This window comes from Deltaproteobacteria bacterium CG11_big_fil_rev_8_21_14_0_20_42_23 (assembly GCA_002796345.1).
Classification (GTDB): domain Bacteria; phylum UBA10199; class UBA10199; order 2-02-FULL-44-16; family 2-02-FULL-44-16; genus 1-14-0-20-42-23.
In genome coordinates, this window is record PCXC01000029.1 from 576 (window position 1) to 41,812 (window position 41,237).

Below are 41,237 nucleotides of genomic sequence, written 5' to 3' on the forward strand. Positions count from 1 at the left end.
TCTCTCAGAAATAAAAAAGGATCCTTTCGGATCCTTTTTTATTTCTGGCGGAGAGAGAGGGATTCGAACCCTCGGTGCCCTTTCGAGCACAACACCTTAGCAGGGTGCCCCATTCGGCCACTCTGGCATCTCTCCAAGCTTCACTACAGCCGAAGCTCATTAACTGCTCTTTTCTTATTTGTCTACCCTTCTTTTGTTCGAAAAATCCGTGGGAAATAGGCTCCAACTCTTTGCCTGTAGACTTTATATTCGGGAAAAACACTTTCCAGCTTTTGCTCTTCCACAAAAGCTCGGTACCTCTGTGCCGCTAGCCACAATACAACTAAAGTCCAATTGCACCACGACGGCACATCGCATGCGCAGCCCAGCATAACAATGCTCTCACCCACATAGACTGGGTGCCGCACAAAACGGTAGAGGCCTTTCGTGATCAACACCCTGGCCTCGGTGAGGATGCTAAACGATTTTCCCAAGGTGCAAAATCCTGTCAGCGTAATAATGTGGCCTACAATCAGAAAAAAGAAGGCAAGTTGAGAAAAATTTCCCGGCATTTTACTTTTTAGAGGATGAAAAAATGAAAAAATCCATGGAATGTGACGAAGAGCTTCTATTTGCAACAAACGATGCGTCTCATAAAGTGCTATTGGCGTTACAGCGCAAACAAGTGGCAGTATAATTTCCACCGTTTTGTTTGCCCGCACTTTTGGAGCATGCCGAAAAAGATAGGCATAAGCGAAAAAAACAAACACACCCATCACTAAAATCCAGTTTATCCACGAAAAAATGGTGAAAGCCTTCGGAAATCTGGAAAATTGATCGATCTGAAGCGCAATACGATAACTAATATAGAGCAGAAAAAAGGTGCTCCCCAACCACTTGGAGGCCCATTCCAGGGCTGGTTCGTGAATGCCCTGCTGTTTTAAGGATCGGAAACGGAGGAAAAGGAAAGGGCTGGTGCAAAAAATAAAAAAAATTGCCAATGGCGCAAAGAAGTGGAGTGTAATCATGTTCCCCCTTTAAAAACGAAAAGACGATATATCTTGCCCTGATTCGCAGCACAAGCTTTCTTGCCGAGCAAGCACACGTGCCTGAAATGCCAATTTCAAGCTTTTTAAAAGGAGTGCCGAAAATCTGTACCAGGCTGTCACTTTTCAAGCCTTTGAAATTGAAGAGACTTTTCGTCCATTTCTTCACAACCCTCTAAAATCAGAAGGCTTTCTTCTCATCAAAAAATATCCCTTATTTATCAAGAACTTACAAAAATTCAGTTTCTAGACTAAAACCAAAAAACTTCCTATACTTGCAACAGCTTCTTGAGAAAGGCCTAGGGGGAGGGAATGAATATGTCATCACAAAAGGGTTTTACACTAATTGAACTTGTTTTGGTCATCGCCATTCTGGGTATTTTGTCCATAAGTGCCTTGCCGCGCTTTATGTCACTTGCCACAGATGCAGAGAACGCTTCAAAGGATGGGGTTTTGGGGGCCGTGCGATCTGCCGTGGTGATGAGCCGCGCCGAGAGCATGATCAATGACGGCGGCGATGGCGTCTTCCCGGCTACACTTGATGCTGAAGCAGCTGGAGAATGTGCCAACTGCTTTTCAAGCATTCTTTCATCCGGGATCAGTGACCCAAGCTGGCAGAAAATCGACAACCAAACCTACAGTTTTGATGATGGAACTGGTGCGGTGAATTACGAATACGACAGCGCAACAGGAACGTTTGTGGAAGCCGCTGCCGCGCCATAAGTTTTTTGAAATTTACTCTTTTTTCACGGCTGATTTTTCGAATGCACCTGGAAGGAGATCTGAGAGACAAGCTACACTCACATCTCCTTTTAAGTTTGTCATGATCACTTCCATTTTTGGCGAGAACTCAAATAAAATTTGCCTACAAATACCACACGGCGCAATTGGCCCATCGGTGTTAGCCACAATAGCGATGCGCGAAAATGATTTACTTCCTTCCGAAACAGCCTTCATCACCGCAACACGTTCGGCACAATCGGTGAGCCCATAACTCGCGTTTTCTACATTGCAGCCTAAAAAAACTTTTCCGCTTTTCGTTTCAAGCGCAGCTCCCACCTGAAACTTTGAATATGGTGCATAAGCTTTTTTGCGAATAATCTTCGCTTTTGCTATTAATTTTTTCTGATGCGCGGTAATTTTCATTTCTTTCCTCTAGTTTTTTTCTTTTTCTTCGATTTTTTCTTCCTGTTTGTGCACTCGCTCTTTGGCAAGCTCTTCTAGCTCGGCATGCTCTTCGGCACCAAAACGAATATAATTGAGCGCCATCTCTCTTAATTTTTTCTCTGCTTTTCCAAATACTGAATGAGAAGGATAGCTTCCATTTTTCACTCGCTTCCCAGCCGTCACCCCGGTGAGCACTTCTATTCCTTCTTCAATAGTTCGCACGGAATAGATCTGAAATTTTCCTTTTTTCACAGCCTCCAGTACTTCATCTTTGAGCATCAGGTGTCGCTCATTTTGCCATGGGATAATCACACCTTGCTTGCCGGTGAGGCCACCCTTTTTGCAGACATCGAAATAGCCTTCAATTTTCTCGTTCACTCCACCAATGGCTTGAATTTCACCCATTTGATTCACGGAACCTGTCACGGCAATACCTTGCGAAATGGGTAAGCCCGAAAAACTTGAAAGCAAAGCGTAGACTTCGGTGGACGAAGCGCTATCGCCATCAATGCCTCCGTAGCTTTGTTCGAAGGCAACGGAAGCTGAAAACGACAAAGGGAACCCTTGGCCAAAACAGTGTCGAATGTAACCGGTTAAAATGTGAACACCTTTATCATGCGTTGGGCCAGAAAGGTGTGACTCGCGCTCGATGTTTACAATGCCAGCTCTTCCCAGCGATGTGCTTACCGTTACGCGCGAAGGTTTCCCAAACGAAGCATTGGCCAACGAATACACGGCAAGCCCATTTATTTGGCCTACTTTTTTAGATGAAGTGTCAATCATGATCACTTCTTCATCAATAGCTCGCTGAATATATTCTTCCACTCTGCTGTGGCGATAGTGCTTCAGCCGTAAAGCTTCATCTACGTGAGCTTTCGAAATTGACTTCGACTTTTTTTGCTCGGCAATGTGGTTTGCCTCGCGCAACACATCGGTGATGTAGGTGAAACGTGTCGAGAGTCTGTCGCGCTGACCAGATTCTTTTACTCCATATTCAAGCAAAGCTGCCATTCCACTTTTGTCGGGCAAGAGGAGCTTGCCTCGATCACACACGGCTTTCAACACAGCAGCAAATTCTTTGAGGCTCGTTTTATTTTTTGGCATCGATGTTTCAAAGTCAGCCAAAATTTTGAAAATTTTTTCAAACTCATCTTCGTGTTCCCACAAAAGATGATATAACCAACTTGGACCAATCAACAAAACCTTCACCGAAATTTCTATCGGTTCTGGCTTGAGTGCTACCGGCACAAACGGAGAAAGAATTTCCGGTTGTTGGATAATAAGCGTTTCGGTTTTGAGGACACGTTTGAAGTGATCCCACACATAAGGTTTTCGCAGCACATCTAAAGCATGCACAATCAGGTATCCGCCATCGGCCTTCAGCAGAGAGCCTGCGCGAATGCGGCGAAAATCGGTTGTAAAACCACCGCCGGGAGTGTTGTTGTATTCGATTGCTCCAAACAGATTGGTAAAGGTTGGATTATTTTCTTCCACAATCAAGCACGTTTTTTGAGTGCTTTTTTCCACTGTATCCACATTCAACACATTCACTTCATAAACCCAAAAAGGATCTTCTGCTTGGAATGCCATGGAAGGAGCAAACATCATCATTCCTTCTTGCGGCTTTTCTTCTTTAGCAGAAAAGTGATCGAGGTTTTTGAGAATGTGACTTTTCACGCGGAACAAATACTTGCGCACTTTTTCATCTTGATATCGACTTTTCAAATCATCGATGAGTCCATCCAACACAAATGCACCAGTACGTTGAGTGAGATGATCTAAGTGTTCGTTCATCTCTTTTCCCAAACTGCGAGCTTTTGCTAAAACTGTTTTTAATTCGGAAGAAAATTTTCTGTATTGAGAAATAAGTTTTTCTCTTTGCTTTGAAGAAAGCTTTCCTTCTTTCACATATATTTCAAGCCGGTCTGGCGGAACAGCTTCTTTTCCAATCAACGGGAAAACAGCGGGGGCAATGAAGTTGCCGTCTTGCACTTGTATGAGCGCAAATTTTTCTTGTTTCAAACGTTCTGCAAATTCTTCGAACATTTTTTTTTCTTCGCGTTGATATCGTTCTAGCAGCAGCTCTTTTTCTTTTATCACATGAGTTGCTTCCAATGCTTTTGGAATATCGGCACGCAAAACACGGATAAGATTTTTCATGTCATCGCGAAAATGGCGGCCTTCGCCTTGTGGAAAGCTAAGCAAGATGGGCTGATTTGCTTCTGCAAAATTGTATACGTAGCATCGATCTTGCGGAGAGCGGCAATCTGGTTTGAGATGTTCCAACGTTCTGCGAATTGTGGTGGAACGCCCGCTTCCCACCATGCCCGCTACATAAATATTGTAACCAGAACGAGAAATGCTAAGCCCCGTTTCAAGTGCAGCAATGGCACGATCTTGCCCCACCGCATAATCTGCTCCCTGAAATGTTTTTGGATTTTTGTAAAAGGAAAGGTCCGCAGAACTGCAAAACCAACGAAGATCTGAAGCTTTAAGTTTTTTTGCTTTCATCCGCGCAAAGTGCCACATGACCTAAAAAGAATCAAGCAGTGAAGAAATAATGAATTAATGATGAACTTCGGTTTTAATTTTTTCGAGCCATTTCACCACAAGAATGTGGGCATGGTTGCTAAGGCGTTCTGGAACTTGATGCGTTTTCATCACTTCCATAAAAGCAGTGAGTGCTTCTTGCGTTTCACCAACGGTAAGCACTTTTCCTGCAGCTTGAATATTATCACGAGCTTCTTTTGCCGTAGCCACAAGCATGCGGAACATATTGTGCACGCCATCATCCACATCACCCACTTGGCTGATGACGCCACGCAGAAACTCTTCAATGTCGGTATCTTCCCGTCGCATGTTTTTTAGTATATCAAGAACTCATAGGCGAGGGAAACAAAATAATTTTTACCAAGAATACTGGTCTGCTTAAATCAATTATGCTAGGATTCTGAGACGTGAAAAAAAAGTACCTCCCATATTTTTACACTGCAAGCGGCATTGCCTTTTTTTTCTTGCTTGTGCTGGCCTTGCTTCCGTTTCTTGTTTCGCTAACGCCTTACAAACAACTTATTGTAGACGAACTTGAACATCGCTTTCACGCGCATGTCACTGTGGATTCTTTTCGTTTTTCTCTTTTACCAGCTCCTCATTTTAATATTGAAAACCTTAGTATCCATCCAAGAGATGAAAAGTTTTCACAACATCCCCTCATGGTTATTAAAAACATTACGGGAAATCCTTCGTTTTCAGATTTAGTTTTTCACCAAAAAGTGAGCACCAATTTCGAGCTTCATTCACTTACACTTTTTCTCTCTCAAGATGATCAAGGAGCCACAAACCTTGATTCATTTTTTTTCACGAATGAAAATGAATCAAAAACAAATTTAAGTTTTGAAATCAAATCGCTTCACGTCGAAAAAGGAAGTATTCATTTTTTAAACAATGGCAACACAAGTTACTCCATAAAAAACTTTTCTCTGGAATCATTGAATGCAACAGAGTTTTTTTCTCGTGGCAGCGGCGTTAAAATTAAAGCTGGGCTTAACAATGCAAGCCAGCAAAACCTGGGCCTCGTTGGACTTTTGAGTTTTGACCAAAAAACAAACAGCATTTTGCTTTCTCGTGGACAAATGCAATTTTTGAATACACGTCTCGCCTTCAACGGCATGTTAGAGTGGGGGAAAACTCCAAATCATTTTCAGTTTCACATTGCTTCTTCGCAGTTTAATCAGCAAACCCTTGAAAACATTTCTCCTTCGTTGGCTCAACTTTTTCCCCAAGCACTGCAGTGGAACGGAAACGCAAGCATCGATGTAACGCTTGAAGGAACGCGCGATGACTACACGGTTGCATTTGCAAGCAATGCCACAGAATCGCAAGTGTATTTTCTTCCCTACTTCTCTAAAGATGCTGGCGTCCCGCTCAGCATCGATTTACAGCTTCACCTTCTTCCAGGAAAAATGAACATCACCGAAAGTTCAATTCACTTGCAGCAAAACGCGTTTAGTTTTTCTGAAAAAAATGGAACTGAAGAAAATTCTGCACGCACTTTTCATTTGCATGGTGAAGACATCGACTTCGAACCACTCAAACCGTATTTTCCCTTTCTTGCAATTGTTGATGATGCAAAACAGCTCACCTTTGATTTCACTTTTAATCCAAACGCAGAACCACTCTACAACGGAACGGTGAGTGCTCACACTTTTTCTCTTTTAGAGACGCAAATGGAAAAGGTGCACTTTTCTTTTTTTGAAGAAGCAGGTGGAATTCAGTTCACCGGTATTGAGGCTGGTTTTGCGGGTGGAAACTTTTCTGGAACTGGAACTCAGTCACACACTTTTCCACATGCATATCAGTTTCAGTTTATTGGAAAAAATGTTGAGGCTTCTCGTTTAAAAACGGCTCCACTTTTTTTTGTAGGATCAAGTGACGTGGTTGCAAATCTTTCCACTTCAGGCGCAACAAAAGATGAACTGCTCAAACATTTTCACTGCGATGCCACACTTCTGTTGGCGGAAGGAAAAAGTGAAGGCCTCGCTCTTCCTCAAGCGCTTCTGCGAGAACAAACACTTGAAAATTTAGGGATCACCGAAAAAAATTCATTACTCGCTCAGGATACAGAAAATACTTCGGTGAAAAACCTGAAAGCTGAAATCAGCACATCTTCAACATCAACTTCTTTTGATGCACTCCAATTTGAAAATGATTTTGGAAACGTTTTGCTCCAGGCTAAACTTTCCGAAGAAAAGATTTTTTCTGGCAATGGCGTTTTCACCCTTTCTCCAAAATGGAAAAACAAATACACCCAAGCCTCGCAAGCAAAAGAAACCCTTCAGTCGCTGGCTCAGCTTAAAATTCCATTTCAGATTTCTGGAGATGAAAGCGCGCTCACTTTGTCTGCCGATCAAAACTTGCTGGCGTCGCTGCTTAAAGGGGAAAAAGGTATTTACGACCTCAACATTGTGAAGGAAAAACTGAAAGCGCCTCCGCCAACTCTAAGCCTTCCCACAGAAGAAAAGAAAAGTCTGCCGGAACAAACTGCGGATAAAGCAAAGGCAGCTCCAAAATCGCAGCTTTCTCTCGGTGAAAAGAAGAAATCTCTCCCCCCACAAAAAGCGAAGGCCACCACAAAAAAACAAAATGATTCTTCCCAAAAATTAAATGACGACGACCTCTTTGATATTTTTCAAGTGATCATCGGAAAATAATTTTCCCTTCCAAAAGCTTTCTTCAGGCTATTTTTAGCTTTACGTCAAAAAACAAACATCACTCCCTGCTTGAGATGGTGAAAAAATTCATCATGCCTATTTGATTTTTCATTTTTTCGTGGTATCATTGACCGGTTATGTCAAAAAACCGTTTTCAGCTTTTGTTTTTTTTCAAACTTCGCTTTGCCTCCTTTCATGAACAAAGGCTTTTTTCCTTCTTTCTTTTGCCTTTTTTGCTTCTTTCACTTTTTCTTCTTTATACACCTCAACTTTCGTTTCAGGCAAAAGCCAGCATAGCTCCAGAAAATTCCCCGGAGAAAAATATCCTCATTCAGAATGCTGAGCATGGGCTTGCTCCCACCAAAAAACCGTATCGTGAAATTATTGTCAACACAGCCGCCACAAAACTGACGCTCTACGAAGACGGATTGCCGGTGAAAACCTTCCCCATTGCGATTGGGCAGAAAAAATACCAAACACCCGAATTTGATGCCGAAATTTCTCGTATCGAGTGGAACCCCAGCTGGTATCCGCCGAAAGACGCCGAGTGGGCCAAAGATGAAGTCGTCACTCCTCCTGGGCCAAAAAATCCGCTGGGCCCAGCAAAAATTCCGCTCAAATATGGCATCCTCTTTCATGGCACTCCCAATAGCCGCAGCATTGGCAGCGCTGCTTCACACGGATGCATGCGCATGCATAATAGAGATGTGAAAGAATTGGCGTGGTATCTTCAGGAAAATTACTCGAAAAAAAATAACCCCAGCTACAGAAAATTGTATGAGAAAAAAAATGACAAGACCTACGTGGTGAACTTGGAAGAAAAAATTCCGGTGAAGGTTCGCTACGAACCCATTGTGGTGGAGGGAAGCAAGCTTCACTTTTACCCCGACTACTATCACTTCACGCGAGGAAAACGAAAAGCGTTTATTCTTTCTGCGCTTTACAATGCTGGCATTGAGCTAAAAAGTTTGAGCGATAAAAACATCGAAACGTTATCGGAAAATAATAAAATCAACAAAATCGAAATCAACACTCTTCTTCGTGAAAACGAACGTGAAGATTCCCCAAAAACTTGTGGGTAAAAAGCAAACCCTTTTGCCTCATTTTTAGGCATCTCACCAAAAAGTGCCAGGCACTTTTTGGTAAAACTTTAAAATTTAATTTTTACTTCGCCTGATTTAATTTTTGTTTGGCATGCTAATCGACATGGTTTTTCGCAGCCCATCAACTTTTCTTTTTCGTTTGGCTCTTCAAGATTTTCATATCCTTCAAGCACTTCTACTTCACACGTTGCGCACAAACCAGATTCACAGCCAAACGGCACGCCCAACTCTCGTGCGGTTTCGCGGATTTCGGCTCCATCGGGAAGCTCTAAACTTTTCTCTTCGGTTTTTAATTTCGCCATCTTCTTCATCCTTCTTTAAAGGTTAAGTGATTCAATTATTTTTTCTGAAAGCGTTGCAAATGGATTCACTCCATCCCGCAACGCATATGGTTTTCCGGCTTCAGCGCCTTCCATAATTTCTGACATGAGTGCAAGCTCGCCAAAAAAAGGAATATTAAATTCTTCTGCCAAACGCCTTCCACCTTCTTTACCAAACGGATAATATTTGCTTCCATGCTCGCATTCAAAGTAAGCCAAATTTTCCACAACTCCAATGAGTGGAATATTTACTTTGCGAAACATGTCGACACATTTTCGAACATCATTCACAGCGATTGATTGCGGTGTTGTGACCAACAGCACACCATCAACCTGCAAGGTTTGGATCATCGTGAGATGCACATCGCCCGTTCCTGGAGGAAGATCAAGCACCAGCACATCAAGCTCACCCCAATTTACATCCGACATCAGTTGCTGCAAAAGCTGATGCACCATAGGTCCGCGCCAAATCATCGCCTGTTCTGCAGGAACTAAATTGCCCACCGAAATAGTTTTTATCCCAAACTGAACAACGGGATTCATTTTATCATTTTCTCCCACGGTTAAACCAACACCTGCCAACCCCATCATGTGCGTTACCGATGGACCGTAAATATCGGCGTCCAGCAAACCCACTTTTTTCCCTTGTTTGCCAAGAGCCACGGCAAGATTTACTGCGAGCGAAGATTTTCCAACGCCGCCCTTTCCACTTGCAACCGCCAGCACTTTTTTTGCGCTGGGAATAAGATTTCGTTTTTGAACTGAACCGCGAATTGAAATGGGTTCTGAAACGCCTGAAGCTGATATCATTATTTTCTCCTTGGATTACTGTGCACATCTCGGCAAAACAGCTTGTGGCAACGAAATGCTGTCTTCTCGAAACTCTCGCATCAAATCAAGAGCATACTTCACTTCTTCCACATGCCCTTTCGTTTTTACATTTCGCCAAATTCTCCGCACAAAACCTTTGTGGTCGATGAGAAACGTTGCGCGCTCTCGTTCAAGCCCCAAAGCCTTTCGCCACCAACTTTCGTGAAACACTCCGTAGCTTTTTGCAATCTTGCCGTCTTCATCAAAAAGCAAAGGAAATGAAAACTGAAATTTGTTTGAAAAATTCCGATGTGAGTTCAAATCGCCCTTACCAATTCCAAGCACTTCAACTGACTTTGCTTGAAGCGATGCATAAGCATCTTGAAACTGACACAGTTCTTTTGTGCACACTGGCGTGTTATCCTTTGGATAGAAGAGCACAATCACTTCTTTTCCCAAAAAGTCAGCAAGCTGTAACTGAGGCCCCAAGCTGCTTTCAGCGGAGAAGGCTGGAGCTCTCATTCCAATAATCAGTCCATTTTGATCCGATTTCATAGGCTCACCAATAGTCAATTTGTCAAAAGAGGCAAGCACTATATGTGGCTTGACAGGAGCGGATTTCCTTGACCATGAGAACGTCATGCAAAAGGCGAAGCTTCGAGAAGAGGCAAAACAATTCGGTTTTGATTTATTGTGCGTCGCACCAGCCAAACAATTTAAAGAACACCTCACCCTTAAAAGCTGGATTGACAAGGGTTTCCACGGAAGCATGACGTGGCTGGAAAAAAATGTGGAGAAACGCCTCGACCCCCTCAAGGTAATGCCGGAAGCAAAATCCGTAATCGTGTGCGCTACAAATTACAATACCGCAAAACCTTACTCCACTGAACACTCGCCACTTGCAAACGAAGACAGGGTATGGATTTCCCGTTATGCGTGGGGAGACGATTATCATGAAGTCTTAAAAAAACGCTTTCTCGCTTTCTGCGAACAGCTTCACCAACAATTTCCTGATGACATTTTTCGCGCCTATACCGACACCGGACCGCTCACAGAGCGAGTGTTTGCGCAGCATTCCGGCTTGGGTTGGGTTGGAAAAAACACATGCATCATTCATCCAAAGCTTGGCTCATTTTTATTTCTCACTGCTATCATTACTTCACTTGAACTTGAACCTGATGAAGTGATGAGTGATCACTGCGGAAAATGCACGCGTTGCATTGACGCGTGTCCAACACAAGCTCTCAAACCATATGAGTTGGATGCCAGAAAATGCATTTCGTATCTGACGATAGAACACAAAGATAAAATTGATGCAGAACTAGAAGAAAAAATGGGAAAGCATCTTTTTGGCTGCGATATTTGCCAAGATGTGTGTCCGTGGAATCAAAAATCACAACGAACCGAAGATGTACACTTTCAAGCGCGTGAACATTTTTTCGCGCCAACGCTAAAAGAATTTAAACACCTTGTGGAAACTCAGTATCCACAAGCCTTTAAAAACTCCCCACTCAAACGCGCAAAAAAAGAGGGTTTGCTGAAGAGCCTGGCAAGAATTGAAAAGTTGAAAAAAGAAAAATAATTAGTCTGCAATCGGAAAATCTTTTTCCGCCCATTCAATTATCCCGCCACCAAGTGAATACAAATGCTGATACCCTTTTTGCTTTAAAATATTTGCAGCTTTTAGTGAACGAACTCCAGAGCGGCAATAGCAAACCACTTGCCATGACTTGTCTCATAAAATGCTTTCGGCTTTTTCTTCAAGCTGGTCCAAGGGAACATGAAGCGCACCTGGAATATGTCCTCCATCCCACTCTTGCTGTGTGCGCACATCCAGCAAAATACACGGCGCAGTTCTGCTGCAGCTTCATCGCTTTTTTGATTTAAATCTTCAGCCGAAATTTCCACAATATCAGGAAAATCGCGTTGAGCTTTTTTGTGCAAAAGTTTCCAAATAAATTCCATGAGTGCTCCTTTATTTTTTTCGCGCCACAATTATTCCGTCACGAAGGGGAAGAAGAGTTACATCAAAATCTGAATGATCATAAATCATTTGGTTATGTTTTTTGATGGCTTCATTCCAACCAGGATGTTTGTTTTCAATTACCTTTTCAGCAACAACATTTCCATGCCACAGCGCATTGTCGGCAATGTAAAGCCCACCGCGGGAAAGCCGCTTGCAAGTCATTGCAAAAATTTCGGGATAGGAACCTTTGTCGGCATCGTTGTAGATGATATCAAACGTGTCATTGCTTTGAGAAAAAATATCTTGCGCTTTTCCAATATGATACTCGATGCGATTCCAAAGATGTGCTTCGGTTAAAAATGTTTCCGCTTGCGCCTTGTTCTTTTCGTCGGTGTCGGTGCACACTACTTTTCCGTTTTCACCAACAGCTTCTGCAAACCAATAGGCTGAATATCCAAAGCCAGACCCAAATTCAAACACACGCTTGGCATTCATAAGACGAGCAAGAAGCAAAAGCAGTTTTCCACACGAAGGACCAACAATGGGAAACTGACGCTCCGCTGCCAAACGTTCCATCGCTCGCAAAACCTCAGTGTGATTGTTCACAGAAAAAGTGTGAAGATACTTTTCGATATCGGGATTAAGAATGGAAAACATAGTGAAGTGTTTTGTTCCTACATAGTTTCGGTTTCAACCGCCACATCCATTCCCACGACATCGCCTTCTTTTGTGGTCTGACGAAGTTCAACTGAAGTTGGCGAAAGTTCCACAATGCGCTGAAGAACATCTTGAATTTGCGATTGCGGCGTAGAGGTTCCAGCGCCAAGGCCCAAGTGTTCTACGTTTTCGAACCATTCAGCTTTTATTAAATCTGGCGAATCAATGTGATACGTTTTTTCTGGTAAATATTGCTGAGAAATTTTTGCGAGGTTTGTAGTGTTTGAAGAATCATAACCACCAACGATCAACATGGCATCCACCCACTGTGCAAGCGATTCCACTGCGCCTTGCTGGTTTTTTACGGGCTTGCATCTGGTATCAACTGCTTTGAGGTTTGGATATTTGGTACGGCGAAGATATTCCACGAGAGAATCAAATTTTTCTTTCGTAATTGTGGTTTGGCAAATCACCACTACATTTTGCAAGTCATTGGGAAGTGCATCAATTTGGGCTTCGGTATAAACGGCATGCAACGGTTTTGAAGCGTAAGTTCTGCTGGCGATAATTTCGGCATGCTCGGGATTTCCAATAATGACAATGTCTGCGCCTTGATGATCAAAGGTTTCAATTTTTTTGTACACCCATTTCAGCAACACAGGACAGGTGGCATCATGGTAAGTAATCCCATGTTTTGTTAATTCTTCTTTTAGTTCTTTGGGATAACCATGCGCGGTGATCACCACATCGGTGAGCCCTTCTTCTTTAAGGCCTGCAATATCAGAGTAGCGGTCGTAAATGGGAATACCTTCTCTGGCAAGATCGCCCACAATTTTGGGATTATGCACAAGCGGCCCCAAAATAGGCTTTCGTTTTTCTTCGGCTACATTGATGGCAGCTTGAACTCCAAAACACGTTCCTGCTGCATGTGCGATAATCACTTCCATAATTTTCCTCACTTCAGATAATAAGTCCGTCACTTCTAGGCTGATTCTTCCTCGATAATCCAGCTTTTTTTTCATTCCTTTCCCCAAAAAAGAAGAGCCCGATTTTCTTCGCGGAAAATCGGGCTCTTAGAGAAAGAAAATGTTGAAAATTCAAACGCTTAGCAACCGCAAGCGGCTTTCCAGTTTTGATCTACTTGCTTCCAGTTCACCACATTCCACCAAGCCTTCACATAATCTGGTCTGCGGTTTTGGTAGTTGAGGTAATAGGCATGCTCCCAGACATCAAGCCCAAGAAGCGGAATACCTTTATGAGGTGCTGCTCCTTCCATAAGCGTATTGTCCTGATTTGCGGTAGAGCACACAAACAATTTTTTCTGATTTTTGCACCAAGAAAGCCACGCCCAGCCAGATCCAAAACGAGTTGCTGCTGCCTTTGAAAACTGCTCTTGAAACGATTCGAAAGAACCGAATTCTTTTTTGATGGCATCAAGCAAGTCGCCAGTTGGCTCTCCACCTGCGTTTGGCGCCATCACTTGCCAAAAGAGACTGTGGTTATAGTGGCCACCACCATTGTTGCGAACAGCTGTTCGTTGCGCTTCTGGCACTTTGTCTAAATTAAGGCAAAGCGCCTGGATATCCATATCAGCAACTGCTCCACCAGCTTGCTCAAGTGCTGCATTGAGATTGGTAACATACGCGTTGTGGTGCTTGCCATGGTGAATTTCCATCGTCTTGGCATCCACATGCGGTTCCAAAGCCGAAAACTCATACGGTAGTTGAGGTAATGTGTGCATAACGTCCTCCTATGGTAAAAGGTGTGAGCAAGAGATTGCTTACGGACGAGTAAATGTGCCGCTTGAAGAAAAAAGTCAATGCCTAGTCTATGGAATATTTTCAACAGAAAGTACTACCATCGGCGAACAGGGCCGGTATCAACATGCACAAAACGGTTTCGGCCGTAGTAGCCAACGCCACCACTTTGCAGCGAAATGACATAATTGCGAAGGGTAAGAGATGGAACTTCGGCAAGCTTGATATCCATTGCCCTTCCCTTCATGTGAAAGCTTTTGGAAGCCACGCGTCTTGAATGCTTGCGAAGGCGCGCGTTGTACTCTGGGCTGCGATATCCCGAAATAACACTTACCTTGTCTGCCTCGAAATGATCTTGGACGTGATCGATAAGCTCGATCAGCTTCAAGGAAATGGGAAACTCTTCATCATTATAGTGACATTTGAGCAAAGCATTAATCTCGCGCAAGGCTTCTTGATTGTAAAACCCTTGGATATCCCGATATAGCAGTTCTTTTACTTCGCCGGTATTCACAATGTTGAAGGTAATATGGCCATCGCCAGTGTACTTAAATACAGACGTATGTTCTACGCTGGTGGAACCCGAGCCGTACGGAAAGCAAACAAGAACAAAGAAGAAAAGGCTCGCCAAAAGAATTTGAAATGTTTTATACGTTTTTTTCATATGAATAGTATCGGTTGTTCTTCGAAAAGGTTGCGCTTCCCTAGTGGACTTTGGGCAAAAAAGCAAGCCTTTGCTAGCTATCTAGCTGGAATTGTGTTGCTTTTTCCACTTTTGCTTTGGGCAGATTTTCCCCTTCCGCACGACGGGAAGCTAAAGCTTTACAGCTATCACCACGACGAATTTCTTTCGGTTGAATATGAGAAAGAAGGAAAACTTCAAGAGCAGGCGTTGAAGCAAATTGAAAAAATCTTCCGCTCTCACGAAGACAACACGCAGCATGCCATCGATCCAAATCTCATTCGGCTGCTGGATCATATCCAAGATCACTTTGCGGCCGATACGGTCGAAATCATTTCGGGCTTTCGTAGCCTTGCCTACAATGCCCAGCTCAAAACAAATGGGCACAACGTAGCTTCGGAAAGCTATCACACCAAAGGTTTTGCAGCCGATATTCACTTGGATGAAATCAGCGAACGTGATCTGTGGGAATACGTCAAGAGCTTGCACCTTGGTGGCGCTGGCTATTATCCCCGCTTTGATTTTGTGCACGTTGATGTAGGCCCCAGAAGAATTTGGCAAGAGGCCGACAGCACAACGCGCCAGCTCATTGGAACTGAAAACAACAAAAATGTAACCTGGTCAGCCACCACAAATAAAAACATCTATAAACAAAACGATTCGCTAGAACTCACGCTTACGAACCAAGCTTATCACGCACAAAAGCTAAGTCGAAATATTTGGCTTGAAGGATTTCGCGAAGGCAAATGGCAAACACGCGTTCGTATTTTGAAGTCGCCGGGAAAACGAGTGGCAGCAGGTGCCAGCAAAGAGCTCACCCTTTCTCTTTCTTCCGCAAAACCTGGAAAATACCGCCTTGTAGTTTTTGCAGATCGCAAGTTCAAAGCGCTCACCTGTTTTATCGAATGAGTTTTACCTGAAAAAAGATTGAGCTCTGCTCTTCTTTCCGTTACCATAAAAGATTGTGTTCATTTCACTGTTCTCAAGAAAGGATAACTTATGAAAATGCGTCTTTTTGCTTCTGCACTTCTGTGCACTCTGCTTGTTTCTTGTTCCGGTGATGGTGGTGGCTCAGGAGAGAGTCCCCTTGGCAATCTTGGTGCTGAACCCACAAAAGAGCTCAGCGATACCACTAAAGACATTGTGGGTGATTTTCTTGACTTCATGTTTGAAGGGGAAGTGTTAGCCGTTCCAGACAGCAGACCAGTTGCGTCACCAGTAAGGAGTATGCCTTCAGATTCTTCTTCAAGTGTGAACGACTCCGCCGAAGTGAGCGTTAATAGCAGCGTAAAAAATACCGCCGTTTCCTCTGATGCCACAGAACAAAAAATTCTTTCTTGGATTGAAACTCTCAGTGAAAACGATGAAGCAAACAGCAGCTCAAAAACCATCACACGAACCGGAACTGAAAACGGAAGTGGAAGAACAACCTGGACAAATCATGAATCAGAATTTTATCCAGGCACTACCATTGATGGTTTTATTCAAGTAAACAAAAACTCTTCAAACTACTCCGCAAACGCAGAAGTAAAACGAACGTTTCATGATCTTGCAAGACGGTACTATGGAAAAAGTATTAACTTCAATGGAACGGTGACCAGAACTTTAAATGGAACTATCACTCTAATACCTCCACCACCAGAACAAACTGAAGTTATCGCGCTTGATTTCACGGAAAAAGTGAAATCGATGAACATCACCCTTTCTGGTGATGTAAGTGGAACCCTTAACTCAAACATTCAAGTGCGTGTAAAGGGTTCGTTTGGTGACGTTTCCACTGATCCCTTTTTTGAATGCAGTGGAAAATTTGTGTACACCAATGGTGACGATGTAGAAGTGTGTAACATAAATTCAAACTGCTTCGGCTGTTTGTAGCAGAAATGCTATTTTTCTTGAAAAGCTCCTCCCTAAAAAGAGGAGCTTTTTTTTGTTTTATTTTTCTACGGTACAAAAACGTTTCATCGCTTGAACAAACTGCCTTTTTGTAATTTCGGCGTGCGAATCGATGGCACCTTTCACCAAATCTTCTGCGCTTCCGCCCATGTTTATCCAGTGGTCGGCCTTGGCTAAACCAAGTCCGCCGTAGCTTTGCCACAAGACCTCACGCATGTTTAAACTTCCATCTTGAAGTACGCTGGCAATCCTTCCTTCAACTCGCAACTTTTCTGCAGTTTCTTGTGAACTCACCGAGGCCACAAACTGATACAACACTTCTCCCCAATCTTGACGATATGCTTTCTGACCCTGAACCAACGTACATAACTGTGACATGTTTCCTCCTCTTGAAAGTGTGCACAAGAGAAGAGCAAACTCAGTGCCAAAAAATGAAAACGCCAGTAAATGCTTATTTCATCAGCGTTTACGGTGATCGCCTCAAAAGTGTAGCCTTGAGATGCTGATTTATCTTCGACGTTTTTATCCATATCAATGCAGAAAATAAAGTTGTCTCACTGCATTATTTTCTTGAATCTCGTAGCAGCTTTGTGAAAGGGTGATCCCACAACCATTTCTCATGAAGGATACTCCAACTATGTTAAAACGCATTTTTTCACTTTTGTTTCTTTCCGTTTTTCTGTTCTCGTTTTTTACTGCGTGCAGCAAAAAGAAGAGTGTTAGCTCATCAGGTTCAGATCAAACTTTTGTTTTTAACAATAGAACTGAACCAGAATATTTAGATCCAGGCTTAGCTGCTGATACGCAGTCTTCTAATGTTATTGTCAATTTGTTTGAAGGTCTAACGCGCTATCATCCCAAAGATCTTTCTGTTCTGCCTGGTGTGGCGCACTCGTGGAAAATAAGCACTGATGGAAAAACCTATACATTTTTCCTTCGCCAAGACGCAAAATGGTCTGATGGCTCTGCAGTTACCGCAGAAGATTTTGTATATTCTTGGAGAAGGGTTGTAAATCCTAGCACGGCTTCAAACTATGCTAGTCTTTTGTATTCAATAAAGAATGCACGGGAGATTAATTCTGGAAAAGAAAAACCGGAAACGCTTGGAGTGAAAGCCTTAGATCCGTACACCCTCGAAGTGCAGCTTGAAAATCCTACACCTTACTTTTTACACCTCACGCAATTTTATACGTATGCGCCTGTGCAAAAAAAGACACTCGATGCCTTTGGCGACGATTGGACAAGGCAAGAACACATCGTCAGCAATGGGCCCTTCATCTTAACCGAGTGGATTCCACAAAAGCATATTGTGATGGAACCAAATCCTCACTATTGGGGAAGAGACGAAGTAAAGCTCAAGAAAATTTACTTCCTTGCCATTGAAGACCTCGAAACTTCACTTAAAAAATATTTAGCCGGCGAAATTCATTTCCTAGATGAACTTCCTCCCATCAAACTTGATGCCCTTCGCAATCGCGCGGATTTTGTTGATGGTCCGTGGCTTGGCACTTACTATATCGAAGTAAATACAACGCGACCCATCCTCAACCAAAAACTTGTCCGACAAGCATTGGCGCACGCCATTGATCGCAAGCAGCTTGTAGCAGTTTTGAAAAAGGGAATTCCAAGTTCGACTATGACTCCGGAAAATGTAAATAACTATATTCCACCTTCGGGTCATGAGTTTAATATCGAAAAAGCGAAACAACTTTTGGCTGAAGCTGGCTATCCAGAAGGAAAAGGATTTCCAAAATTTGTTATCAGTTACAACACCCACCAAACACATCAGATTGCAATGGAAGTGGTACAAAACATGTTGAACAAAAATCTTGGAATAAATGTTGAAGTCCAAAATCTGGAATTCAAAGTGTTGTTAAAGCAGCGTGCAGCTCTTGCCCACGACCTTGCGCGCGCAGGTTGGATTGGTGATTTTTTAGATCCTTACACTTTCCTCGAACTCTACACCACTACAAGTGGAAATAACCACAGTGGATGGAGTAACAAAGAATATGATGATCTCATCCAGCTTTCAAACACCATTTTAGATCCTCAAAAAAGAAATGAAGTGTTGCAAAAAGCTGAGCGCATTCTTTTGGACGAATCTCCTATCGTTCCTCTTTACACGTACACAGAGCCATCGCTCATCAGTCCAAAAGTGACTGGTATTTATCACAACCTTCAAAATATTGTTCCACTCAGAAATGTTTCGATGGGGGAAAACAAATAGGACGAAGTCCTCTTCTTGAGACAAGGACTTAGGGGGATGCTCACACGTTGAGCATCAGAAAGCTTCTTCACAGAAATGTGAAGGAGCTTTTCTTTTTTGAATGTAAAGATCATTGACAGTAGAAATAATTCGCTTAAAGATATTTTTTAAAAAAAGGCCGTTCATGTTACATTACATCCTCAAACGTTTTTCTGGAGCACTGCTTGTCGTTTTTATCATTACGACTTTTTCTTTTTTTATGATTCGCATTGCGCCTGGCGGACCGTTTGATAAAGAAAAGGACATCCCCGCAGAAATCAAAAAAAATATCGAAAAAAAATACCACCTCGACGAACCACTCTACAAACAATATTGGCGCTACATAAGCGGTGTTCTTTTTCGTTTTGATCTTGGACCTTCCTACAAATATCCAAATCGTGATGTAAACGAATTCATCGCCTTGGGATTTCCCGTGAGCATGCAGCTTGCTTTTTTTTCTATGGTCTATGCTTTGCTCGTCGGCATTGGCGCTGGCTTGTTTGCAGCACTGCGGCAAAACACGCGCTGGGATTACGCGGCCATGGGCTTTGCGATGATCGGCGTCTCCATCCCCAACTTTGTCATGGGCCCACTCTTCCAACTTTTCTTCGGCGTAAAATTAGGATGGCTACCCATCGGCGGCTGGGAAGGCCCGCTACACTATATTTTGCCGTCCATCACCCTTGGCTCTATCTATGCTGCTTCTATTGCGCGCCTTACTCGCGGCGGAATTTTAGAAATTGTTCGTCAAGACTTCATCCGAACCGCGAGAGCAAAAGGCCTTAAGGAGCGTGTCATTATTTTTCGCCATATGCTGAAGGGTGGCTTGCTTCCCGTTGTTTCGTACATTGGGCCCGCAGCCGCGTTCATGATAGGCGGCTCTATTGTGATTGAAAAAATTTTCGACATTCCAGGTTTGGGAAGACACTTTGTGCAAAGCGCACTCAATCGTGATTACACCCTCACCTTGGGGCTGACTATTTTTCTTTCTTTTTTAATTCTCTTTTTTAACTTGGCCGTAGATCTTTTCTACACTTGGCTTGATCCTCGAGTGAGTTATGACGAATAAAGAAGCGCTTGTGGAAGAAAAATATGCCGAAGCTGGCACAAGCCTGTGGCAAGATGCTTGGAAGCGTTTGCTCAAAAACCGCATGGCGGTTGCAAGTGGCGCTTTTATTCTGCTAACAGCTGCGCTCTCTTTGCTGAGCCCTCTCATTTCTCCCTACGAAGTAGACACTGTCAATTATAGCGCCATCGGACAAGGCCCTAGCTTTGCTCATTTTTTTGGCACCGATGTTTTAGGCCGCGACCTTTTTTCTCGCTGTCTTTTTGGACTTCGCATTTCCCTTGCCATTGGCGTCACATCAACGCTTGTCACGTTTGTCATTGGTGTTGTTTGGGGTGCTGTTTCTGGTTACTTCGGTGGAAAAATCGATTCGCTCATGATGCGCATTGTTGATATTCTTTATGCGCTTCCTTACATGTTTTTTGTCATCGTGCTCATGACCGTTTTTGGCAGAAATATTTTGTTGCTCTTTGCTGCCATCGGCGCTGTATCATGGCTCACCATGGCGCGTATTGTTCGTGGCCAAGTTATGTCCATTCGCAAAAAAGAATTCATCGAAGCCGCTGTTTCCTGTGGAGTTGGACATCGCGCCATTATTTTCAGACATCTTATTCCAAATGCGTTGGGCCCTATTATTGTTTACGTTACGCTCATGGTTCCCCGGCTCATTTTGGTGGAAGCTTTTTTAAGCTTCTTGGGTTTGGGCGTGCAAGCTCCGCTGGCTTCACTGGGTTCGCTTACTTCAGACGGAGCTCAGGGAATGGAGTTGTACCCGTGGCTCATTTTGTTCCCCGGCGGAATTTTGGCTGTTTTGCTTTTTGCGCTCAACTATTTAGGTGATGGACTTCGAGATGCACTCGATCCGAAAATGAAACTCTGATGACTTTGCTCAAAGTAGAAAACTTGCACGTTTCATTTCATACTCCGGATGGCACTTTCCGCGCAGTGAATGGCGTGAGCTTTACGCTGCAGCAAGGTGCTACACTTGGCATTGTGGGCGAGAGCGGAAGTGGAAAAAGCATCACGAGCCTCTCGCTGATGCAGCTGGTACCTTGTCCTCCGGGAAGTATTGATGCTGGAACTGCGCTTTACAACGGCATCGATTTGCTTTCGCTGCCCGAAGAAAAAATAGCAAAGCTTCGCGGGAATGACATCGCAATGATTTTTCAAGATCCGATGACATCGCTCAATCCCTTTCTGAAAATTTCTCGGCAGCTCACCGAAACCTTGGAAGCTCATCAAGACATTTCATCATCTGAAGCCTTGCAGCGTTCTATTGACATGTTGGAACTCGTTGGCATTCCCGAAGCACGCAAACGTATTCACGATTATCCGCATCAGTTTTCGGGCGGGATGCGCCAGCGGGTGATGATTGCGATGTCACTTTTGTGCAAGCCGAAGCTGCTTATTGCTGACGAGCCAACCACAGCTCTTGATGTCACCATTCAGGCGCAAATTTTGGAACTCATTCAAAAGCTGCGCGAAGAATTGGGCACCACGGTTATCCTCATCACGCATGATCTTGGCGTTGTTGCTGGAACCTGTGATCACGTTGCGGTGATGTATGCCGGAAAAATTGTGGAGTACGGAAAAACGGAAGATATTTTTGCGCACCCCAGACATCCTTACACCAAAGGACTCTTGGCTTCCCTTCCAAGGCTTGATGCCGAAAAAGAGCAGCTTACTTCCATTCCTGGCCAACCGCCCGATATGAGCAAACCTCTTCAAGGCTGCCCGTTTGCGCCTCGTTGTCAGTATGCTCTCGAAAAATGTTGCAAACTGTTTCCAGACACCTTCTCTTTTGAAGAAGAACATTACTCGCTTTGCTGGAAGGCAAACGAACTGTAGTGATGAGTGAACAAAACATGAAACCATTGGTAGAAGTTAAAAATTTAAAAATATACTTTCCCATTGAGAAAGGCCTTATCCTCAAGAAAAAAGTTGGCGCCATAAAAGCTGTGGATGGGATTTCGTTTTCCATTATGCCGGGCGAAACCCTTGGGCTTGTGGGAGAAAGCGGCTGCGGAAAATCAACCACCGGCCGAGCCTTGATACAGCTGATAAAGCCAACCGATGGTGAAATTCTTTTCGAAGGAAAAAATTTAACCTCCCTCTCAAATGAAGAACTGAGGAAAAAGCGCCAAGATTTTCAAATGATTTTTCAAGATCCCTACGGCAGTCTTAATCCCAGAATGACCGTTGGCGACATTATTGCCGAGCCGCTCAAAACCTACAATATTGCAAAGGGAAAGCCGTTGGAGCGCATGGTGCAAGATCTTTTGTACGAGGTAGGCTTAAATCCGCGTTTCATTCGCCGTTATCCCCACGAATTTTCCGGTGGGCAGCGTCAACGTATTGGCATCGCGCGCGCTCTTGCCCTGAAGCCAAAGTTCATTGTCTGCGATGAACCCATTTCTGCTTTAGATGTTTCAATTCAAGCGCAAATTTTAAACTTGCTGGACGAACTCAAAAAGCGCCATCATCTTACCTTGCTTTTCATTGCACACGATCTCGCGGCCGTTCGTCATATTTCTGATCGCGTTGCCGTAATGTACTTGGGAAAAATTGTGGAAATTGCACCAAAGAAAATGCTGTTTGAAAATCCTTCTCATCCTTATACTCAAGCCCTCATGAGCGCTGTTCCCATTCCTGATCCTCTGATTCAGAAAAAGCGTCAAAGAATTGTGCTTGTAGGTGATGTTCCAAGCCCCATCAACACGCCATGCGGATGTCGTTTTCACAGCAGATGCCCAAAAGTTATGACAGAGTGCCGCAGCATTCAACCCAAGCTCAAAGAATACGAAGCTGACCAATATGTTTCTTGTCACTATGATGGAACAATAAATATTACCATTAGAAAATCCCTTGATTTTTGAAAGCCTTACCGCTAAATCACAGCAAACTTTTTTCATCCTTTTCCTTTCATCATCACAAAAGTGAGGACACATGACAGCTCTTGTAAGTGCACTGGGAACGAAATTCAAACATCCAAAGGGGCTTTATATCCTCTTTTTCACAGAAATGTGGGAACGATTTAGCTATTACGGAATGCGAGCTATTTTGGTGCTGTATCTTGTTGCCGAAACCAAAAACGGGCCAATGGGTGGTCTTGGTTGGTCAAAAGGAGATGCCTTAGCACTTTATGGTTGGTACACCATGCTTGTGTATGTTGCGTCAATTCCTGGAGGATGGCTTGCCGATCGCGTCTTTGGTGCAAGAAAAGCCGTGATGTTCGGAGGTCTTCTTCTTTGTATTGGCCATTTTTTGCTGGCATTCCACGGGCTTTTTCTTTTTTACACTTCCTTAGGCTTTATCATCGCCGGAGTTGGTCTTTTAAAACCAAATATTTCAACCCTCGTCGGAACCCTCTACGCACCCGGCGATCCTATGCGCGATAAAGGCTTCACCACTTTTTACATCGGCATCAATGTTGGGGCCTTCCTTTCTTCTTTCGTGGTAGGTACCGTAGGGGAACTTATAGGCTGGCATTACGGTTTTGCACTGGCTGGCGTTGGAATGCTGCTTGGGCAAGCCGTCTTTGTTTGGGGGCAAAAATATATTATCTCTGTTGATCATGAGAGTGGTATCAATCAAAAGCTTACAGATGCACAAAAAAACATACCTCTCACACGCATTGAAAAAGACAGAATGGGCGTTATGTTTCTCTCGTTCCTTATCGTCGTTGTTTTCTGGGGGGCCTTTGAGCAAGCTGGCGGTCTTATGAACCTCTACACCTTGGAAAAAACGAATCGTTTTCTTTTAGGTTGGGAAATTCCTGCAAGCTGGTTTCAGTCATTAAATCCGTTCTTCATCATGATTTTTGGAACTATGGCAGCTCAATTTTGGTACGTCCGTGCAAAACTTAAAAAGGAATCTTCATCGCTCTATAAAATGGCACTTGGCACCATGATCATGGGTTTTGGATTTGTCTTCATGGTTTTTGCAACCATGCAAACCTCTTCTGGTACCCAGGCTTCTATGATCTGGTTGATTTTGGCCTACCTCTTCCATACCATAGGTGAGCTTTTTGCTTCACCCGTAGCGCTTTCTTTTATCACCAAGTTGGCTCCGGTAAAATATGCCTCCCTCATGATGGGGGTTTATTTCGCAACAACTGGTTTTGGAAACAAGCTGGCTGGTCTTCTTGGCGAGTGGTCAGAAAATGCTGGTGAATTTGCTATCTTTGGCGGAATTGCCGCCTTCACTATTTTGTTTGGTTTGATTATGATCGCCTTCTTAAAACCATTAAAACGTTTAACACATGGAGCTGAAGATGAAACACCTCCGCCTTCATCTGCTAAGCTTGCGAAAGATGAAATAGCAACCATCGAATACGGCTGATATTTCTTTCCTAAAGTAGACTGAACCCGATGCCATCATATGGCGTCGGGTTTTTTTATGGACTTGATGCCGCAAGAACAAAAACATTATCCGAATCAATCTGAAAGAAATATTTAAAACAAGGCTCTTTTTTGTGAAAAAAGGAGTATTATTTCAAGAAATTAGAGCTTTTGTTTGTTGTCGGTGGAATAGAGAGCAACTTTCATCAAAAGCGGACGATAATAAGAGTAGAGGAAGTGTTTAAGCAAAGGAGAGCCTATGATAGCCCCTGACATCTTAGACAAATTGCGAAGAGAGCGTGAAGAGCAAGAAAGCCGCAATGCTCCCATTCAGATTCCACTTCATGTTCCCGAGCTCATCTATCCCAACACTACCCCAGCTGAACAGCTGGAAGAAGAAACTGCTCGTATTTTCATCATCGATTTAGCCTAAATTTTGTACATACCACATAAAAAAGCCCAGGCTTGTTTCCCAACCTGGGTTTTTATTTTGGGTTCAAGCTACTACACTAAAAATGGAGCAATCACCAAACTGATCACACTCATCAACTTCAACAAAATGTTAAGCGATGGACCCGAAGTATCTTTGTAGGGATCTCCCACCGTATCACCAATTACCGCTGAAGCGTGACGGTCGCTGCCTTTTCCGGTTCCATTTATGCTGCATCTTTTTTCGCCTTCGATTTGCTTTTTGGCGTTATCCCACGCTCCACCAGCATTTGACATGAAGATGGCAAGCAATACACCTGTTACGGTCACTCCAACCAACATTCCGCCAAGAGGTGCTGCATCTCCCCAAATGGCTTTTGAACCAAAGCCCACAATCACTGGAACAACAACTGCCAACAATCCTGGTTTTATCATTTGCTTCAAGGCTGCTGAAGTTGAAATGTCAACGCAGCGTGCGTAATCAGCTTTTGCGGTGCCTTCCATGAGGCCTTTAATTTCGCGAAACTGTCTGCGGACTTCTACAATCATTTCGTTTGCAGCCAGACCAACCGCGCGCATGGTCATTGCACTAAATAAAAACGGAAGCGTTCCGCCCAACAAAATACCCACCATTACTTCTGGACGGGTAACGTCAATTGAAGTGAGACCCGCTTGCTCGCGAAAAGCTGAAAACAAAGCAAGGGCGGTCAATGCTGCAGAACCAATGGCAAAGCCTTTTCCGATGGCAGCTGTTGTATTTCCCACGGCATCAAGACTATCGGTGCGTTCTCTTACCTCTGGCCCTAATTGACTCATTTCGGCAATGCCGCCAGCATTATCAGCAACTGGGCCGTATGCATCTACCGCCAACTGAATACCTGTTGTGGCCAACATTCCCAAAGCTGCAATGGCAATCCCAAACAAACCTGCAAGGCTAAAGCTAACGAGAACAGCTGCACCAATAAAGAAAAGAGGAAGCGCCGTTGAGCGTTTTCCCAAGGCAAGCCCAGACATAATAACAGTTGCCGTTCCGGTGAGTGAAGAGTTTACAATTTCATTTACCGGCTTACGTTGCATGGCGCAGTAATATTCTGTCACCATTCCGATCGCACTTCCTGCAACAAGCCCAACTACAACCGCTCCCCAAATGTGAAGCGCGTCGATGTTCATGGAAGAAAGCGTAATGCCATCTCCAACTGTAAAACGAATTACAAAATATGCGCCCACAACAAACAAACCCGCGGCTACAAACATGCCGCTGTTTAAAGCTTTTTGTGGGTTTCCACCTTCTTTTGTTTTTACGAAAAAAGTTCCAATGATGCTGGCAAGAATTCCAATGGCTGCAATGAGAAGCGGCAAAATAACTCCATTTAATCCAGCTGTAGCACCAAGCACCATAGCTGAGATGATGGCACCAACGTAAGACTCGAATAAATCTGCACCCATTCCACATACATCACCAACGTTGTCACCTACGTTATCGGCAATCGTGGCAGGATTTCGCGGATCATCTTCTGGAATGCCAGCTTCAACTTTTCCCACAAGATCAGCGCCTACATCTGCAGCTTTGGTGTAAATTCCTCCACCAACGCGCGCGAACAAAGCAATGGAAGAAGCTCCCAATGAAAAACCTGAAAGAATAGGAAGCACCACATCTTTTAAATTATTTACATCCGTTCCAAACTTTCCAGAAAAAATCAGAAAGAGTCCACCAAGGCCAAGCACTCCAAGACCCACAACACAAAGCCCCATCACGGCACCACCGCGGAATGCAACATCAAGCGCTTGGGTGAGGCCGATTCGCGCTGCACTTGCGGTTCGCACGTTAGCTTTGGTAGCAATGTTCAAACCAAGAAAACCGGCAAGGCCCGAACAAAAAGCACCAATCACAAAAGCAACAGCAGTGAGCTTTAGGGCGCCAGTATTTGCAACAGCAAGTATAATAGCTACTGCCATCACAAAAATGAAGAGGATGCGATATTCGCGTTTAATAAAAGCCATGGCTCCTTCACGAATTGCAGCTGCCACTTCAATCATTTTTTCTGTTCCAGGATCTTTATCTGAAACTTGCTTCGCCAAAAAAGCTGCATACAGCAACGCAACCACTGACATCAGTATTGCAAACCACATCATTGTTTGACCTGTCATGATTTATCCTCCGTTACACATCGTAAATAATTTGTTATGCAGCATGAAGAACTCTTCCATTTGAGATCTTCATCATAACGACTCTAGATAAGGGTGCGGCTTTCTACCGAAATAGCCAAGAAAAGGCAAGATGTGAGATGCCTTCTTTCTCATTTTTCCACAAAAAAAAGCCCACGCAGTTTTATCCTGCATGGGCTTTTTAGAAAGTGAAATGGTATTACGTGTAAGCTTCAGCCGATTGCGCCAAAACGGTTACATGATCTTTTGCTACTTCTACTAAACCTTCTCCTAGACGAAAAAGGGTATCGCCTTCTTTGGATCTGATTTTCATTTTTCCTGCATCAAGTTTTCCCACAAGAAAAGTGTGTCCTGGCAAAATGGTAAGTTCTCCCACTTCACCTGGCAATGTGACGGACGTGATCTCTCCCTCAAATACTTTTTTTTGCGGCGTAATGACTTTCAGTTCCATACTTTTTCCTTTGCGGACTTAAAATCCGCACTACATCTAAGTTTAAGCCTGAAGCGTTTTTGCTTTTTCTACCGCTTCATCAATGCTGCCCACCATGTAAAACGCTTGCTCTGGAAGATGATCGTATTTTCCATCCACCAAATCACGGAAACTGCGAATGGTGTCTGCAAGTTTTACATATTTTCCTTCGAGGCCAGTAAACTGACTTGCAACGAAGAAAGGCTGAGACAAGAAACGTTGAATTTTGCGCGCTCTTGCCACGATTTGTTTATCTTCTTCAGAAAGTTCATCCATACCAAGAATGGCGATGATATCCTGAAGGTCTTTGTAGCGTTGAAGCACACCCTGCACATCACGCGCAGTACGGTAATGCTCTTCGCCCACAATTTCTGGGCTCAACACCGCAGACGTTGAATCCAGTGGATCTACCGCTGGGTAAATACCAAGTTCCGCAATCTGACGCGAAAGAACCGTGGTTGCATCCAAATGCGCAAACGTTGTTGCTGGCGCGGGGTCAGTTAAGTCATCCGCTGGAACGTAAACGGCTTGCACCGAAGTAATTGATCCACTTTTCGTTGTCGTAATACGCTCTTGAAGTCCACCCATCTCGGTTGAAAGCGTTGGCTGATATCCTACAGCCGATGGCATACGACCAAGAAGTGCCGACACTTCTGAACCAGCTTGCGTAAAACGGAAAATGTTATCGATGAACAAAAGTACATCTTGCTTTTCATCATCACGGAAATATTCGGCAACGGTCAAAGCTGAAAGCGCAACTCTTGCACGTGCTCCAGGAGGCTCGTTCATCTGTCCATAGACCAGAGCACAGCGATCGATAACGCCCGACTCTTTCATCTCCATCCACAAATCGTTTCCTTCGCGAGTACGTTCACCAACGCCCGCAAAGATAGAGTATCCGCCATGTTGCTGGGCAACGTTGTTGATAAGCTCCATCACGATAACGGTTTTACCTACGCCCGCTCCACCGAAGAGACCAATTTTTCCACCGCGAGAATATGGCGCCAAAAGATCGATGACCTTAATTCCGGTTTCAAACATTTCTACTTCAGTTGCCTGTTCTTCGAAAGGTGGTGGTTCGCGGTGAATAGGAAGTGATTTTTTTACTTTCACTTCGCCCGCTTCATCAACCGGCTCTCCAACTACGTTCAAAATACGACCAAGTACTTCTTTTCCAACGGGCATCATAATTGGGGCTTTTGTGTTCACCACATCAGCTCCACGAACGAGACCTTCGGTAGAATCCATGGCGATACAACGAACGGTGTTCTCTCCCATTTGAAGCGCAACTTCCAACGTCAAATTCCATGGTTTTTCGTTGATACTTGGATTGCTCACCTTCAAGGCTGAATCGATTTCTGGCAAAAAGCCTTCTTCGAAACGCACGTCCACGGCTGGTCCAATTACTTGCGTAATTTTCCCCATGGCTTGAGTGTGTCCTGTTCCATTTCCAGTTTGCATGCTTTGCTCCTCTTGTTTCCAGTGAACGATGTAAAACGTTCACGCTTCTTTTATTGTATCGCTTCTGCTCCACCTAAAATATCGATTAATTCGGAAGTAATTGCGGCTTGGCGAGCTCGATTGTACACAAGCGCCAAGTCGGCAATCATATCGCTGGCATTTTTCGTTGCGCTGTCCATTGCTTGCATTCTGCTTGCAAGCTCGGATGCATATGAATCGAGAAAGGCTTGGCGAATGGTTCCCAAAATAGTTTCTTCGCATATTTCCGCCAAAAGTTTTTTTCGTTCCGGTTCGCACAGGTATTCAATTCCGTACTCCGCAGAAGTTTCGGCGCTCAATGGAATAAGTTCATCGAACAACACTTCTTGTCTTCCTGCTGAAATAAAATGATTGTACACAAGCACAACGCTATCAGTTTCTTCGGCATAGTAACGTTCTGTTAACAATGTTGAAACTTTGTGCGTAATGGCTTCAGGATGAGATTCTGGAACTTGATCCGCAATAACATGTGCTTTCAAACGCGCGCGAGACAAAGATTCGCGGCCTTTCTTTCCCAGCACAATGGGATAAACTTCAAAACCACTTGCGGTTTTTTCAGCAATCCAATTTTTCACGGCACGAAGTAAATTTTCGTTGAACCCGCCACACAATCCTCTGTCGGAAGTAAAGAGAACGAGGTCAATTTTTTTCACATTGCGGCGGTTCATCAAAACAGGAAGGTCTTCACCCGCTGCAGCAGCAACTCTTCTGGCAACGGCCAAAAGATTATCCATATAGATACGGCTTGCTTGCGCTGCATTTTGCGCACGGCGAAGTTTTGCCGCAGCAACAAGCTTCATGGCCTTTGTTACCTTTTGCGTATTCTTCACCGACAAAATGCGTTTTCGTATGTCTTTTAAATTTGCCATATCTCTATCTAGTCTTATGCAGTAAACTGCGTTTTAGCTTCGTTAATTGCGGCTGTTAGTTTTGCTTTCAGCTCATCATCTAAAGCTTTTTTCTTGATGATTTCATCTAAGACTTCTTTGCGATGTGAAGTCATGTAGCGTTCAAGGAAAGTAACGAACTCTAATACTTTTTCGATTTCAACATCATCTAACAAACCTTGTACGCCCGCAAAGATCTGCGCCACCTGCATTTCCACGCTGAGTGGAACATATTGGCCTTGTTTCAACAATTCAACAAGTCGTGCTCCACGGTGAATTTGCTTTTGCGTTGCTTCATCAAGCTCTGCGCCAAACTGTGCAAACGCTGCCATCTCACGATATTGTGCAAGTTCCAAACGCATTGTTCCTGCAACTTGTTTCATGGCTTTAATTTGCGCAGCTCCACCTACACGAGATACAGAAAGTCCAACGTTAATCGCTGGGCGAATTCCAGAGTGGAACAAATCACTTTCAAGATAAATTTGACCATCCGTAATTGAAATCACGTTTGTTGGTACGTAAGCAGAAACGTCTCCCGCTTGTGTTTCAATGATAGGAAGTGCGGTTAATGAACCTGATCCGCGCTCTTTGCTGAGTTTTGCAGCGCGTTCAAGCAAACGAGAATGAAGATAGAAAACATCTCCTGGATATGCTTCACGTCCTGGAGGACGACGGAGCAAAAGAGAAAGTTGACGATACGCAACAGCGTGCTTTGAAAGATCATCATAAATAATAAGAGAATGACCACCATTGTCGCGGTAAAATTCCGCCATGGTCACCCCAGCGTATGGCGCCAAATACTGCAATGGCGCAGGTGCGGAGGCTCCAGCTACAATTACGGTAGTGTATTCCATTGCACCGTGTTGTTTCAATTTTTCCACTACACGCGCAACGGTTGAAACTTTTTGACCAATGGCAACATAGAAGCACTTCATGCCGCTGCCTTTTTGATTGATGATAGCATCAATAGCAACTGCAGTTTTTCCGGTTTGACGATCACCAATAATAAGTTCGCGCTGACCTCTTCCCACCGGCGTCATCGCATCAATGGCTTTAATCCCGGTGAGCATCGGCTCGTGAACTGATTGACGCGCAACAATTCCTGGGGCTTTAATTTCGATATTACGCATTTCGCTTGCTACAACATCGCCAAGACCATCAACAGGATTTCCAAGGCCATCAACCACTCTTCCCAGCAGCCCATCACCAACCGGAACTTGTGCAATTTTTCCCGTGCGTCGTACTTCGTCGCCTTCGTGCAAGTCGGTGTCTTCTCCCATGATGGCAACACCAACGTTGTCTTCTTCAAGGTTCAAAACGATACCACGAACGCCGCCAGAAAATTCAACAAGCTCACCCGCCATAGCGCCAGTGAGACCGTGAATGCGGGCAATCCCATCACCCAACGTGAGAATTTGCCCCACTTCATCGGCACCTGCAGCGCCGGCATAGTCACGGATCTGTTCTTTAATAATGCGGCTAATTTCATCAGCTCTTATACTCATTCTTGCTCCTTATTGATGATGTGAAAATGTTTCCTTCATTCGTTGAAGACGGCCTTTAAGGCTTGAATCAAAAACGGAATCGCCCACTTTAAGGACAAAGCCGCCCCAAATATTTTTATCAACCGTCACCGTACATTTTGGTGTTTTTCCAATGAGCCCACCCAAAATACTTACTACCGATTGACATGCCTCATCGGAAAAGCGCTCGTCCGCCACGGTCACTTCTGCGTTTGCAATATTTTCAAGCTTGTCATGCAAGCGTTTGTACTCAAGATAAATGTGCTCAATAAGCGAAAGGCGCTGACGCTCCACCAAAAGAAAAAGAAAGCCCAAAATATCTTGCGAAAGGTTCAAGTGTTCTGCAAACGATCTGGCTAAACCATGTTTTTGAGATTTGCTTACTTGTTGTTCATCAAAAATATGCAAGGCCGATGGCGACACATGAAAAAGATCGACAAGTTTTTTGATTTCTTTTTCATATTCAGCCACTTTTTTCTCTTCAAGCGCTAATTCAAAAAAAGCTTTTGCATAACGTCTTGCAACTACGAACTCGCTCATGCCGCACCCCCTTCGGAAAGCTCGAGATTTTGGGGAGTAAATGAGCGAAGGTTCCCAAAGCTGCTGAGGGAAGTTTGGAAAATATCGTTTTGTTCGTGCTCACTCAGACCTTTGTTGAGCTCAGCTTCAATACCAGCAAAGGCTTTTTCGAGAATTTTTCGTTTTATTTCTTCTTGTGTTTTTAAGCGATCATTTTTCACCTGTCGCAAAGCCTCATCTTGCATTTTTTGCGCCTGCTCTTTTGCTCGTTTTGCAAGAAGCATACATTCGTGATCAGTCACACTGTGCATTTCGGCTACAATTTTCTCAAGCTCCGCATCAAGATGCTTAAGGCGTTGTGAACTGTCGTGCAAACGACGCTCTGCCGCAAGATGTTCCTCACGCGCAGTGCGAAGAGAAAACTCAGTGTTGATATTTCTTTCGGCAAAATATTTTTTGATGGGCGCACGAAGAAATGTTCTGAGAAGAAAAATCAAGATTGCAAAGTTAATGAGGGGAAAAATCACATTCATGAATGAAGCCCCTCTCTTTGTTTATGCGTAAGTCGTGAAAGAATAAGCGCTTCTAAAGTGGTGATTTCTTTTTCAAGGTTTTTTTCTGTTTCAGCGGCTTCACGTTCAATTTCAACACGAGCTTTCTCAACCTGCAGCTTTATCTCTTCTCTTGTTTTCTGGAGGAGTTTTCTGGCGGTGTCTTCGGCCACTCTTCTTTTTTCGTCGCCTTCTAAGCGAGCAGCGTGACGTTTTTCAGCGATGCAGGCATGAATTTTTTGCTCATTTTCTTCAGCCTTTTTCGTGAACTTTTTGGCCTCAAGCGATGAACCCTCGGTAAGCTCATAACGGCGACGCAAAATACGCAACGCCGGCCTAAACACAAGCGTGTTCAAAAAGGAGAGCGTGAACAAGAAAAAGCACAGTTGAAGAAAAAAAGTTTCGTCAGGAAAAAGATTGATTCCCTCTGACGCAATAATTGCCAGCATGTTTCCCTCTTAAGTCATAAAAACGATGTTTTGGAAAATCGCGGGGGCACATTCACCACACTTTGCTTTTTTACGCAAGCCAAAATCTTGTGCTTCTTTCAGAAGAAGAATTGAGCAAATAAACTACCCCAAATGCCAAAAAGAAAGAAAAGCGCTTTGATTTTTATCCTATTGTTTTCGCTTCTTTTTCTTGTCTTTGTTCCGTGGGCTGACGCAAAGGTGTAATATTTTTCCCAACGGTTTGACTTGTTCCGTGGAAAAGCGCGCCCTCTTCAATGATAAGGCTATGTGTTTTGAGATTTGCCTCAACACGCGCACCTTTTTTCAAAAAAATCCGTGAAGCCGCTTCAACTTCGCCATTCACAAGACCTTCTACAATGACAGTATCAACATGAAAGTTGCCCACAATATTTGCTTCCGGCCCTACCATGAGGGTTCCAGAAGACTCAATATCTCCTTGAAAGCTTCCATTAATCTGAACGATGCCTTCAAAACGAAGTTTTCCTTCAAAACTACAGGCATTATCTAATAAACCATTAATTTGAGTTGAACTTTCACTATTTCCTGATGACCACTTACTATTTTTTGACATTTCTCCCCCTTTTTTTTGATTTTCCCCTAGTTTTTTTACTTAAATAAAAAAGCACCTGCTTTTTGAAAAGTGGTGCTTTCTTAAAGAAAAAAAGTAAAAAAGACAAGAAATTATGAAATTTTGTGGTAAATCCGATCTAAATCAGCCTGATTGTAGTATTCAATCACAATTTTACCAGCGCCTTTTTGGCCCAGCTTTATGCTCACTTTTGTTCCCAACTCTTGCTTTAACCTGTCAGTGATGGCTTCAAGTTGTGGGTCGAGGCGTTCCCTTTTCTTCTGTTCTTGCGATGATGGCTGCATTTTTTTCTGAATATGACGTTCAAGATCACGAACACTGATCGTGTTGGACAAAATCGTTTCTCTACACTTCAACTGCTCATGAATAGTTGTGAGCGATAAAAGCGCCCGTGCATGCCCGGCCGAATACCTGCCTTGAGCAAGATCTTCTCGAATAATCTGAGGAAGCTTCAATAAACGCATGCTGTTGGTAACTGCCGTTCGCGATTTCCCCATGGCTGCGGCAATTTCTTCTTGGGAATACTGAAAACGATCGGCCAAGTCGCGATAAGCAATAGCTTCTTCAATAGGATTCAAGTCCTCACGCTGAATATTTTCCAAAATGGCAAGCACCAGCATGTCTTTTGAAGTTTTTACATTCTTTATAATAACCGGAATTTCAGCAAGACCCGCAAGCTTCGAGGCGCGAAGACGACGCTCACCCGCAATAAGTTCATAACGTTCTTCCGAAAGCTCTTTCACCAATATGGGCTGCAAAACGCCTTGTTCTTTGATAGAAGCTGAGAGTTCACGCAATTTTTCCTCATCAAAAAGGCTTCGTGGCTGCTCTTTATTTGCAATAATTTTATCTAGAGGCACCATGCGCAAAGGAGACGTTTTTTCAACCGTTTCCCTTGTTTTTTCAGTTTCAGAGGCAGTTTTTTGAACTTTCTCCTCTTTTTTTGGCTCTACTTTCCGTTTTTCGTCCGAAAAAGTGTTCTGAATAATGGCGTCTATCCCTCTTCCAAGGGCTGGTCTTCCCTGCATATTACCTCCGTAATCTCTCTTTAGGTTAGAGAGCGCGTGAACTATGAAGTTCTGTCACATGAATCAAGTGCGCCTTGCAATACATTATGTTCGGGCGCTGGAATACTGAGTTCTGTTTCGAATGGAGAGGCTTGAAATTCTGCTTCAACTCCTTCTGCCACAACTTCATCCTCTTCTCTTTCTTCGTGAAGCGGAAGGTCTTTCGCTTCAGTGTGCTTCATCACTTCTTGAGCTAATTCAATGTAGCTTGTAGCTCCCTTGCACTCTACGTCGTATAAGACGATTGGTTTGCCATGACTTGGGGCTTCGCTTAAGCGAACGTTCCGTGGAATCAATACTTCGAAGACCTTTTCATTGAAGTACTTGCGCATACTCTCTTGAACTTGCCGTGACAAGTTGTTGCGAGGGTCGTACATGGTAAGCACAATACCTAAAATGCTCAAATTTTGATTTATTCGTTGCTGGACTAACTGAATGGTTTTTTGGAGTTCAGCCATCCCTTCCATCGCAAAGTACTCACATTGCACGGGAACCAAAACAGAATCTGCGGCGCAAAGAGAATTGAGGGTCAACAAGCCTAGTGATGGTGCGCAGTCTATAATAATATAGTCATAGTCATCACGGACTTTATCAATTTGCTCTTTTAACCTTGTTTCTCGAGACATCACCGTTACCAGCTCTACTTCGGCACCTACCAAAGCAGGGCTGGCTGGAAGCAGAGAAAGATAAGGCATTTCAGTAGCTTGAACAGCTTCTGCAATTGGAAAATCTTCCACTAAAACATTATAAATGCTTTTTTCGGCCTCATACTTGTTGAAGCCCAATCCGGTTGTGGCATTCGACTGTGGATCGAGATCGATAAGCAAAACTCTTTTTTCTGCACCTGCAAAACAAGCAGAAAGATTGATTGAAGTGGTCGTTTTACCCACGCCCCCTTTTTGATTACAAATAGCAATAACTTGAGCCATTAACTCCCCCGTTGAAAGTAGTTTTTAGTTAATAGTTATAGTTGCTGGAGCTAACTAAGTAACTCCGCTGTTTATACGGGGTTTTGAGAAGAAATCAAGAAATGTTTCACGTGAAACATTCCAAAAAGATCCTCGACCAAGCAGCTTATGCATGATATGAGCACGCAATGTTTCACGTGAAACATATGCGGCAGTTATAAGTTCATAGTTTGTAGTTTTTAGAGCTCAATACACATAAACCATGGGCCAAAAACGGATAAAAAAGGCGGTTGCATGATAAAGGGATCTCAAACGTTTTTTCATCGGGTAAACCATGAAATTTTTCTCATCACTTCAGCTTTAGGAGAAGAAAAATGTGGGATGATTGCAACTTGGATTATGCCGGGCACATTAGTAGAAGAACATCCTCGCTTAATTGGAGTTTTTTCTCCTGAAAACAGAACTACGCAAGTATTGCTTGCTCGAGGACAGTTTGTGGCGCATCTTTTAGCCCAAGAACAGTTGGAACTTGTCCCTCTTTTTGGATTGCGTTCGAGCAAAGAAATCAACAAGTTTTCAACAACAGCTCATAGCTTAAATTCAGATGGAATTCCGATTGTTTACAACACTTGCGGTTGGGTGAAATGTAAAGTTATCAACAAGCTGGATTTAGGAGATAGAATTGTGGTTGTGAGTGATATTTTTGAAGGCGAAACTGATTCTCTGAAGACACCTCTTTTAAAAGAATATTGCTTCTCATACCTTCCCCCAGAGGCTAGCTTTTCACTTCTTGAAAAAAGGCAGCGGGATAATATCCGCGATCAAAAGCTGATGCTTCACCCTTCATGAGCCAACGCAAACACGAAAAGTGTTCTCTTGTCTTGATTTGAAAGCGCATAGTCTTCTCGATGAATCAATTGGAGCGATAAAGATTTTAAAACTTCTTTTGCGTCGGATAACTCTTCATCGGCCTTTGCAGACTTCATCGCAATGATAGAGCCGCCTTCTTTAAGGTAAGGAACAGCAAGTGGAAGATATTCTTTTAAAGCCCATGTTGCTCTGCTAATAACGATGTCAAATTTTCCACACTGCTTCTGGAGATTTTTATCCTCAGCTCGTCCACATGCTGTGGATATGTTGTTCAAGTGCAATGAAAGAATAACTTGTTGTAAAAAATTGGTTTTTTTCTGAGTAGCGTCAAGAAGCACAACACGTAATTCTGGCAGGCTCAATTTTATTGGCACTCCGGGTATACCTCCTCCGGTGCCGAGATCAATAAGGCTCGTTGCATTTTTGACGTAAGGCAAAACGTGGAGAGCATCTTCAATATGCTTAATTTTGATTTCAGCAGGATCAGTAATAGCAGTGAGATTAATTTTGGCATTCCACTTTAAAAGAAGATCGATGTAAGAAAAAAACAAATCGTTTATCATCGTTTTAATCCATTTTTTTGAGAAGGTGCAGGGGTAAGCCTTGCTATTTCTGCGTGTCGAAAACAATCAATCGTATGATCATTCACCATTCCTACCGCCTGCATATGGGCGTATAAAATAGTTGAACCCACAAATTTAAAGCCGCGCCGTTTCATATCTTTACTCCAAGCATCTGAAATTTCGGTATGAGGAGGAAGTTCTTTTATGGTTTTCCGTTTATTTTGAAGCGGTTTTCCTCCTACAAACTGCCAACTATAGTTTGCAAAACTTCCAAATTCCCTTTGAACTTCCAAAAAGCATTTCGCATTCGTAATAGCAGCCTCCACTTTTAATCGATTGCGAATAATGCCGGGGTTTAGCAAGAGCTTCTCCACTTTTTGGGATGAGAACTTTGCTACTTTTTGAGGATCAAAGTTTGCGAAGGCTTCACGATAAGATTCTCTCCGCTTTAAAACAGTAAGCCAACTTAAACCTGCTTGCGCACCTTCCAAAAGAAGAAACTCAAATAAAACTCTATCGTCATAAACGGGAACTCCCCACTCATGATCGTGGTAGTCTTGATAGATTTTGTCTTCAGTAACCCAAGCACATCTTTTTTTCATAAAGTTGAGTCCTTTAAGCTTTTCCAAAGCTGCACTTTATTTTTTTTCACGATACTCTTCAACTTGTTTTGAATGTCCCATTCTAAGATGTGCAAGGAACAAAAGATTTTGCGCAAGTGGATTTGGTTTTTGCTTCATCACCGGTTCCAGTGCATCAACCATGGCATGAAAAAGATCGAACTGATAATACACTTGAGCTTTGAGCAATGCACTTGCCTGCGGAGAAAGTTGTAAAACCTCAAGCTGTTTCAGTTTTGCATTGAGATTTTTTTCATCGTTGCTGTTTAACAGTTGAAACCAATATCGCGCACCTTTTATGTGCAATTGCTTGCCCTTCTTTTCTGACAAATACCAAAAATATTTTTTCCCAGGCTTTAGTTTTTGTAATGGAGAATAAAGGCTAAATTGATTTTGATTTTGTGTGAGCTTGCTTGAATAAAATGGTTTTTGATGCTCGTCTTCGATGACTAAATAAGGATGATTAAGCTTTGTTTTACCTTCCAGCTTCCATTTGAAAATTATTTTTTTCTGATTTGAAAAAATACGCGAGTGAGTTGGAGAAATGCCATCAACTCCAAAAAACGCTCCACCAAGCACTAATCCTTGTGGGGGACCACTTTGCGGGTTCCCCATTTTTACTCTTCCATGAAGTGTTGGGCTATTTTCTCCTTTAATGTGTTTCACTTCTTCAAGCGCACTCGCTAAACCTGGAATGATGGTGGTGCTTTTCACTTGTTTTGATTTTATTTTTTCACCAATGGTTACACATTCATTTTCTTTCAGCGAAACAAGTTCGCCGTTCATATACATGAGACTTGCGCTGCTTTTTTCCCCAATACTTAAAACTGTGGCATCCGGAAGAGTGCTGCCTATACTAATCGCAAGTTTATCTTTTTTTAGTTTTGCGGAAACATCGCCGCTGACATCGATGAGTACTGCATCAGCAAAAACTGATTGACTGATAAACAGAAAAATTAAAAGTGAAAAAGGAAATATACTGTGTGTAAAATGCTTGTGGAAAAATTTCATGCTTCTTTGTAAAAGATTTTTATTATGGTGACAATTTTATTCTAGGGAAAATTTAAATAGCGTCGTGACCTTTTTCGCCTGTTCGAATACGGACGCATTCTTCCAGGGGAAGGATGAAAATTTTTCCATCGCCTAATTTTCCATCACTGTGAATAGCCACCCGCATTATAATTTCACAAATTTTATCAACGAAGCTATCGTTGCATGCAATTTCAATTTGAATTTTTGGTGAAAGGCTTGGCGCGCGTTCTTGTCCGCGATAGAGTTGCGAGCTGCGTGAGCGTCCATGACCAGATGCTCGCAAAACGGTGATGCGCGTGATATCCGCTGCTAGCAAGGCTTCGCGGACTTCGTCTAGCTTATCAGGTTGAATGATGGCGATTACTAATTTCATGCAGTCTTCACTCCTTCGCGGTTCATTCTATTCTGGGTTCATCAAACCATATGCTGATTCGCCATGCTGACTATAATCTAAACCAGATCGTTCCGAAGCTGGATCGAGCCTGAGGCCGCAACATTTGTCGATGACAAAAAGAAAAAGTAAGGTCATTGCAGAAGCGTAAACAAGCGTAACGCCAACACCTAAGGCCTGTACTCCAAACTGATGCAATACACTCCACTCTGTACCAGCACTGAGAGCGGCCGCTTTTAAATCGGCAGCAGTTGAGCCTCGAATAAAAAAACTAAGGCCTAATGCGCCCAAAATACCGCCGGTGCCGTGAATGCCAAACACATCCAGCGTGTCATCGTAGCCAAGTCGGTTTTTAAGCATGATGGCGCCGTAACAAACAAGCGAAGCAAGAGCGCCAAGTGCCATCGCACCCAAAGGTTTTACTACACCTGCTGCAGGCGTGATGGCAACAAGACCTGCGATGATACCACTCGCAATACCAAGACTCGTTGCCTTCTTCAAAAAGATGCCTTCGAGGAAAATCCACATAAGTGCTGCTGAGGCGGCCGCAACTTGTGTTGCTGTAAAAGCTTGCGCTGTTTGTAGATTGCTTGCAATGGAACTTCCGGCGTTGAAACCAAACCAGCCAACCCACAGCAAACCCGCACCAATCAAGGTGAAGACAAGGTTGTTTGGTCGCATAGAACTTTTTGGATAACCGATTCGTTTGCCCAGATAAAGTGCAGCCACAAGACCACTGATACCAGCAGCAATGTGAACCACAGTGCCGCCAGCAAAATCGATGGCGCCTAATTTGAAAAGAAAACCATTTTCGTACCACACCCAATGACAAAGCGGATTGTAGACAAACAAGCTCCAAAGCGCGATGAAAATGCAATATGGCCAAAAACGAATGCGCTCGGCAAACGCGCCTGCAATAAGGGCTGGCGTGATGATGGCAAATTTTCCTTGGAACATCGCAAACACATATTCAGGAACACCCGCAGTCATGATGGAGCCATCGATGCCGTCCAAAAAAAGAAGATGTGGCGACCAACCAAACCATCCGCCAAACACATCTTCGCCAAACGCCATTGAATATCCACAAGCTACCCACAACACACCAATAATGGCCATGGCCGCAAAGCTATGCATCATGCTGCCCAGCACGTTTTTGGTACGAACAAGTCCACCGTAGAAAAGCGCAAGACCAGGAATCATCAGCAATACGAGGACAGTAGAAACGAGCATCCAAGCTGTAACACCGGAATCAGCATCGGCCGCAAACGCGGGTGTGGAAAGAATAAGAAGGAAGAGAGATGCAAAAAAGGAACGGTAGATTTTTTTCACCGGGAACATATAAACTAGGCAAAGAAGAAATTGCAAGATGGAAAATTTATTTCAGTTTGCCATTCTCTCATGGTCTTATTGAAAATCTCTTCTGACAATTGAGTTTAAACTAAAGCATTGCTTTTCTTCTTCGGATTGGGAATGGTTCGCGTATGAAAAAACTTAAAAAATACTGTTCTCTTTTCTTGCTCACCTTTCTTTTTGCCTGTAGTCATTCTTCGTCAGGAGAAGCTACCATGAAAGAAGCTACAAAAAATCTCAACGCTCAAAACCTTGAAACAGCCACCTTTGCGGGCGGTTGCTTTTGGTGCATGGAAGGTCCTTTCGAAGCACACGAAGGTGTAGCCGAAGTTTTGTCAGGTTACACGGGCGGAAAAAAAGCAAACCCAACGTATGAAGAAGTTTCAAGCGGAAGGTCTGGACACTTTGAAGCCATTCAAATTTTTTATAACCCTCAGAAAATAAGTTACCAAGAATTGCTCGACATTTTCTGGATGCAAGTAGACCCTACCGATGCTGGTGGGCAATTTGTAGATCGTGGCGATCAATATCGTTCAGCTATTTTTTATAAAAATGAAAAAGAAAAACAATTGGCAGAAGCTTCAAAAACTGCACTAGAAAAATCTGGCCGCTACAGCAAACCTATAGCAACACTCATTTTACCGGCATCAACCTTTTATTCTGCGGAACAATATCATCAAGATTATTACAAAAGTAATCCAATACGCTACAAATTTTATCGCTCGCGTTCGGGAAGAGATGACTATTTAGATAAAGTATGGACGAAAGAAGAACGTAAAGCTTCAAGCACTCACCATATTGAAGAAGAAAAGGCAAAAAACATGAGCAGCACTTTTCACAAACCAAGCGACGAAGAATTGAAAAAAAAGTTAACTCCATTGCAATATAACGTAACGCAAAAAGATGGAACAGAGCGTTCGTTTGATAACGAATACTGGAACAATCACCGTGATGGCATCTATGTAGACGTGGTGTCTGGCGAAGTGTTGTTCAGTTCGAAAGATAAGTAGTTCCCCCTGAAAAACCCATTTTTTCAAGATAGCGGACCTTGAGCGGTGTGTTTTTTCGGAGGCTCAACAAAAATCAACCTCA

General features: G+C 43.4%; 44 protein-coding genes and 1 tRNA gene. 14 read left to right on the forward strand and 31 right to left on the reverse strand.

Annotated features, from left to right (window positions below):
* Window positions 1–45: 45 nt before the first annotated feature.
* Together COV43_03400 and COV43_03405 are read right to left on the reverse strand one after the other, a co-directional pair.
* Window positions 46–135 (reverse strand) — tRNA-Ser (locus tag COV43_03400).
* 47 nt (window positions 136–182) lie between these two features.
* Window positions 183–1,007 carry a hypothetical protein gene (locus tag COV43_03405; protein PIR25884.1) on the reverse strand — a complete coding sequence of 275 codons (825 nt, stop codon included), beginning with the start codon at window positions 1,005–1,007 and terminating at the stop codon, window positions 183–185.
* Window positions 1,008–1,337: 330 nt separating this feature from the next.
* On the opposite strand from COV43_03405, the gene COV43_03410 reads away from it, so the two are divergent.
* Window positions 1,338–1,748 (forward strand): hypothetical protein, encoded by a 411-nt coding sequence (locus COV43_03410; GenBank protein ID PIR25885.1) that lies wholly within the window; start codon window positions 1,338–1,340, stop codon window positions 1,746–1,748.
* A 12-nt stretch (window positions 1,749–1,760) separates the two neighbouring features.
* Here COV43_03410 and cdd read toward each other — a convergent pair whose 3' ends face one another.
* The 3 genes from cdd to COV43_03425 are packed head-to-tail and all read right to left on the reverse strand — an operon-like array spanning window position 1,761 to window position 5,051.
* Window positions 1,761–2,171, reverse strand: coding sequence for a cytidine deaminase (cdd, locus tag COV43_03415; protein PIR25886.1), 411 nt, complete (start codon window positions 2,169–2,171; stop codon window positions 1,761–1,763).
* A gap of 9 nt (window positions 2,172–2,180) precedes the next feature.
* Window positions 2,181–4,721 (reverse strand): hypothetical protein, encoded by a 2,541-nt coding sequence (locus COV43_03420; protein ID PIR25887.1) that lies wholly within the window; start codon window positions 4,719–4,721, stop codon window positions 2,181–2,183.
* A gap of 36 nt (window positions 4,722–4,757) precedes the next feature.
* Window positions 4,758–5,051, reverse strand: a complete 294-nt coding sequence (locus tag COV43_03425) for a hypothetical protein (protein ID PIR25888.1) — start codon at window positions 5,049–5,051, stop codon at window positions 4,758–4,760.
* 98 nt (window positions 5,052–5,149) lie between these two features.
* Between COV43_03425 and COV43_03430 the strand changes: the two genes are divergently transcribed.
* Window positions 5,150–7,402, forward strand: a complete 2,253-nt coding sequence (locus tag COV43_03430; GenBank protein PIR25889.1) for a hypothetical protein — start codon at window positions 5,150–5,152, stop codon at window positions 7,400–7,402.
* Between the two features lie 137 nt (window positions 7,403–7,539).
* A complete protein-coding gene (locus COV43_03435) occupies window positions 7,540–8,484 on the forward strand; it encodes a hypothetical protein (GenBank protein ID PIR25890.1) in 945 nt (314 codons plus the stop codon).
* Between the two features lie 68 nt (window positions 8,485–8,552).
* Here COV43_03435 and COV43_03440 read toward each other — a convergent pair whose 3' ends face one another.
* Genes COV43_03440 through COV43_03450 form a run of 3 tightly spaced genes read right to left on the reverse strand, consistent with a single transcriptional unit; the run spans window position 8,553 to window position 10,406 of the window.
* A complete protein-coding gene (locus tag COV43_03440) occupies window positions 8,553–8,807 on the reverse strand; it encodes a ferredoxin (GenBank protein ID PIR25891.1) in 255 nt (84 codons plus the stop codon).
* A gap of 15 nt (window positions 8,808–8,822) precedes the next feature.
* Window positions 8,823–9,635, reverse strand: a complete 813-nt coding sequence (locus COV43_03445) for a chromosome partitioning protein (protein ID PIR25892.1) — start codon at window positions 9,633–9,635, stop codon at window positions 8,823–8,825.
* A 15-nt stretch (window positions 9,636–9,650) separates the two neighbouring features.
* Complete coding sequence (locus tag COV43_03450) at window positions 9,651–10,406, reverse strand: hypothetical protein (protein PIR25925.1); 756 nt, start codon at window positions 10,404–10,406, stop codon at window positions 9,651–9,653.
* On the opposite strand from COV43_03450, the gene queG reads away from it, so the two are divergent.
* Window positions 10,276–11,217, forward strand: coding sequence for a tRNA epoxyqueuosine(34) reductase QueG (gene queG, locus COV43_03455; protein PIR25893.1), 942 nt, complete (start codon window positions 10,276–10,278; stop codon window positions 11,215–11,217). The two genes, COV43_03450 and queG, sit on opposite strands and share 131 nt — an antisense overlap.
* On the opposite strand, the gene COV43_03460 is transcribed toward queG, so the two are convergent.
* From COV43_03460 to COV43_03485, 6 genes are all read right to left on the reverse strand, one after another.
* Complete coding sequence (locus COV43_03460; GenBank protein PIR25894.1) at window positions 11,218–11,355, reverse strand: hypothetical protein; 138 nt, start codon at window positions 11,353–11,355, stop codon at window positions 11,218–11,220. It abuts the gene before it with no gap.
* Between the two features lie 15 nt (window positions 11,356–11,370).
* Window positions 11,371–11,478: a hypothetical protein gene (locus tag COV43_03465; GenBank protein ID PIR25895.1), complete on the reverse strand. Its 108-nt coding sequence runs from the start codon at window positions 11,476–11,478 to the stop codon at window positions 11,371–11,373.
* A 132-nt stretch (window positions 11,479–11,610) separates the two neighbouring features.
* Window positions 11,611–12,258 carry a methyltransferase gene (locus COV43_03470; GenBank protein ID PIR25896.1) on the reverse strand — a complete coding sequence of 216 codons (648 nt, stop codon included), beginning with the start codon at window positions 12,256–12,258 and terminating at the stop codon, window positions 11,611–11,613.
* Window positions 12,259–12,275: 17 nt separating this feature from the next.
* Complete coding sequence (gene ispH, locus COV43_03475) at window positions 12,276–13,280, reverse strand: 4-hydroxy-3-methylbut-2-enyl diphosphate reductase (protein PIR25897.1); 1,005 nt, start codon at window positions 13,278–13,280, stop codon at window positions 12,276–12,278.
* Window positions 13,281–13,363: 83 nt separating this feature from the next.
* The gene (locus COV43_03480; protein ID PIR25898.1) at window positions 13,364–13,999 is read right to left on the reverse strand and encodes a superoxide dismutase; all 636 of its coding nucleotides are present in this window, start codon (window positions 13,997–13,999) and stop codon (window positions 13,364–13,366) included.
* A 113-nt stretch (window positions 14,000–14,112) separates the two neighbouring features.
* A complete protein-coding gene (locus COV43_03485; protein PIR25926.1) occupies window positions 14,113–14,679 on the reverse strand; it encodes a hypothetical protein in 567 nt (188 codons plus the stop codon).
* Between COV43_03485 and COV43_03490 the strand changes: the two genes are divergently transcribed.
* Window positions 14,545–15,606 (forward strand): hypothetical protein, encoded by a 1,062-nt coding sequence (locus tag COV43_03490; GenBank protein ID PIR25899.1) that lies wholly within the window; start codon window positions 14,545–14,547, stop codon window positions 15,604–15,606. The two genes, COV43_03485 and COV43_03490, sit on opposite strands and share 135 nt — an antisense overlap.
* A 90-nt stretch (window positions 15,607–15,696) precedes the next feature.
* On the forward strand, window positions 15,697–16,572 hold the full coding sequence (locus COV43_03495) for a hypothetical protein (GenBank protein PIR25900.1): 876 nt from the start codon (window positions 15,697–15,699) through the stop codon (window positions 16,570–16,572).
* A gap of 57 nt (window positions 16,573–16,629) precedes the next feature.
* Here COV43_03495 and COV43_03500 read toward each other — a convergent pair whose 3' ends face one another.
* Window positions 16,630–16,968, reverse strand: a complete 339-nt coding sequence (locus COV43_03500) for a hypothetical protein (GenBank protein ID PIR25901.1) — start codon at window positions 16,966–16,968, stop codon at window positions 16,630–16,632.
* Window positions 16,969–17,209: 241 nt separating this feature from the next.
* Here COV43_03500 and COV43_03505 point away from each other — a divergent pair, with 241 nt between their 5' ends.
* From COV43_03505 to COV43_03530, 6 genes are all read left to right on the forward strand, one after another.
* The gene (locus tag COV43_03505) at window positions 17,210–18,817 is read left to right on the forward strand and encodes a peptide ABC transporter substrate-binding protein (protein PIR25902.1); all 1,608 of its coding nucleotides are present in this window, start codon (window positions 17,210–17,212) and stop codon (window positions 18,815–18,817) included.
* A gap of 163 nt (window positions 18,818–18,980) precedes the next feature.
* The gene (locus tag COV43_03510) at window positions 18,981–19,904 is read left to right on the forward strand and encodes a hypothetical protein (GenBank protein ID PIR25903.1); all 924 of its coding nucleotides are present in this window, start codon (window positions 18,981–18,983) and stop codon (window positions 19,902–19,904) included.
* Window positions 19,894–20,781 carry a peptide ABC transporter permease gene (locus COV43_03515; GenBank protein PIR25904.1) on the forward strand — a complete coding sequence of 296 codons (888 nt, stop codon included), beginning with the start codon at window positions 19,894–19,896 and terminating at the stop codon, window positions 20,779–20,781. The genes COV43_03510 and COV43_03515 overlap by 11 nt, the downstream gene beginning before the upstream one ends.
* A complete protein-coding gene (locus COV43_03520; GenBank protein ID PIR25905.1) occupies window positions 20,778–21,749 on the forward strand; it encodes a peptide ABC transporter ATP-binding protein in 972 nt (323 codons plus the stop codon). The genes COV43_03515 and COV43_03520 overlap by 4 nt, the downstream gene beginning before the upstream one ends.
* A 2-nt stretch (window positions 21,750–21,751) precedes the next feature.
* A complete protein-coding gene (locus COV43_03525) occupies window positions 21,752–22,777 on the forward strand; it encodes a peptide ABC transporter substrate-binding protein (protein PIR25906.1) in 1,026 nt (341 codons plus the stop codon).
* Between the two features lie 70 nt (window positions 22,778–22,847).
* Window positions 22,848–24,242 carry an MFS transporter gene (locus COV43_03530; protein ID PIR25907.1) on the forward strand — a complete coding sequence of 465 codons (1,395 nt, stop codon included), beginning with the start codon at window positions 22,848–22,850 and terminating at the stop codon, window positions 24,240–24,242.
* A 503-nt stretch (window positions 24,243–24,745) separates the two neighbouring features.
* Here COV43_03530 and COV43_03535 read toward each other — a convergent pair.
* The 11 genes from COV43_03535 to COV43_03585 all read right to left on the reverse strand — a co-directional run bounded on the left by COV43_03535 (window position 24,746) and on the right by COV43_03585 (window position 35,340).
* On the reverse strand, window positions 24,746–26,818 hold the full coding sequence (locus COV43_03535; GenBank protein PIR25908.1) for a sodium-translocating pyrophosphatase: 2,073 nt from the start codon (window positions 26,816–26,818) through the stop codon (window positions 24,746–24,748).
* 217 nt (window positions 26,819–27,035) lie between these two features.
* Complete coding sequence (gene atpC, locus COV43_03540) at window positions 27,036–27,287, reverse strand: ATP synthase F1 subunit epsilon (protein ID PIR25909.1); 252 nt, start codon at window positions 27,285–27,287, stop codon at window positions 27,036–27,038.
* A 42-nt stretch (window positions 27,288–27,329) separates the two neighbouring features.
* Window positions 27,330–28,766: a F0F1 ATP synthase subunit beta gene (atpD, locus tag COV43_03545; GenBank protein ID PIR25910.1), complete on the reverse strand. Its 1,437-nt coding sequence runs from the start codon at window positions 28,764–28,766 to the stop codon at window positions 27,330–27,332.
* A gap of 50 nt (window positions 28,767–28,816) precedes the next feature.
* The gene (gene atpG / locus COV43_03550) at window positions 28,817–29,674 is read right to left on the reverse strand and encodes an ATP synthase F1 subunit gamma (GenBank protein ID PIR25911.1); all 858 of its coding nucleotides are present in this window, start codon (window positions 29,672–29,674) and stop codon (window positions 28,817–28,819) included.
* 14 nt (window positions 29,675–29,688) lie between these two features.
* Entirely contained in the window at window positions 29,689–31,197 is a 1,509-nt protein-coding gene (locus COV43_03555) for a F0F1 ATP synthase subunit alpha (protein PIR25912.1), read from the reverse strand.
* Between the two features lie 9 nt (window positions 31,198–31,206).
* Window positions 31,207–31,755, reverse strand: coding sequence for an ATP synthase F1 subunit delta (gene atpH / locus COV43_03560; protein PIR25913.1), 549 nt, complete (start codon window positions 31,753–31,755; stop codon window positions 31,207–31,209).
* Entirely contained in the window at window positions 31,752–32,267 is a 516-nt protein-coding gene (locus tag COV43_03565; protein PIR25914.1) for a hypothetical protein, read from the reverse strand. Before COV43_03565 ends, atpH begins: the two co-directional genes overlap by 4 nt.
* On the reverse strand, window positions 32,264–32,734 hold the full coding sequence (locus COV43_03570) for a hypothetical protein (GenBank protein PIR25915.1): 471 nt from the start codon (window positions 32,732–32,734) through the stop codon (window positions 32,264–32,266). Before COV43_03570 ends, COV43_03565 begins: the two co-directional genes overlap by 4 nt.
* A 163-nt stretch (window positions 32,735–32,897) precedes the next feature.
* On the reverse strand, window positions 32,898–33,326 hold the full coding sequence (locus COV43_03575; GenBank protein PIR25916.1) for a hypothetical protein: 429 nt from the start codon (window positions 33,324–33,326) through the stop codon (window positions 32,898–32,900).
* 110 nt (window positions 33,327–33,436) lie between these two features.
* Window positions 33,437–34,372 (reverse strand): chromosome partitioning protein ParB, encoded by a 936-nt coding sequence (locus COV43_03580; GenBank protein PIR25917.1) that lies wholly within the window; start codon window positions 34,370–34,372, stop codon window positions 33,437–33,439.
* A gap of 41 nt (window positions 34,373–34,413) precedes the next feature.
* The gene (locus tag COV43_03585; GenBank protein PIR25918.1) at window positions 34,414–35,340 is read right to left on the reverse strand and encodes a hypothetical protein; all 927 of its coding nucleotides are present in this window, start codon (window positions 35,338–35,340) and stop codon (window positions 34,414–34,416) included.
* A 273-nt stretch (window positions 35,341–35,613) separates the two neighbouring features.
* Between COV43_03585 and COV43_03590 the strand changes: the two genes are divergently transcribed.
* Entirely contained in the window at window positions 35,614–36,168 is a 555-nt protein-coding gene (locus tag COV43_03590) for a hypothetical protein (protein PIR25919.1), read from the forward strand.
* Here the strand turns inward: COV43_03590 and rsmG are convergent.
* From rsmG to COV43_03615, 5 genes are read right to left on the reverse strand one after another with little or no spacing between them, the layout of a single operon-like run.
* Window positions 36,156–36,752, reverse strand: coding sequence for a 16S rRNA (guanine(527)-N(7))-methyltransferase RsmG (gene rsmG, locus COV43_03595; protein ID PIR25920.1), 597 nt, complete (start codon window positions 36,750–36,752; stop codon window positions 36,156–36,158). The two genes, COV43_03590 and rsmG, sit on opposite strands and share 13 nt — an antisense overlap.
* On the reverse strand, window positions 36,749–37,354 hold the full coding sequence (locus COV43_03600) for a DNA-3-methyladenine glycosylase I (protein ID PIR25927.1): 606 nt from the start codon (window positions 37,352–37,354) through the stop codon (window positions 36,749–36,751). The genes rsmG and COV43_03600 overlap by 4 nt, the downstream gene beginning before the upstream one ends.
* A gap of 36 nt (window positions 37,355–37,390) precedes the next feature.
* Complete coding sequence (locus COV43_03605) at window positions 37,391–38,383, reverse strand: hypothetical protein (GenBank protein PIR25921.1); 993 nt, start codon at window positions 38,381–38,383, stop codon at window positions 37,391–37,393.
* 52 nt (window positions 38,384–38,435) lie between these two features.
* A complete protein-coding gene (locus COV43_03610) occupies window positions 38,436–38,777 on the reverse strand; it encodes a transcriptional regulator (protein PIR25922.1) in 342 nt (113 codons plus the stop codon).
* A 27-nt stretch (window positions 38,778–38,804) separates the two neighbouring features.
* Window positions 38,805–40,133: an ammonia channel protein gene (locus COV43_03615; protein ID PIR25923.1), complete on the reverse strand. Its 1,329-nt coding sequence runs from the start codon at window positions 40,131–40,133 to the stop codon at window positions 38,805–38,807.
* A 143-nt stretch (window positions 40,134–40,276) separates the two neighbouring features.
* Here COV43_03615 and msrA point away from each other — a divergent pair, with 143 nt between their 5' ends.
* Complete coding sequence (gene msrA, locus COV43_03620; protein ID PIR25924.1) at window positions 40,277–41,155, forward strand: peptide-methionine (S)-S-oxide reductase; 879 nt, start codon at window positions 40,277–40,279, stop codon at window positions 41,153–41,155.
* Window positions 41,156–41,237: the final 82 nt, after the last annotated feature.

What these genes read in the sequence shown, in the direction of transcription:
- COV43_03405 (PIR25884.1), bottom strand. Translation starts at nt 1,007, where the DNA reads ATGATTACACTCCACTTCTTTGCGCCATTGGCAATTTTTTTTATTTTT.
- COV43_03410 (PIR25885.1), top strand. Translation starts at nt 1,338, where the DNA reads ATGAATATGTCATCACAAAAGGGTTTTACACTAATTGAACTTGTTTTG.
- cdd (PIR25886.1), bottom strand. Translation starts at nt 2,171, where the DNA reads ATGAAAATTACCGCGCATCAGAAAAAATTAATAGCAAAAGCGAAGATT.
- COV43_03420 (PIR25887.1), bottom strand. Translation starts at nt 4,721, where the DNA reads ATGTGGCACTTTGCGCGGATGAAAGCAAAAAAACTTAAAGCTTCAGAT.
- COV43_03425 (PIR25888.1), bottom strand. Translation starts at nt 5,051, where the DNA reads ATGCGACGGGAAGATACCGACATTGAAGAGTTTCTGCGTGGCGTCATC.
- COV43_03435 (PIR25890.1), top strand. Translation starts at nt 7,540, where the DNA reads ATGTCAAAAAACCGTTTTCAGCTTTTGTTTTTTTTCAAACTTCGCTTT.
- COV43_03440 (PIR25891.1), bottom strand. Translation starts at nt 8,807, where the DNA reads ATGGCGAAATTAAAAACCGAAGAGAAAAGTTTAGAGCTTCCCGATGGA.
- COV43_03445 (PIR25892.1), bottom strand. Translation starts at nt 9,635, where the DNA reads ATGATATCAGCTTCAGGCGTTTCAGAACCCATTTCAATTCGCGGTTCA.
- queG (PIR25893.1), top strand. Translation starts at nt 10,276, where the DNA reads ATGCAAAAGGCGAAGCTTCGAGAAGAGGCAAAACAATTCGGTTTTGAT.
- COV43_03450 (PIR25925.1), bottom strand. Translation starts at nt 10,406, where the DNA reads ATGCTTCCGTGGAAACCCTTGTCAATCCAGCTTTTAAGGGTGAGGTGT.
- COV43_03470 (PIR25896.1), bottom strand. Translation starts at nt 12,258, where the DNA reads ATGTTTTCCATTCTTAATCCCGATATCGAAAAGTATCTTCACACTTTT.
- ispH (PIR25897.1), bottom strand. Translation starts at nt 13,280, where the DNA reads ATGAAAAAAAAGCTGGATTATCGAGGAAGAATCAGCCTAGAAGTGACG.
- COV43_03480 (PIR25898.1), bottom strand. Translation starts at nt 13,999, where the DNA reads ATGCACACATTACCTCAACTACCGTATGAGTTTTCGGCTTTGGAACCG.
- COV43_03490 (PIR25899.1), top strand. Translation starts at nt 14,545, where the DNA reads ATGGCCATCGCCAGTGTACTTAAATACAGACGTATGTTCTACGCTGGT.
- COV43_03485 (PIR25926.1), bottom strand. Translation starts at nt 14,679, where the DNA reads ATGAAAAAAACGTATAAAACATTTCAAATTCTTTTGGCGAGCCTTTTC.
- COV43_03495 (PIR25900.1), top strand. Translation starts at nt 15,697, where the DNA reads ATGAAAATGCGTCTTTTTGCTTCTGCACTTCTGTGCACTCTGCTTGTT.
- COV43_03500 (PIR25901.1), bottom strand. Translation starts at nt 16,968, where the DNA reads ATGTCACAGTTATGTACGTTGGTTCAGGGTCAGAAAGCATATCGTCAA.
- COV43_03505 (PIR25902.1), top strand. Translation starts at nt 17,210, where the DNA reads ATGAAGGATACTCCAACTATGTTAAAACGCATTTTTTCACTTTTGTTT.
- COV43_03510 (PIR25903.1), top strand. Translation starts at nt 18,981, where the DNA reads ATGTTACATTACATCCTCAAACGTTTTTCTGGAGCACTGCTTGTCGTT.
- COV43_03515 (PIR25904.1), top strand. Translation starts at nt 19,894, where the DNA reads ATGACGAATAAAGAAGCGCTTGTGGAAGAAAAATATGCCGAAGCTGGC.
- COV43_03525 (PIR25906.1), top strand. Translation starts at nt 21,752, where the DNA reads ATGAGTGAACAAAACATGAAACCATTGGTAGAAGTTAAAAATTTAAAA.
- COV43_03530 (PIR25907.1), top strand. Translation starts at nt 22,848, where the DNA reads ATGACAGCTCTTGTAAGTGCACTGGGAACGAAATTCAAACATCCAAAG.
- COV43_03535 (PIR25908.1), bottom strand. Translation starts at nt 26,818, where the DNA reads ATGACAGGTCAAACAATGATGTGGTTTGCAATACTGATGTCAGTGGTT.
- atpC (PIR25909.1), bottom strand. Translation starts at nt 27,287, where the DNA reads ATGGAACTGAAAGTCATTACGCCGCAAAAAAAAGTATTTGAGGGAGAG.
- atpD (PIR25910.1), bottom strand. Translation starts at nt 28,766, where the DNA reads ATGCAAACTGGAAATGGAACAGGACACACTCAAGCCATGGGGAAAATT.
- atpG (PIR25911.1), bottom strand. Translation starts at nt 29,674, where the DNA reads ATGGCAAATTTAAAAGACATACGAAAACGCATTTTGTCGGTGAAGAAT.
- COV43_03555 (PIR25912.1), bottom strand. Translation starts at nt 31,197, where the DNA reads ATGAGTATAAGAGCTGATGAAATTAGCCGCATTATTAAAGAACAGATC.
- atpH (PIR25913.1), bottom strand. Translation starts at nt 31,755, where the DNA reads ATGAGCGAGTTCGTAGTTGCAAGACGTTATGCAAAAGCTTTTTTTGAA.
- COV43_03565 (PIR25914.1), bottom strand. Translation starts at nt 32,267, where the DNA reads ATGAATGTGATTTTTCCCCTCATTAACTTTGCAATCTTGATTTTTCTT.
- COV43_03570 (PIR25915.1), bottom strand. Translation starts at nt 32,734, where the DNA reads ATGCTGGCAATTATTGCGTCAGAGGGAATCAATCTTTTTCCTGACGAA.
- COV43_03575 (PIR25916.1), bottom strand. Translation starts at nt 33,326, where the DNA reads ATGTCAAAAAATAGTAAGTGGTCATCAGGAAATAGTGAAAGTTCAACT.
- COV43_03580 (PIR25917.1), bottom strand. Translation starts at nt 34,372, where the DNA reads ATGCAGGGAAGACCAGCCCTTGGAAGAGGGATAGACGCCATTATTCAG.
- COV43_03585 (PIR25918.1), bottom strand. Translation starts at nt 35,340, where the DNA reads ATGGCTCAAGTTATTGCTATTTGTAATCAAAAAGGGGGCGTGGGTAAA.
- COV43_03590 (PIR25919.1), top strand. Translation starts at nt 35,614, where the DNA reads ATGATAAAGGGATCTCAAACGTTTTTTCATCGGGTAAACCATGAAATT.
- rsmG (PIR25920.1), bottom strand. Translation starts at nt 36,752, where the DNA reads ATGATAAACGATTTGTTTTTTTCTTACATCGATCTTCTTTTAAAGTGG.
- COV43_03600 (PIR25927.1), bottom strand. Translation starts at nt 37,354, where the DNA reads ATGAAAAAAAGATGTGCTTGGGTTACTGAAGACAAAATCTATCAAGAC.
- COV43_03605 (PIR25921.1), bottom strand. Translation starts at nt 38,383, where the DNA reads ATGAAATTTTTCCACAAGCATTTTACACACAGTATATTTCCTTTTTCA.
- COV43_03610 (PIR25922.1), bottom strand. Translation starts at nt 38,777, where the DNA reads ATGAAATTAGTAATCGCCATCATTCAACCTGATAAGCTAGACGAAGTC.
- COV43_03615 (PIR25923.1), bottom strand. Translation starts at nt 40,133, where the DNA reads ATGTTCCCGGTGAAAAAAATCTACCGTTCCTTTTTTGCATCTCTCTTC.
- msrA (PIR25924.1), top strand. Translation starts at nt 40,277, where the DNA reads ATGAAAAAACTTAAAAAATACTGTTCTCTTTTCTTGCTCACCTTTCTT.